At 67.9% G+C, this 57,671-nt stretch carries 49 protein-coding genes (1 of these 49 only partly in view); 9 read left to right on the top strand and 40 right to left on the bottom strand.

What is annotated here, in order from left to right; translation table 11 throughout:
• Positions 1-269 precede the first annotated feature (269 nt).
• From E3O22_RS03080 to E3O22_RS03095, 4 genes are all read right to left on the bottom strand, one after another.
• The gene (locus E3O22_RS03080; RefSeq protein WP_134394142.1) at positions 270-989 is read right to left on the bottom strand and encodes a helix-hairpin-helix domain-containing protein; all 720 of its coding nucleotides are present in this window, start codon (positions 987-989) and stop codon (positions 270-272) included.
• 100 nt (positions 990-1,089) lie between these two features.
• Positions 1,090-3,672, bottom strand: coding sequence for a leucine--tRNA ligase (leuS, locus tag E3O22_RS03085; protein WP_134394143.1), 2,583 nt, complete (start codon positions 3,670-3,672; stop codon positions 1,090-1,092).
• A gap of 78 nt (positions 3,673-3,750) precedes the next feature.
• On the bottom strand, positions 3,751-5,277 hold the full coding sequence (locus tag E3O22_RS03090) for an anthranilate synthase component I family protein (protein WP_134394144.1): 1,527 nt from the start codon (positions 5,275-5,277) through the stop codon (positions 3,751-3,753).
• Positions 5,278-5,581: 304 nt separating this feature from the next.
• Entirely contained in the window at positions 5,582-7,093 is a 1,512-nt protein-coding gene (locus E3O22_RS03095; protein WP_134394145.1) for a M20/M25/M40 family metallo-hydrolase, read from the bottom strand.
• 136 nt (positions 7,094-7,229) lie between these two features.
• Between E3O22_RS03095 and E3O22_RS03100 the strand changes: the two genes are divergently transcribed.
• Positions 7,230-7,886: a DedA family protein gene (locus E3O22_RS03100; protein WP_134394146.1), complete on the top strand. Its 657-nt coding sequence runs from the start codon at positions 7,230-7,232 to the stop codon at positions 7,884-7,886.
• A 41-nt stretch (positions 7,887-7,927) separates the two neighbouring features.
• On the opposite strand, the gene cydC is transcribed toward E3O22_RS03100, so the two are convergent.
• The 4 genes from cydC to E3O22_RS03120 are packed head-to-tail and all read right to left on the bottom strand — an operon-like array spanning position 7,928 to position 13,787.
• Positions 7,928-9,685, bottom strand: coding sequence for a thiol reductant ABC exporter subunit CydC (gene cydC, locus E3O22_RS03105; protein ID WP_134397071.1), 1,758 nt, complete (start codon positions 9,683-9,685; stop codon positions 7,928-7,930).
• The gene (gene cydD / locus E3O22_RS03110) at positions 9,678-11,342 is read right to left on the bottom strand and encodes a thiol reductant ABC exporter subunit CydD (RefSeq protein ID WP_134396521.1); all 1,665 of its coding nucleotides are present in this window, start codon (positions 11,340-11,342) and stop codon (positions 9,678-9,680) included. Before cydD ends, cydC begins: the two co-directional genes overlap by 8 nt.
• 6 nt (positions 11,343-11,348) lie before the next feature.
• Positions 11,349-12,365, bottom strand: a complete 1,017-nt coding sequence (gene cydB / locus E3O22_RS03115) for a cytochrome d ubiquinol oxidase subunit II (RefSeq protein WP_134396519.1) — start codon at positions 12,363-12,365, stop codon at positions 11,349-11,351.
• 9 nt (positions 12,366-12,374) lie between these two features.
• Positions 12,375-13,787 (bottom strand): cytochrome ubiquinol oxidase subunit I, encoded by a 1,413-nt coding sequence (locus E3O22_RS03120; protein WP_134396517.1) that lies wholly within the window; start codon positions 13,785-13,787, stop codon positions 12,375-12,377.
• A gap of 97 nt (positions 13,788-13,884) precedes the next feature.
• On the opposite strand from E3O22_RS03120, the gene E3O22_RS03125 reads away from it, so the two are divergent.
• Positions 13,885-14,271: a BlaI/MecI/CopY family transcriptional regulator gene (locus E3O22_RS03125; protein ID WP_134396515.1), complete on the top strand. Its 387-nt coding sequence runs from the start codon at positions 13,885-13,887 to the stop codon at positions 14,269-14,271.
• Between the two features lie 61 nt (positions 14,272-14,332).
• Entirely contained in the window at positions 14,333-15,271 is a 939-nt protein-coding gene (locus E3O22_RS03130; RefSeq protein WP_166784538.1) for a M56 family metallopeptidase, read from the top strand.
• A 138-nt stretch (positions 15,272-15,409) separates the two neighbouring features.
• On the opposite strand, the gene E3O22_RS03135 is transcribed toward E3O22_RS03130, so the two are convergent.
• The 5 genes from E3O22_RS03135 to E3O22_RS03155 form a co-directional block, all read right to left on the bottom strand.
• Positions 15,410-16,336, bottom strand: coding sequence for an ABC transporter substrate-binding protein (locus E3O22_RS03135; RefSeq protein ID WP_134396512.1), 927 nt, complete (start codon positions 16,334-16,336; stop codon positions 15,410-15,412).
• A complete protein-coding gene (locus E3O22_RS03140) occupies positions 16,336-17,076 on the bottom strand; it encodes an ABC transporter permease (RefSeq protein WP_134396510.1) in 741 nt (246 codons plus the stop codon). The genes E3O22_RS03135 and E3O22_RS03140 overlap by 1 nt, the downstream gene beginning before the upstream one ends.
• Positions 17,073-17,759, bottom strand: a complete 687-nt coding sequence (locus E3O22_RS03145; protein ID WP_134396508.1) for an ABC transporter permease — start codon at positions 17,757-17,759, stop codon at positions 17,073-17,075. The genes E3O22_RS03140 and E3O22_RS03145 overlap by 4 nt, the downstream gene beginning before the upstream one ends.
• Positions 17,756-18,610, bottom strand: a complete 855-nt coding sequence (locus E3O22_RS03150; RefSeq protein ID WP_134396506.1) for an ABC transporter ATP-binding protein — start codon at positions 18,608-18,610, stop codon at positions 17,756-17,758. The genes E3O22_RS03145 and E3O22_RS03150 overlap by 4 nt, the downstream gene beginning before the upstream one ends.
• Before the next feature lie 99 nt (positions 18,611-18,709).
• Positions 18,710-19,363 (bottom strand): TetR/AcrR family transcriptional regulator, encoded by a 654-nt coding sequence (locus E3O22_RS03155; RefSeq protein ID WP_241973428.1) that lies wholly within the window; start codon positions 19,361-19,363, stop codon positions 18,710-18,712.
• Between the two features lie 204 nt (positions 19,364-19,567).
• On the opposite strand from E3O22_RS03155, the gene E3O22_RS03160 reads away from it, so the two are divergent.
• Positions 19,568-20,596, top strand: coding sequence for an App1 family protein (locus E3O22_RS03160; protein ID WP_241976494.1), 1,029 nt, complete (start codon positions 19,568-19,570; stop codon positions 20,594-20,596).
• Positions 20,597-20,638: 42 nt separating this feature from the next.
• On the opposite strand, the gene E3O22_RS03165 is transcribed toward E3O22_RS03160, so the two are convergent.
• Genes E3O22_RS03165 through hisD form a run of 3 tightly spaced genes read right to left on the bottom strand, consistent with a single transcriptional unit; the run spans position 20,639 to position 23,529 of the window.
• Positions 20,639-21,676: a quinone-dependent dihydroorotate dehydrogenase gene (locus E3O22_RS03165; RefSeq protein ID WP_134396505.1), complete on the bottom strand. Its 1,038-nt coding sequence runs from the start codon at positions 21,674-21,676 to the stop codon at positions 20,639-20,641.
• Between the two features lie 8 nt (positions 21,677-21,684).
• A complete protein-coding gene (nrdR, locus tag E3O22_RS03170; RefSeq protein ID WP_134396503.1) occupies positions 21,685-22,203 on the bottom strand; it encodes a transcriptional regulator NrdR in 519 nt (172 codons plus the stop codon).
• Between the two features lie 12 nt (positions 22,204-22,215).
• Complete coding sequence (hisD, locus tag E3O22_RS03175) at positions 22,216-23,529, bottom strand: histidinol dehydrogenase (protein ID WP_134396501.1); 1,314 nt, start codon at positions 23,527-23,529, stop codon at positions 22,216-22,218.
• A 72-nt stretch (positions 23,530-23,601) separates the two neighbouring features.
• Between hisD and E3O22_RS03180 the strand changes: the two genes are divergently transcribed.
• Complete coding sequence (locus E3O22_RS03180) at positions 23,602-24,144, top strand: flavin reductase family protein (protein ID WP_134396499.1); 543 nt, start codon at positions 23,602-23,604, stop codon at positions 24,142-24,144.
• Here the strand turns inward: E3O22_RS03180 and E3O22_RS03185 are convergent.
• A complete protein-coding gene (locus tag E3O22_RS03185; RefSeq protein ID WP_134397072.1) occupies positions 24,141-24,923 on the bottom strand; it encodes a 1-acyl-sn-glycerol-3-phosphate acyltransferase in 783 nt (260 codons plus the stop codon). The genes E3O22_RS03180 and E3O22_RS03185 overlap by 4 nt on opposite strands.
• 310 nt (positions 24,924-25,233) lie before the next feature.
• On the opposite strand from E3O22_RS03185, the gene E3O22_RS03190 reads away from it, so the two are divergent.
• Positions 25,234-27,633: an excinuclease ABC subunit UvrA gene (locus tag E3O22_RS03190; RefSeq protein WP_134395431.1), complete on the top strand. Its 2,400-nt coding sequence runs from the start codon at positions 25,234-25,236 to the stop codon at positions 27,631-27,633.
• 231 nt (positions 27,634-27,864) lie between these two features.
• Here the strand turns inward: E3O22_RS03190 and dnaE are convergent, their stop codons facing one another.
• The 21 genes from dnaE to E3O22_RS03295 form a co-directional block, all read right to left on the bottom strand.
• Positions 27,865-31,332 (bottom strand): DNA polymerase III subunit alpha, encoded by a 3,468-nt coding sequence (dnaE, locus tag E3O22_RS03195; RefSeq protein WP_134395506.1) that lies wholly within the window; start codon positions 31,330-31,332, stop codon positions 27,865-27,867.
• Between the two features lie 107 nt (positions 31,333-31,439).
• A complete protein-coding gene (locus E3O22_RS03200) occupies positions 31,440-32,360 on the bottom strand; it encodes an RluA family pseudouridine synthase (RefSeq protein ID WP_134395432.1) in 921 nt (306 codons plus the stop codon).
• Positions 32,361-32,368: 8 nt separating this feature from the next.
• On the bottom strand, positions 32,369-32,926 hold the full coding sequence (gene lspA, locus E3O22_RS03205; protein ID WP_241973256.1) for a signal peptidase II: 558 nt from the start codon (positions 32,924-32,926) through the stop codon (positions 32,369-32,371).
• Positions 32,916-33,536 (bottom strand): DivIVA domain-containing protein, encoded by a 621-nt coding sequence (locus tag E3O22_RS03210; protein WP_134395433.1) that lies wholly within the window; start codon positions 33,534-33,536, stop codon positions 32,916-32,918. The genes lspA and E3O22_RS03210 overlap by 11 nt, the downstream gene beginning before the upstream one ends.
• A 144-nt stretch (positions 33,537-33,680) precedes the next feature.
• Positions 33,681-33,977, bottom strand: a complete 297-nt coding sequence (locus tag E3O22_RS03215) for a YggT family protein (protein ID WP_104099514.1) — start codon at positions 33,975-33,977, stop codon at positions 33,681-33,683.
• Between the two features lie 8 nt (positions 33,978-33,985).
• Positions 33,986-34,552, bottom strand: coding sequence for a cell division protein SepF (locus E3O22_RS03220; RefSeq protein ID WP_134395434.1), 567 nt, complete (start codon positions 34,550-34,552; stop codon positions 33,986-33,988).
• A gap of 35 nt (positions 34,553-34,587) precedes the next feature.
• Positions 34,588-35,283 (bottom strand): YggS family pyridoxal phosphate-dependent enzyme, encoded by a 696-nt coding sequence (locus tag E3O22_RS03225; RefSeq protein ID WP_134395435.1) that lies wholly within the window; start codon positions 35,281-35,283, stop codon positions 34,588-34,590.
• A gap of 16 nt (positions 35,284-35,299) precedes the next feature.
• Complete coding sequence (gene ftsZ / locus E3O22_RS03230) at positions 35,300-36,484, bottom strand: cell division protein FtsZ (protein WP_134395436.1); 1,185 nt, start codon at positions 36,482-36,484, stop codon at positions 35,300-35,302.
• A 141-nt stretch (positions 36,485-36,625) separates the two neighbouring features.
• A complete protein-coding gene (locus E3O22_RS03235) occupies positions 36,626-37,672 on the bottom strand; it encodes an FtsQ-type POTRA domain-containing protein (protein ID WP_134395437.1) in 1,047 nt (348 codons plus the stop codon).
• Between the two features lie 13 nt (positions 37,673-37,685).
• On the bottom strand, positions 37,686-39,083 hold the full coding sequence (gene murC / locus E3O22_RS03240) for a UDP-N-acetylmuramate--L-alanine ligase (protein ID WP_134395438.1): 1,398 nt from the start codon (positions 39,081-39,083) through the stop codon (positions 37,686-37,688).
• An 87-nt stretch (positions 39,084-39,170) separates the two neighbouring features.
• Positions 39,171-40,241 carry a glycosyltransferase gene (locus tag E3O22_RS03245; protein ID WP_134395439.1) on the bottom strand — a complete coding sequence of 357 codons (1,071 nt, stop codon included), beginning with the start codon at positions 40,239-40,241 and terminating at the stop codon, positions 39,171-39,173.
• Positions 40,238-41,479, bottom strand: a complete 1,242-nt coding sequence (ftsW, locus tag E3O22_RS03250) for a putative lipid II flippase FtsW (protein WP_134395440.1) — start codon at positions 41,477-41,479, stop codon at positions 40,238-40,240. The genes E3O22_RS03245 and ftsW overlap by 4 nt, the downstream gene beginning before the upstream one ends.
• A complete protein-coding gene (gene murD / locus E3O22_RS03255) occupies positions 41,448-43,019 on the bottom strand; it encodes a UDP-N-acetylmuramoyl-L-alanine--D-glutamate ligase (RefSeq protein WP_134395441.1) in 1,572 nt (523 codons plus the stop codon). Before murD ends, ftsW begins: the two co-directional genes overlap by 32 nt.
• On the bottom strand, positions 43,001-44,095 hold the full coding sequence (gene mraY, locus E3O22_RS03260; RefSeq protein ID WP_134395442.1) for a phospho-N-acetylmuramoyl-pentapeptide-transferase: 1,095 nt from the start codon (positions 44,093-44,095) through the stop codon (positions 43,001-43,003). Before mraY ends, murD begins: the two co-directional genes overlap by 19 nt.
• Positions 44,092-45,504, bottom strand: coding sequence for a UDP-N-acetylmuramoyl-tripeptide--D-alanyl-D-alanine ligase (gene murF, locus E3O22_RS03265; RefSeq protein WP_134395443.1), 1,413 nt, complete (start codon positions 45,502-45,504; stop codon positions 44,092-44,094). Before murF ends, mraY begins: the two co-directional genes overlap by 4 nt.
• A complete protein-coding gene (locus tag E3O22_RS03270; protein ID WP_134395444.1) occupies positions 45,505-47,049 on the bottom strand; it encodes a Mur ligase family protein in 1,545 nt (514 codons plus the stop codon). It abuts the gene before it with no gap.
• A gap of 13 nt (positions 47,050-47,062) precedes the next feature.
• Entirely contained in the window at positions 47,063-48,841 is a 1,779-nt protein-coding gene (locus E3O22_RS03275) for a penicillin-binding protein 2 (RefSeq protein WP_241976495.1), read from the bottom strand.
• Positions 48,842-48,949: 108 nt separating this feature from the next.
• A complete protein-coding gene (locus E3O22_RS03280; RefSeq protein WP_134395445.1) occupies positions 48,950-49,552 on the bottom strand; it encodes a hypothetical protein in 603 nt (200 codons plus the stop codon).
• On the bottom strand, positions 49,549-50,502 hold the full coding sequence (rsmH, locus tag E3O22_RS03285; RefSeq protein WP_134395446.1) for a 16S rRNA (cytosine(1402)-N(4))-methyltransferase RsmH: 954 nt from the start codon (positions 50,500-50,502) through the stop codon (positions 49,549-49,551). The genes E3O22_RS03280 and rsmH overlap by 4 nt, the downstream gene beginning before the upstream one ends.
• 96 nt (positions 50,503-50,598) lie before the next feature.
• Positions 50,599-51,030, bottom strand: a complete 432-nt coding sequence (gene mraZ / locus E3O22_RS03290) for a division/cell wall cluster transcriptional repressor MraZ (RefSeq protein ID WP_104099528.1) — start codon at positions 51,028-51,030, stop codon at positions 50,599-50,601.
• A gap of 264 nt (positions 51,031-51,294) precedes the next feature.
• Positions 51,295-51,786, bottom strand: coding sequence for a DUF3040 domain-containing protein (locus tag E3O22_RS03295; RefSeq protein WP_347232348.1), 492 nt, complete (start codon positions 51,784-51,786; stop codon positions 51,295-51,297).
• Here E3O22_RS03295 and E3O22_RS03300 point away from each other — a divergent pair.
• A complete protein-coding gene (locus tag E3O22_RS03300; RefSeq protein ID WP_134395448.1) occupies positions 51,751-52,872 on the top strand; it encodes a polyprenyl synthetase family protein in 1,122 nt (373 codons plus the stop codon). The genes E3O22_RS03295 and E3O22_RS03300 overlap by 36 nt on opposite strands.
• Before the next feature lie 13 nt (positions 52,873-52,885).
• On the opposite strand, the gene E3O22_RS03305 is transcribed toward E3O22_RS03300, so the two are convergent.
• A complete protein-coding gene (locus E3O22_RS03305) occupies positions 52,886-53,230 on the bottom strand; it encodes an Rv2175c family DNA-binding protein (RefSeq protein ID WP_134395449.1) in 345 nt (114 codons plus the stop codon).
• Between the two features lie 190 nt (positions 53,231-53,420).
• Here E3O22_RS03305 and E3O22_RS03310 point away from each other — a divergent pair, with 190 nt between their 5' ends.
• Both E3O22_RS03310 and pknB read left to right on the top strand, forming a co-directional pair.
• Positions 53,421-54,689, top strand: a complete 1,269-nt coding sequence (locus E3O22_RS03310; RefSeq protein WP_241976496.1) for a LysM domain-containing protein — start codon at positions 53,421-53,423, stop codon at positions 54,687-54,689.
• An 89-nt stretch (positions 54,690-54,778) separates the two neighbouring features.
• Complete coding sequence (pknB, locus tag E3O22_RS03315; RefSeq protein ID WP_134395451.1) at positions 54,779-56,728, top strand: Stk1 family PASTA domain-containing Ser/Thr kinase; 1,950 nt, start codon at positions 54,779-54,781, stop codon at positions 56,726-56,728.
• A gap of 74 nt (positions 56,729-56,802) precedes the next feature.
• Here the strand turns inward: pknB and E3O22_RS03320 are convergent, their stop codons facing one another.
• Positions 56,803-57,671: the 3' portion of a class II 3-deoxy-7-phosphoheptulonate synthase gene (locus tag E3O22_RS03320; protein WP_370448424.1), read on the bottom strand. The gene runs 502 nt beyond the window's last position; the window shows 869 of its 1,371 coding nt (coding positions 503-1,371); its start codon lies beyond the right edge, outside the window; the stop codon is at positions 56,803-56,805.

The following is a 57,671-nucleotide window of genomic DNA, read 5'->3' on the forward strand; positions in this document are numbered from 1 at the left end:
GGCGTGCCCGGTGACCTCGCCGCCGGTCCGCGGCGACGGAGCTGCTCGTCAAAAACGACACGCGTCAGCCCGCGAGCAGGCCGCCGACAGCGCCCATTGCTGCCAGTCGGTCGGTTCCTAGCCGTCATGGGTCGGAGAAGACCGTGCACGCTATCGAGTGCAGGCCAGGTGCGGTCGCCGGCTCGATCGGAGCACCCTCCGTCACGCACCGGATACGCTCTCCGCACCGATGCGTCAGGACTTCAGGCACCCTCCGTTCACGGCCACTCTCACACGGTGATCAGGGCGCTGAGCCCCTCGAACGTCTTCTCACCGATACCGGTGACATTGCGCAGGTCCTCGACGGCCGCGAACGGCCCGTTGGCGTCGCGGAAATCCAGAATGCGCTGGGCCATGGCCGGGCCGATGCGCGGCAGGGTGTCGAGGTCGGCCAGGGTTGCCGTATTGAGGTTGACCAGGACCGCCGGGCCGCCGCCGCCTGGGTCTGATGCGCCGCCGAGGGATGCACCGCTGCCCGGCGGTGGTCCAGCGGGGACTTCGCCGAGCTGGGGCAGGTAGAGCTGCTCGCCGTCGCTGAGCTTGCGAGCGAGGTTGGTGCCGGCCGGATCGGCGGTCTCGGTCAGCCCGCCGGCGGCGGCCACGGCATCCATCACCCGGGCGCCGGTGGAGAGTTCGAAGAGACCGGGACGCCGCACGGCGCCGAGCACATGAACGAAGATGAGGGCGCCGGATGCCGAGGCTACCCCCGAGGAACTCGGGGCCGGGCTGCTGTCGGCACCACCGGAACCCGAACCCGCGGTCGGGTGCGCCGGGGACACCACCTGGTGCCCGGCCTGCTGACCGAGCGCGGACACGACCACCGCGGTGGCCAACGCCAATATCAGCAGCACGACGGCTGCACCCACCCCGATGCGCACGCGCGCCGGGGCGCGCCCCGGCGCGCTCGGGGCCAGGCGGTGAAGTGCCGCGACTACCGGGTCAGGCTCCATCCCGGCAGGCTAGGCCAACGGGTGCCGGTCCCCCAGCGGACGGCCGCACCCTGTGGGCGGCGCCGCGAGGTGCCGCCCTGGGGAGGCGAGGCAGGGGGTGCTACTGACCGCGGGTGACGATGCTGACGAGTTTCGGCGCGCGCACGATCACGTTCATGATCTCGCGGTCACCGATCCGGCGGATGACCTCGGCCGAGGTACGTGCGAGACGTTCCAGCTCGTCGCCGGAGATCTTCGGGGACACCTCGATGCGGTCGCGCACCTTGCCGTCGACCTGCACGACGGCCGTGACCGACTCCTCTACGAGCAGGGTTCGGTCGGCCTTGCGCCACTGCACGAGGGCGACACACGGCTCATGGCCGAGGAGCTGCCACATGTCCTCGGCCGCGTACGGAGCAAACAGGTTGAGCACCATGGCGGTGACCTCCGCGGCCTCGCGCACCGCGGCATCCGCGGGGCCGACGCCGGTGTCGATCGCCTTGCGGGTGGCGTTGACGAGTTCCATCAGTCGGGCGACGACCACGTTGAACTTGAACGATTCGACCAGGCCGGGCGCATCGGCCAGGAAACGGTGGGTGACCCGGCGGAGACCGGCGTCGCCGGACCTCCAATCGATGTCGGGCGTACTCGTGACGTCGCGGGCGACGCGCCAAGCGCGGGCCAGAAACTTGGCGGAGCCGACCGGCGAGACATCCGCCCAGTCGATGTCGTCTTCCGGCGGTCCGGCGAAGGCCATGGTGAGCCGTACCGCGTCGACGCCGAACTGGTCGACCTCCTCGGTGAAGTAGACCAGGTTGCCCTTGCTCTTGGACATCTTGGCCCCGTCAAGGATGACCATGCCCTGGTTCAGCAGGGCCGTGAACGGCTCGGTGAAGCTGACATAGCCGAGGTCGAAAAGCACCTTGGTCATGAAGCGCGCGTAGAGCAGGTGCAGGATGGCATGCTCGACGCCACCGACGTACTGGTCGACGGGCGCCCACTTCTCGGCTTCCTTCGGGTCGAACGCCTTCGTGTCGTCGGTGGGGTTCAGGAAGCGCAGGAAGTACCAGGAGCTGTCGACGAAGGTGTCCATGGTGTCCGCGTCGCGGCGTGCGGGGGTGCCGTCGATCGGGTTGGGCACGTTGACCCAGTCGGTCGCGCCGCCCAGCGGCGACGTGCCCTTGGGCTTGAGGTCGAGGCCGTCGGTGGGCGGCAGCAACACGGGAAGCTGGTCTTCCGGCACGGGGATCTCGGCGCCGTCCTGGCCGTGGATGATCGGGATGGGCGTGCCCCAGTAGCGCTGACGGGAGATGAGCCAGTCACGCAGACGGTAGTTCTTGGCGGCGCGGCCGGTACCGTCGGCGGCGAGCTGCTCGATCATGCGCTTGATCGCGGTGTTCTTGCTGAGACCGTTGAGCGCGCCCGAGTTGATCAGGCGGCCTTCCCCGGTCAGTGCGATGCCGGTGCGAGTCGGGTCGAGGGAGGTAAGCTCCGGGGTGCCGTCGATCATGTCCTGCGTGATCACGGGGATCATGCCGGTGACCGCGGCGGTTGTGTCCACGACCACGATCACGGGCAGGTCGAAACGGCGGGCGAAGTCGAGGTCGCGCTGGTCGTGGGCCGGCACCGCCATCACGGCACCGTGGCCGTAGTCGGCGAGCACGTAGTCCGCGGCCCAGATCGGCAGGCGTTCGCCGTTGGCCGGATTGACCGCGTAGCGCTCGAGAAACACGCCGGTCTTCTCCCGGTCGGTGGCCTGACGCTCGATCTCGGTGCTGTTCTGAACCTGGACCAGGTATTCCTGAAACCGTTCCTTGACGGTGGGCGAGGCATCCGCGACCAGCTCGGCGGCGAGGTCCGCGTCGGGGGCGACGACCATGAAGGTCGCGCCGTAGAGGGTGTCGGGGCGGGTCGTGAAGACGCTGATGGGCTCTTTGCGGCCTTCGATCACGAAGTCGACGTCGGCGCCGATGGAGCGGCCGATCCAGTTGCGCTGCATGTTCAGCACCTTCGCCGGCCAGGTGCCCTCGAGCTGGTTCAGGTCGTCGAGCAGGCGGTCCGCATAGTCGGTGATCTTGAAGTACCACTGGGTGAGCTTCTTCTTGACCACCACGGCTCCGCTGCGCTCCGAGGTGCCGTCGGCGAGGACCTGCTCGTTGGCGAGGACGGTCTGGTCTACCGGGTCCCAGTTCACCCAGCTGTCCTTGCGGTAGGCGAGGCCCTTCCTGTACAGCTGCAGGAACAGCCACTGGTTCCACTTGTAGTATTCGGGGTCGCTGGTGTGCAGCTCGCGGGACCAGTCGAAGGATGCCGCGTAGAGCTTCATGCTCTTCTTCTGCTGCGCAATGTTGTCGTAGGTCCAGCCGCGCGGGTCGATGCCGCGCTTGATCGCGGCGTTCTCCGCGGGTAGCCCGAAGGAGTCCCAACCGATGGGGTGTAGCACGTTGAAGCCCTGCTGACGCCAGTACCGGGCGACGATGTCGCCGAGGGCATAGACCTCGGCGTGGCCCATGTGCAGGTCGCCGGAGGGATACGGGAACATGTCGAGCACGTACTTGCGCGGTCGAACGTCGTCGGGATCGTTCGTGCGGAAGGGGTCGAGCTCTTCCCAGATCGGCTGCCACTTCGCCTGGATGGCGGCGAAATCGTAAACTTTTTCTTCGCTGTCCTGGCCGGTGCGGGTGTGGTCGTACTCGTGTGCCACGTGACTCTCTTCGTTGCAGTGGGGATTGCGCCAGCAGGCACCGGGCCGCGCGGAGGCGGCGTCCAAGCTCTTAGGTTACTAAACCTGGCCCTGGCCCGTGGCGGCGCTGGATCGAGGAACGCCGAGGACGGCCAGGAGCGCCGCCGCTTTCAGCCGGGTTTCCTCGATCTCCTCCAGCGGATCGGACAGCGCCGTGATGCCGCCGCCCGTGCCGATGGAGGCCCCGTCCGGGCTGAGCACGATGCTGCGGATGACCATGGCCAGGTCGACCGCGCCGTTTCGCCCCAGATAGCCGAAGGCCCCGGCGTAGAGCCCGCGCGGTCCGCACTCGAGGGCGTCGAGGATGGTCATCGCACTGATCTTCGGTGCCCCGGTCATGGACCCGGCGGGGAAGCAGGACGCCACGGCATCCACCCCGGTCAGTCCCGCGGCCAGGCGCGCCTCGACCGTACTGACCAGCTGGTGCACGTGCGCGTAACTCTCCACGGCGAGCAAGTTCGTGACCTGCACGCTGCCGAGCTCGGCGATCCGCCCGAGGTCGTTGCGCATCAGGTCGACGATCATCAGGTTCTCGGCACGCTCTTTGCCGCTGCCCTCGAGCTCGTCGCGGAGCTCGCGGTCCCGGTCGGCCATCCGGGAGCGCGCCCGAGTGCCCTTGATCGGCTTCGTGGTGATCAGGCCGCCCGGGGTCACGGTCAGGAACTGTTCCGGGGAGGCGCTGAGCAGGGCGGTGTCCCCGAAACGCAGCAGCCCGCCGTGGTGGCTGGGGCTGCCGGCGCGCAACGCCAGGTAGGCCTCGACCGGATGCGGCCGCACGTCGACCAGGATCTCGTTGGTGAGGCAGAGCTGGTAGGCGTCACCGGCCCGGATGAACGCCTGGCATTCCTCGATCAGCTCGGCGTAGCGGTGCACGTCGTGCCGCCACCGGGCTACGCCGGCAGCGGCAACGGGGCCGGCAGCGGAGCCGGCAGGCCACGTGACCGGCCGGTTCGCGGATGCCGCGGGTGGCTGCTCCGACGCGGCGAGAGCATCGAGCACGGCATCGGCCCACGCCTGCGGGGCATCCGTCGCGTCGCCGGAAGCGCGGCGAGCGAGCGCCCTGACCGTTCGTGCCGCATGATCGAACACCAGCACGTGGTGCACCTCGAGCAGGGCGGCATCCGGGTAGCGGGAGTCGTGCACGGGCGTGCCGAGGGTCTGGGCACCGAGTTCGTATCCGAGCCAGCCCACCCAGCCCAGCCGAAAGCCGCCGGCATCGTCGGCGCCGGTATCGTCGGTGCCGGTATCGTCGGTGCCGGTATCTTCGGTGGCATCGTCGTGGAAGCCGGCCTGCTCCGCGCGCAGGAACTCGAAGATCGTCCCGGGTGAAGGGTGACCCGGCACGAACGGATCGCCGGCGACCGAGACCGTCACGGTCCCCTCGGGCACCGAGGCGGTAACAAACCGGGACCCGGGCGACGCGGACCCAAGATAGCTGAGGCCGGTTTCGGCGCCGTTGCCCGCATCCAACCAGAACGCGTACGGGCTGTTGCGGTAAAGGGTGTCGAAGACGCGGGCCGGATCCCACCACTCGGGCAGGAGGATGCTCTGAGTCGGCCCGGTCACACTTCCAGCCTAGGTGCCGGGATTCTCCCCGAAGTGCAGCGATCTGCCGCCCCGGCCGAACGTATGCCGAACTCAGTGCCATGTCTCGAACGAATTCGACGGAGATTCTGCGGAAAAAACGGCTCTTCCCGTATGGCAGCTCCTGATCCGGGCAAAATCTCGGCCCCCCTGCTCTATCCGTCGACTTCGTTCGGACCCACTCGTCGGGGTGCCGGGACCGCACCCCCGACCCCACCGGGGACGCAGTGGGGAGGCCGCCCGCGGGCTGCCTCCCCACCTTTCTCCGTCAGGTGCCGCAGCGTGACTACTTCACAGCGAGGCTGCCCTTGAACTGGAGCCCCGTCGAGCCGGAGCCGCCGCCCCTGGTCGTGCCGTTGACCGCGGAGGTGGTCTCGCCGAACGTCATCGTCGTGTGGGCGATGGCATCGGCCATCTGCTCCAGCACCTCCGCATTGATGTTCGTGATGTCGTCGCATGCGGCGTGGTAACAGGCGTCGTACGGTGCGCCGGCGACGCCACCATAAGTGACCGCCTCGGCCTCCGTCATCAGGTCTTCCGCACCGGTGAACAGCCCGCCGGCGGGAATGCCGTTCTCGATGAACCCGAAGTAGTCGGACCGACCGTCGAACTCGGTGGGTTCTGTGGCCAGCCCCTGCGAGGCGAAGTAGTCCAGGAAGACCTTCTCGACCAGCGCCGACCCGTTCGGGCCGGTGGTGCCGAAGGACGAGCCGTCACCGTCGTAGACGAAGCGCACAAAGTTCGGCGATGCGACCATGTCGAAGTTCAGGTTGACGGCGTGCGCCTTGATCTGGCGTTTCGTCAGCTGTGAAACGTAGTACTCGGAACCGACCAGTCCATCTTCCTCGCTGCCCCAAAACGCGAACCGCACCCGGTTGGTGGGTGCGTTGCCGGAGGCGGCGAGCTGGATGGCGGTTTCCAGGATGGCGGCGCTGCCGCTGCCGTTGTCGTTGATTCCCGCGCCCTCGGCAACGGAGTCGAGGTGCGCTCCGGCCACGACCGTGCGGTCCGCGCGACCGGCCGAATCGGCCAGGATGTTGAAGGATTCGGTGACGGTGACCTCAGCATCCACGGCCAGCCGCACGGTCGGGGCAGGCTGCCCGGCCAGAGCCGCGCCGAGCACGAAGGTCGTTCCGATGACCGGAACTGCGGTCTGCGGGGCGTCCAGAGTGCCGTTGACGATACCGAGGCGATCATCGGCGTTTCCCTGGTTGAAGATGATCACGCCGGCGGCGCCGGCCGCGATCGCATTGTCGGCCTTGACCCGGAAGGTGCAGGTGCCGCGTTGGATCAGAGCGACGTTCCCGGCCGTGAAGCCCGCGAAGTCTGCGGCTTCACAGCCGCTGGTCGAGGCCCGGTCGCCGACCAGGTTGATGTCGACCGCCTGTACCGCCGCCGAGACCGTGCCGGAGCCGGAGTAGCTCATCGTGGCAAAGTCGGTGCCGCCGGCGTAGGTGGTGGGGGTGGGCGTGAACTGCGCGAACGACTCCGCATTCAGCACGAACTGCTCATAGGAGTAGGCCTGACGGATCGGCATGTAGCCCGCGGCCGTGAGCTGCTCTTCGACGTAGACGGCGGATGCCTCGTACCCCGGCGTGCCGGACGCACGCGTGCCGCCGTTGGCATCCGCGATCTTCTGGAGCTCCTCCAGGTGGTCGATGATGCCGGCTGCCGTCACGGCTTCGCGCAGCGCGCCGGTGTCCGTTCCGTTGTCGGCGTAGGCGGGTAGCCCGACGCTGACCGACAGGGCCACGGCCGTGCCGACGGCGGCGAGACGAATATTCCGATTCTGTTTCATGAGGGTCCCTCAGACTGGATCGAACGTGGGCCGGTCGTCGTTGAGCGGCCCTGGGGCGACGCTAGCGTATCCCCCAGTCGCGGGGCAAGGGCAGGTCCCCAGCCCCGCTGCGGGCGCACGGCTTAGGCTGTGAGACGTGAACGATATCCTCAGCTGGATCCTGGATACGGTTTCCAGCGTGGATCCGGTGCTGCGCACCCTCCTGGCCGGACTCGGCATGCTTTTGGAGACATCCGTTCTCGTCGGCCTGGTCGTGCCGGGCGATTCCATCGTGATCGTGGCGAGCACGGCGGTGAGCAACACGGCCGAGTTCCTGGGGCTCGTCGCCGCGGTGATCGTCGGAGCCCTGATCGGCGAGAGCATCGGCTTCGCGCTCGGCCGCCACTTCGGGCCGTGGATCCGGATGAGCCGCCTCGGGCGCCGGCTCGGGGAACGCAACTGGGCCCGGGCCGAGATCTACCTGGCACGGCGTGGCGGCATTGCCGTGTTCCTGTCGCGGTTCCTGCCCGTGCTGCACTCGCTGATCCCGCTGACCGTGGGGATGAGCCCGATGCCCTACCGCACCTTCATGAAGTGGACCGTGCCCGCCTGCGTGATCTGGGCGGTGGCCTACGTGTCGATCGGTTCGGCCGCCGCCGAAGGCTACCGCGAGCTCTCCGACCGGCTCCACTTCGCCGGGTACCTCTTCGTCGGTGCGATCGCGGCCTTCGTGCTGCTCGTGTTCCTGGTCAAACGGTGGTTGCACCGCCGCGAGGAGCGACACATGGAGCAGCCGGAGCCTCCGGTCGTCTGACCCCACGTTCGGTCGGGCGACCCCTCGTTCGGCTGTCGGGTTCAGCCGGTAGGGCCGGGCACGACGACCCTCGCGGTGATCAGGTCGTCCGGCACCGGCGTGTGCGAGATGAGCAGCACCGCACGGCCGTCCTCCGCGGCCGTGACCAGGATGTCCCGCACGAGCATGTCGCCCTGCGCCTCGTCGACGTTGGCGGTAGGTTCGTCGACGATGAGCACCGGGAAATCCGCCAGCAACGCGCGCGCCAGCGCGATTCGCTGGGCCTGACCGCCAGAGACCAGGGCACCCCGCTCGCCGACCCGGGCGTCGAGGCCCCCCCGCTGGGCGGCCCACTCCCCCAGCCCGACCCGGGCGAGCACGGCCTCGAGATCGTCGTCGGTGGCCGTCGCGCGGGCGAAGAGCAGGTTCTGACGGATGCTGTCGTCGAAGAGCCAGGGACGCTGTTCGCACAGTCCCACCCGGCGGCGCACCTCGGCCGGGGCCAGCGTGCGCGCCTCGACGCCGTCGAGCCGGTACGAGCCCGTGTAGTCGAGGAAGCGCACCAGGGTCTGGGCCAGGGTGGTCTTGCCGGCGCCGCTCGGCCCTGCCAGGTGCACACGGTCTCCCGGCGCCAGGCGCAGGGTGATGCCCGTGACCGCCGGGGTAGCGGAACCGGGCCAGCGGGCACCCACGTCGGTGAGTTCGAGCACCGGGCGGGCGCTGACGCTCGTGGTGGACATCGCATCCGCCGGCGCATCCGTCGGCTCGGTCACCGACTCCGCCGGGATCTCCGCGGGGACGCTGGTCGGCACCGCCGTCGCCACCCGCGCGGCGCTGGAGCGCACCTGGCGCCAGACGCCGAGCGCGAGCGGGATCATTCCGAACACCTCGAACACCGCCATGGGCACGAGCACGACCACAACGAAGCCCGGTCCGCTGAGGCCAGCCGGCCCGGAGAGGGCCGGAATGCCGACCCGGAGCGCGGCGACCGTCGCCAGACCCGCGAACAGTGACAGCACGGCTCCCTGCACGCCCACGCCCAGCGACCGGCGCAGGGAGGCCCGGCGCAGCCGGTCGTCGGCCGCCGCAAGGGTGGCCAGGCGGGCGTCGAGGGCCCCGAAGGCGCTCAGCACGTCGAGGTTCTCCACCACCTCGAGCACCTCGCCGGCGAGGGCTCCGCGGAGGGGTGCAAGCTGGCGTTCCGACCGGGCGGACAGCGCACTGGAGGTGACGGTGGCGAGCAGACCGGCAACGAGGAGCGCCAGCGCCAGCGTGACACCGGCGGCGGGGAGAACCAGCCAGACCCCGACCACGCTCACGCTCACGAGGATCCCCGCCGTGGCCAGAGGCTGCACCACCCGCAGCGGGAAGTCCTGCAGGTCGTCGACGTCGCGCACGAGGCGACTGAGCAGGTCGCCGCGGCTCGTGCCTCCGAGGCCGGCCGGGGAGAGCGGCAGGATCCGGGAGAAGATGCCCACGCGCAGGTCAGCCAGCTGGCGGAATGCGGCGTCGTGGCTGGCCAGACGCTCGAGGTAGCGGAACGCAGACCGGCCGAGGGCGAACGCACGCACCCCGACGACCGCCATTGAAAGGAACATGACCGGCGGTTGCTCGGCGGCTCGGGTGATCAGCCACGCCGACGACGCCAGGAGGGCCACCGCGAAGACCGCGCTCAGCACGCCCGCGGCCAGGCCGGGGGCGAACCGGCGGGCGATCGGCTGGGCCAGGCGCAGCACGGCGCGCACCTCGGCCCGGCCGGCCGGCCGGGGGCCGGCGATCCTGCTCGCGCTCCCGCTCGCGCTGGGTCGGGAATCAGACATGGGCCACCTCGTTCAGGGCAACGATCTGGTCGGCGGCGTCCCGCAGCGCGGGCCGGTGGCTGACCACGATCACGATCCGCCCCTCGGTCGTGAGCCGGCGCAGGCCAGCGACGAGGGAGGCCTCCGCCGCCTCGTCCAGCGCCGAACTGGGCTCGTCGAGAACGACCACGGCGCAGTCGTGGCTCTCGGCGCGGTAGATGGCGCGGGCCGCTGCGACCCGCTGGGCCTGTCCGCCGGAGAGTCCCTCGCCGGCGATGCCGAGCATGGTGGCCGGCTCCAGATCGCCCACTCCGGCGCACTCCAGCGACCGGGCCACGGTGTCCCGATCGACGGACGCGTCACCGAGCGCGAGATTGTCGGCGATCGTTCCCTGGAACAGTCCCGGCCGTTGCCCGGCCCACGCCAGCCACGGGCGCGGTGTGCCCGGGGTCTGCTCCGCACCGTTCAGCAGGATCCGCCCGTCGAAGGGGACGAATCCCTGCAGTGCGGCCACCAGCGTGGATTTTCCGGTGCCGCTCGGGCCCACGACCACGGTGAGTTCGCCGGGGCGGAAGACGGCGCTGAAGTCGTGCACGGGGGCATCCGTGCCCCGCTGGATCGTGACGTGCTCGAATCGGAGCGTGCCGGTATCCGCGGGGCCCGCTCCGGTGGGCGCGCCAGACGGGACAGTCGAGGCAGCCGGGATCGCCGCGTCCCGGAGCCCGGCACCGTCGTCGAGAATGGCGAAGACCTCCTCGGCGGCCGCCAGACCGTCGGCCGCGGCGTGGAACTGGGTGCCGACCTGCCGTACGGGGAGAAAAGCCTCCGGGGCCAGCAGCAGCACGAACAGGCCGACGCCGAGGGCGAGGCTTCCGTCGACCAGGCGCAGCCCGATGGAAACGGCGACGAGGGCCACCGACAGGCTGGCCGCCAGTTCGAGCACGAACCCGCTGAGGAAGGAGACCCGCAGCACCTTCATGGTGCGGGCGCGGTAGTCCTCGGTGATGGTGCGCACCCGGGCGAACTGGCGTCGCTCCCGACCGTAGATCTTAAGCGTGCCGAGCCCGCCGACGAGGTCGAGGAACCCCGTCGACAGCCGCTGCAGGGACTCCCATTGCTGCCGCTGCACGGACTGGGTGGCCTGGCCGATCAGCACCATGAAGACGGGGATGAATGGCAGCACGACGATGACTGTGATGCCGCTGGGCAGGTCCTGCCAGAGCATCACCAGGATCAGCAGGGGCGTGCTGATCGCCGCCAGCAAAAGCTGGGGCAGGTAGCGGGCGAAGTAGTTGTCCAGCGCGTCCAGCCCCTGGGTGGCCAGGGTGGAGACACCGGCGCTGGCCCGGCCGCTGAGCCAATCCGGGCCGCGCTCGGCGACGCGGTCGAGCACCTGGCGGCGCAGCTGACTCTTGACCTGGGCTGCCCCGCGGGTGGCGGCCACCTCGAGGAGCCACGCCAGCGCCGCCCGCACCACGATCACGCCCGCAAGGGCGGCCATGGTGAAGGCCAGCGAATTCGGAGAGGCCCCGGTTAACGCGAGGGTGATGCTCTGGCTCAGCAGCCAGGAGAACGCGATGACCGTGACGGTCTGCGCCAGTCCGAGCAGGGCACCCACCGACAGGAACCACCGAGCGGCTGACGCGTAGCGGAGGAGCCGAGGATCGAAGGGGCGCATTTAAGTTCAGTGTACGGCGGACTCTACGTCGGCCGACACGGTCGCGCGGCTGACCCGCTTGCGCAGAACCCAGTAGGTCCAGCCCTGGTATAGGAAGATGACGGGCATGGCGAACAGGGCGGTCCAGCTCATCACCTGCAGTGTGTACGGCGTCGAGGAGGCGTTCTCGATGGTCAGGCTGTTGGCTGCACCGTTGCTCGCCGGCATCACGTCGGGGAACAGGGACGCGAAGAGCGTCAGCACCGCGAGGGCGATCGTCGCGGCCATCAGCGTGAAGGCCCAGCCTTCGGCGCCCCGCAGGTTCGCCAGGAACGCCCCGATCAGGGCGACCGCGGCGAGGGCGGCGAAGGCGCCGGTGGCCAGGCTGCCGAAGGCGAGGGTAGTCCAGACCAGGAATGAGGCGGCTATCACGATGGTGGCGACCCCGGCCTTGACGGCGAGCTTCTGAGCGCGCTGACGGATGTCCCCCTCGGTCTTGAGGGAGATGAACACCACGCCGTGGGTGAAGAACAGAAGCAGCGTGGTGAGACCGCCGAGGAGGGCGTAGGGGTTGAGCAGGTCGAAGAAGGAGCCGATGTAGTTGTGGCCGGCGTCCAGTGGAACGCCCTGCACGATGTTGGAGAAGGCGACGCCCCAGAGCAGGGCGGGAACGGCGGACCCGATCACGATCATGAGGTCGAAGCGTTTCTTCCAGGCCGCTTCCGGGCGTTGGTGCCGGTATTCGAATGACACCCCGCGCAGGATGAGGGCAAGCAGGATCACCAGCAGGGCCAGGTAGAACCCGCTGAACAGGGTGGCGTACCACTCCGGGAAAGCGGCGAACAGTGCTGCACCGGCCACGATCAGCCAGGTTTCGTTGAGGTCCCAGATCGGCCCGATGGTGTTGATGATGACCCGGCGGTCGAGGTCGTCCGTGCCCAGGAAGGGCAGCGACATGCCGACGCCGAAGTCGAAGCCGTCCAGAACGAAGTAGCCGATGAAGAGTGCACCGATGATCCAGAACCAGAGAATGTTGAGATCCATCATGCGCTCCTAGTAGACCGTGACCTGTGGCGTGACCTTGCCGGACACCGGGTCGGGTTCCGCCAGTGAGGCAGGTCCCGTCCGCACGGCCTGCAGGATCAACTTGAATTCGACGACGGCGAGGGCGCCGTAGATCAGCGTGAAGGCGATCAGCGAGATCAGGATCTCGACGCCGCTGACATTGGGTGACACGCCGTCCTGGGTGCGCAGGAGTCCGAACACCAGCCAGGGCTGCCGGCCCATCTCGGTGAAGATCCAGCCGACGCTCATGGCGAGAAGCGAGAACGGGAAGCTCCAGATGGCGATCTTCCAGACCCAGCTGGCCTGGGGGCTGCGCCCGCCGCGGGTCAGCCAGAGGCCGACGACGGCAACCAGGATGTGGGCGATGCCGAGACCGATCATCCAGCGGAAGGCCCAGTAGGTGATCCAGATGGTCGGGGTGTAGTCGCCGGGGCCGTACAGGGTCACATACTGCGCCTGCAGGTTGTCGATGCCTTCGACCGTGCCGTTGAGGGTGTGGGTCGACAGGAACGACAAAAGGTATGGGATACGAATCGAGAACAGTTCGCTGACGCCGTCGGGGGTGCCGAGGGTGAAGATCGAGAAGGATGCCTCGGCGCCCGTCGCTGTCTTGTACATCGCCTCGGCCGCCGCCATCTTCATGGGCTGGGCCGCGGTCATGGCCAGGCTCAGCGAGTCGCCGAAGAAGGTGGTGAGCGCTCCGGAGACAACCATCATCCACATGCCCAGCTTGAGCGCGGGACGCATGGATTCCACGTGCTGCTTGCGCAGCAGGTGCCAGGCGGCCACCGAGATGACGAGCCCCGACGACACCATGAAGCAGGCGAAGATCGTGTGTGGGAAGGAGGCCACAGCGATCGGGTTGGTCAGAAGCTCGCCGATACTGGTGAGCTCGGCCCGGCCGCGCTCCTCGTTGATGCGGAACGCGATCGGGTTTTGCATGAACGCGTTCGCCGCGAGGATGAAGTAGGCCGAGGCGATCGAACCGGCCGTGGTCAGCCAGATGGTGGCGAGGTGCAGGCCGCGGGGCAGCTTGTCCCAGCCGAAGATCCACAGTCCGATGAACGTGGCCTCCAGGAAGAAGGCGATGATGCCCTCGAAGGCGAGCGGGGCGCCGAAGACGTCACCAACGAAGCGGGAGTAGTCCGACCAGTTCATTCCGAACTGGAACTCCTGCACGATTCCGGTAACGACGCCCATGGCGAAGTTGATCAGGAAGATCTTGCCGAAGAAGTGGGTCAGTTGGAGGTACTTGGCCTTGTCGGTGCGCACCCAGGCGGTCTGGAAAAGGGCGACCGTGAACGCCAGCCCGATCGTGAGCGGTACGAAGAGGAAGTGGTAGACGGTAGTCAGACCGAATTGCCATCTCGACAGGAGTAACGGATCCAGCCACTCGTTCATGCGCCCTCCAGCGTCATCGGGTTTTTCTACAGTCTGTAGAACATTACTCTTCTACGAGACGTAGAAGAGTTGATTGCCGCCCGCTAGACTCCCCAGTATGGGGAGCTTGGGAGTGCTGGAACGGCTGCTGATGGATGTCCTGTGGGACACCGCAACGCCTCTGCCTGCCAACGACCTCCGAGATCGGCTGCTCACCCCGACGGCCGCCACCACGAGGCGCACACCACTCGCCACCACGACAGTGCTCACGGTGCTTTCCCGCCTGGAGACCAAGGGCTTCGTCACCCGCGACCGAGACACCCGGCCGCACCGCTACCGGGCCGTGTCGACCCGGGCGGAACATACCGCGGAGCTGATGCACGAGGTGCTCGGCTCTGCTCCCGACCGGCAGGCGGCCCTCGCCCGGTTCATCGGGGATGTCACCCCTCAGGAGGCCGACGTTTTGCGCCTGCTCCTCGGCACCGCACCTCTCGGTCGCGAGTGACCGGCATCCAGTCCCCACTCCAGTCCCTGCTCCAATCAGCACGCGTCGGAGCGGCCGAGTCGTGTTCGTCACGGCCGTAGCGCTTCTGATCGTGGCCGTGCTGCTCGCCGGTCCGGTCCCGATCTGGCTTGCCACCGCCGGCTGGCCGGCCCGCTCCCCCGCGGTCGCCCTAGTGTTGTGGCAGTCCATCGCCCTGGCCGGAGGGCTCTCGATGCTCGGCTCGCTGCTCAGCTTCGGGCTGATCCCGTTCGGCGAGAACCTGTTCGAGGGCATCCGCGCACTGGCGGGCCATCTCTTCACCGGCACACTGCCGGCCGGCACGTCGTTCGGCTCGGTACTCCTGCTGTGCGCGGCGCTGATCCTCGGCAGCCATCTGCTGCTCAACCTCGCCGCGACCTTCTCCCGCGCGGGGCGCCAGCACCGCAGGCACCGGCACCTGATCGGACTACTCAGCGACCCTCTGCCGAACCATTCCGGCACGCGTGTGATCGAACACGACGCCCCGGTCGCGTACTGCCTGCCCGGCGCGACCCGGTCGGCGACCGTGCTTTCTCGCGGCCTTCTGCAATTGCTGAATGCCGACCAGTTGCGCGCGGTGATCGCACACGAGCGCGCCCACCTGGTGCAGCAGCACCACCTCGTGCTGCTCGCCTTCAAGTCCTGGCACAGCGCATTGCCGTGGTTCCCGATCGCGAACCGCGCCGAGAACGCGGTCGCCCTGCTGGTCGAGATGCTCGCCGACGACCAGGCCCGGCGGGTGGTGGACGACCGAACGTTGGCCACCGCGATCGCACTGGTCGGGTCGGCACACCAGGTGGACCCGCTGGGAACGGATGTCGAACTCGCCGACGGCCCGGACCATCCGTTCGACCTGGTGACACCCCGCGTTCGCCGCCTGATCACCCCACCGGCGCCGCTGACGCCCTCCGTCGTGCTTTTCGTCGCGGCCGGCGCCGGGGCACTCCTGTTGCTGCCGACGCTGCTCCTCTCCCTCGCCTGAGCCCGCGACTGCCCCTGCCCCTGCCCCTGACGAATTCGACGGAGATTCTCGGCCCCAGAGCCCGTTTTGCTCCAAAACCGGCCCGTAGGCGCAGAATCTCCGTCGAATTGGTCAGGCAGTGCCCGAGTCAGCTGGTGCCTAGAAGAGGTTCGCTTGTTCGAGCCAAGCGGCAGCGATTTTCTCGGCCGAGAGCTGGTCGTTCACGCTCTCGGAGTTGAGGCCCACCAGGTCCTCGGCGGTCAGAGCGGCACTGACGGCGTTGAGCACGTCGGCGGCCTTCCCGCCGACCTTGTCGGACACCACGGGCACGACGTTGTCCGCGAAGAACAGGCCGTCCGGGTCGTCGAGGGCGACGAGGCTGTCCGACTTGATGTTCGGGCTGGCCGTGTAGACGTTCGTGATCTGAATGTCGTTGTCGACGAGAGCTTTGATCGTGAGCGGGCCGCCACCATCCTCAATGGGCGTGAATCCGGCGATGGGGATGCCGTACTTCTCTGTCAGGGTTGTCGGTCCGTAGGGGCGGGTCTGGAGTTCGGACGGTCCGCCGACGGTGATCGGCTCGGTGACATCGGCGAGCGACGCGATGTCGGTCAGGCTGTACTTGTCGGCGAAGGCCTGCGTGACGGTCCAGGAGTTCTGGTCCGTGGCCGAGGCCATGTCGAGCACGCTCAGCCCCTCGGGCAGCTCGTCCTGCAGCTGCGCGTAGGTCTCGTCGGCGGTGCCTCCGGCGGCATCCGCATTCAGGGCCTGCAGCAGGCTGCCGGTGTACTCGGGGAAGACGTCGATGGCACCGGATTCGATCTCGGGCAGGTAGACCTCGCGCTGACCGATCTTGAACTGGCGGTCGACCGTGAAGCCGTTCCCCTCCAACGCCAGGGCGTAGATTTCGGCGATGATCTCGTTCGAGTAGTAGTCCTGCGAACCGACGACCAGGGTGGTGGACCCCTCGTCGGCGTTACTTCCGCTGTCCAGCGGGTCACCGGACGCACACCCTGCAAGGGCTACGACGGCCCCAACCGCGACCGCGGCGACAGCCGCGAGCCGGCCTCTGTGAGCTGTGAACATTAGTGGGTTCCTTTCGTGATGGCGGGATCCATCCCCGGGACAGGTCGGGCTGACCTGCCACGGTCGAGTGGGGGACGTCCGGACGCGACGCCTCTGGGAACGACAAGTCGCTGAACAACAGTGAATATTCCCTCGAGGACGAGGGCAACCAGGATCACGAGCAGTGACCCGCCCAGCATCTCCGCGTAGTCGCGGGTTTTCAACCCGGCGAACAGGAACCGGCCGAGGCCGATATCCGCCACATAGGCAGCCAGGGTCGCCGTGGCGACGACCTGCAGGGTGGCCGAACGGATGCCCGCGATCAGCAACGGCAACCCCAAGGGGATCTCGACCGTGCCCACGATCTGGCTCTCCGACATCCCGACCGACCGGGCGGAGTCGATGACGGACCGGTCAATGGCCTCGAAGCCGGCGTAGGCACCCGCGAGGATCGGCGGGATCGCCAGGACCGTGAGCGCGACGTACGGCGCACCGAGCCCAATCCCGACCCACAGCGCGACCAGGGTCAACAGGCCGAGGGTCGGAATGGCCCGCAGCCCGCCGGAGGTGGCCACAGCGAAGCTACGTCCCCGACCCGTATGCCCGATCAGGAAACCAACCGGAATCGCGATCACGGAGGCCATCAGGACCGCCACGAGGGTGAACACCAGGTGTTCGATCGTCCGCGCCGGAATGCCGCCCGGCCCGGCGAAATTGGCCGGGTCGAGGATCCAGTTCACCGCGTCAACGAACAGGTTCATGCTGACGCCTCCGTGAGCCGGGCCACCCGGACGGCCCTCCGGTCGGTCGCCGCCAGGCGGGTCCAGGGCAGCAGAACCCACCCGAGCAGCACGAGGGAGCCGTCCAGCAGCAGCGCCAGCGCCACGGTCAGCACGATTCCGGCGATGATTTCGGCCTGGATACCGCGCTGAAAGCCATCCGTGAACAGGCTGCCGAGGCTCTGCGCGCCGATCACGGCCCCCACCGTGGCGAGGCTGACCGTGCTGACGGCCACGACCCGCAGGCCGGCCAGGAGCACCGGCCCGGCCAGCGGCAGCTCAACCTGCCAGAAGATGCTCCAGCCGGAATACCCCACGGCGACAGCGGACTGGCGCACATCCTGGTCCACGGATGCCAGCCCGTCGGCCACCACGCGTACCATCAACGCGACGCCGTAGATCGTCAGGGCGATGATCAGATTGAGCGGCGAGCGAAGGCTGGTGCCGACGATGGCCGGGATCACGAAGAACAGCGGCAGGGACGGGATGGCGTAGAGCAGCCCACTGGCCGTCAGGATCACGCCGCGGCCGGCACGGTACCGGTTCGCAAGCCAGCCCAGCGGCACGGCGATCAGGAAGCTGAGAAGGATCGGCGGCACGCTGAGGATCAGGTGGTCCAGGGTGCGATCCCAGAGCAGGTCGAGATTCGACCAGATCCAGGTCACCGCGGAGCCTGGGAATCCGGGGAGTGCGCGGTCTTCCCCGGCGCCACGAGCACACCGGCCAGGCGGCCCTCACTGTCGAGCAGCAGGTCAGAGTCGCCACGGCGTTCCAGATGCAGGGCACGCTTGCCGCGCTCCGCTCCGACGAAGCTGGCCACGAAGTCGTCGGCCGGGTTCGCCAGGATCTCGGCCGGCGCCCCCACCTGGGCGATCCGTCCGCCGTCACGCAGGATGACGACCTGGTCACCGAGGAGGAACGCCTCCTCGATATCGTGGGTGACGAACACGACCGTTTTGCCGAGCTCGCTCTGCAGCCGGATCAGTTCTTGCTGGAGCTCGGCCCTCACGATCGGGTCGACGGCGCCGAACGGCTCGTCCATCAGAAGAATGTTTGGGTTGACCGCGAGCCCGCGCGCCACCCCGACACGCTGCTGCTGCCCGCCGGAGAGCTGGCTGGGGTACCGGTCCGCCAGGGTCTGGTCCAGGCCCACCGTGTCAAGCAGGGTGAGGGCGTCGGCGCGGGCCTTCTTTCTCGGCACCCCGCGCAGCAGCGGAACGGTCGCGACGTTGTCGATCACCGTGCGGTGCGGGAGCAGGCCGGAGTTTTGCATCACATAGCCGATGCCGCGCCGCAGTGGCACCGGCTCGAGCTGGGCGATGTCGGCCCCGTCGATCTCGATCGTGCCGCGGCTCGGGTCAACCATCCGATTGATCATGCGCAGCAGGGTGGTCTTGCCCGAGCCGGAGGAGCCGACGAGCACCGTCGTCTGGTGCGACGCGAGCGTCAGGCTGAAATCGTCAACGGCGAGTGTGCCGTCCGGGAACTGCTTGCTCACCGAGCGGAACTCGATCATGAAAATGGCTCATTTCTCGACCGAAGTCGACACAACGCGGGAGGCAGGTACACCACCCAACCATCACACGGCCCCGCGAGCCAACGGATCGCGGAATTCCTAGCGAACGCTCGGCCCGTAGTATCCGGCGAGGTAGTCATGCGTGACCACGCGGCACTCTTCGATGAACCGCTCATCGCCCTGCGGGTCGGAGCGGAACGCCCGCGACAGGATCGAGTCGCCCATCTCGACGGCGACCTCGAGCCGGAAGATCAGTTCGTCGCCGCCCTCGAGGCCGAACTCCTCGACCAGCATGCCGGCCACCCGGCGGGCGAAGTATCCCGCGTCGGGGGCTTCGACGACAGGCACACCCTGCCGGTCGTCGAAATGCATGATGCGAAACCCCGGCTCAGAGCGGTACAGGTCGACGAAGGCCGTGATGGCCACGTCGACGGCCTGCCACCAGCCCTGGGGAGCGTTCGTCTTCAGCTGCTCCGCAACTCGGCTCCGGAATCGCAGCACCGCGCGCTCGCGCAGCGCCTGCAGCACCGCGACGCGATCGGGGTAGTACCGGTACACAGTCCCGATCGACGCGCCTGCGCGCTCGGCCACCATGGCGGTCGTGATGCGGTCGAACCCGACCTCGTCCACGACGACCGCGGCGGCGTCGAGCAGACCGGACAGTCGTGCCGTGCTGCGCTGTTGGATCGGCTCGATGCGGGCCTGCTGGGCCGGCACAAAAGGATCACCACCGAAAAGGTCACTGAGTGACACTTGTCCTCCTTGAGAGTAATTCACTAATACTAGGCGGCAATGTGCCCCGCGGTGGGACGTGACGGCGTGTCTCGCCCGACTGGGCAGAAATATCCCTCGGATGTCCGGGCGACCCGACTTCGATGCCGGGTAGCGTCCTGCGCATGCCAGACTAGGGACGTGCCGACATATCCGCGAATCCCGCCCACGGGCACGCCAGCGAAGATGATGCATCGCGCAGCCCGCATCGAGGACTGGCTGCACTTCAAGCGCGAACGCCACGCCCGCAAACGCGGCTACCTGCCCACGGTCATCCCCTATGCCGGCTACGGCTCGACCGAGTGGGTGCGCATCCTGTGCCGGGTGCTTCTGGCCAAACCGGCCAAGCCAGGCTCCAAGCTGGCACGCCGCCACTGGCACGCCGACCGCCGCGAGGCCGGAATTCGCGGCTGGCACAGCTTCACCAGCGTTCCGGTCAACGACGTGACGGTGACCATCGAGATCAACGGCTTCTCCCACCGGGTGCAGGCCGACCGCGGGGGCGTGGTCGACACCGTCATTCCGGTCACGCTCACCCCGGGCTGGCAGATGGCCCGGCTGCACACCGACGACACGGCAGCGCCGGTCGAGGCCCCGCTCTTCATCGTGGCCCCGACGGTACGCCGCGGGATCCTCTCCGACGTCGATGACACGGTCATGGTGACCACCCTTCCCCGCCCGCTGCTCGCCGCCTGGAACACCTTCGTGCTCGACGAGCACGCCCGAGTTCCCACGCCGGGCATGGCGGTCCTCCTCGACCGCCTCGCCGCGGTCAACGAGGGCGCCCCGATGATCTACCTGTCGACCGGGGCCTGGAACGTCGCCCCGACCCTGACCCGGTTCCTGAACCGCAACCTGTACCCGTCGGGGGCTCTCCTGCTCACTGACTGGGGTCCCACCCACGACCGCTGGTTCCGGAGCGGCCAGGACCACAAGCGGGCCAACCTGCGCCGTCTGGCCCAGGAATTCCCGGAGATCCGCTGGATTCTGTTCGGCGACGACGGCCAGCACGATGAGGCCATCTACAGCGAGTTCCAGCGAGACTTCCCCGACAATGTCGAGGCCGTCGCGATCCGCCAGCTCTCCCCCAGCCAGGCCGTTCTGGCCGGTCGCCGGGCGAAGGATGCCGCGCCCGCGCCCCGCGATCCCCGCTGGGTGTACGGGCCGGACGGCTCGGCCCTCGCCCGGCAGCTCGCGGACAGCGCTCTGATCTAGGCGCGACGGCGTGTTTTGGGCTCGGCGGCCTGTCTCCGTTGGCTACAGTTCTGCGGCGAGGATGCGGTCGAGGCCACGGTTGATCTGGCGAGCCCAGAGCGGCCCTCGATAGAGGAACCCGGTGTAGCCCTGAACGAGCGTCGCACCCGCGGCGAGGCGCTCGGCCACGTCGTTCGCGGTCTCTACACCGCCGACCGAGATCACGCACAGCTCCCGGGGCACAGCGGCCCGGATCACGCGCAGCACGGCCAGGGACCGCGCCTGGAGCGGGGCACCGGAGAGACCGCCGGCGCCGGCAGCCTCGACGGTTGCGGCATCCGTTTTCAGTCCGGCGCGGGCAATCGTGGTGTTCGTGGCGATGATGCCGTCGAGACCCAACTCCACCACGAGTTCGGCGATCCGGGTCACTTCATCATCGGCGAGGTCGGGGGCGATTTTCACCAGCAGGGGCGTGGCGCCGGCCTCGGTCTTGACCGCCCGAAGCAGCGGGGCGAGTTGGTCGAGTTCCTGCAGTCCGCGTAGCCCGGGCGTGTTGGGCGAGCTGACGTTCACGACGAGATAGTCAGCCAGGGGCGCGAGCAGCGCGGCACTGACCAGGTAGTCGGCGGTGGCGTCCTCGACCGCGGTGACGCGGCTCTTGCCGATGTTGATGCCGAGGACCGGGCGACCGGCAGCGGAGCGAACGTGCGCGAGGCGCACCCGGGCGGCGCGGGCACCGGCGTTGTTGAAGCCCATCCGGTTGACGACCGCGCGATCGGGGATCAAGCGAAACAGGCGCGGTTTCGGGTTGCCGGGCTGGGGAACGGCGGTGATGGTGCCGACCTCCACGTGCCCGAACCCGAGCTGGCCGAGCCCGAGCACGGCTTCACCGTCTTTGTCGAAGCCGGCGGCCACACCGAACGGCGACTGGAATCGCAGACCCAGGGTCTGGACACCGAGGTCGGTGCGCGGGCGCGTTAAGCGGTGCACGACCCGGCCGACACCGAACGCGGGCAGCGCCCGGATCACGGTGAAGGCGAGGTGATGGGCTCGTTCGGGGTCGAGGCGGGTCAGGAACAGCGAGAAGATCAGCGGGTACACGGTGCCGCCTACGACTCGGACGGGTGTGCGGCGCCCGCGCCGCTGCCCTGCTCGGGGCGGGAGCCGTGTTCGGTGCGGGATCCGTGTTCGGTGCGCAGCCGGGCGATCGCGGTCTCGAAATCCTCGAGCGAATCGAATGCCTGGTAGACACTCGCGAAGCGGAGATAGGCCACCTCATCAAGTTCGCGCAGCGGCGGCAGGATCGCGAGGCCGACCTCGTTCGCCTTCACCTGCGACGCGCCGGTCTGCCGGATGGTCTCCTCCACCCGCTGGGCAAGCATGGCCAGGTCGGAATCCGTTACCGGACGACCTTGGCAGGCCTTGCGCACGCCGACCACGATCTTGTCGCGGCTGAACGGTTCGACGACCCCGCTGCGCTTGACGATGTTCAGGCTGGCGGTCTCGGTGGTGCTGAACCTCCGGCCGCATTCGGGGCACTGTCGACGCCGACGAATGGAAAGTCCGTCGTCGCTCGTGCGCGAGTCGATGACTCGGGAGTCCGGGTGGCGGCAGAACGGGCAGAACATCGTGGGCTCAGCTTACAGCGCCGTCGTGAAACGGGCCGTGACGGCGTCGCCGTGCGCGGGCAGCGCCTCCGCCGCGGACAGGGCCGCGATGTGGTCCGCGACCTCGCGCAGTGCCTCCCGGCTGTACGTGACGACCTGCTGGGGGCGCAGGAAGGTGTAGGCGCCGAGTCCGGAGGCGAACCGGGCCTGGCCTCCCGTCGGCAGCACGTGGTTCGAGCCAGCCACGTAGTCGCCGAGGCTCACGGGCGAATGAGGGCCGAGGAAGATGGCGCCGGCGTTCTCGATCAGCGCGAGCACGGCATCCGGGTCGCTCGTCTGGATCTCGAGGTGCTCGGGACCGAACGCGTTGCTGAACGCGGCCGCGGCGTCGAGGTCGTCCACGAGCACGATCCCCGACTGGCGCCCGTTCAGGGACGCGGTGACACGGATGCTGTGGGTCGTGCTCTGCATCAGGTCGACCAGGTGCAGTGCGACGGCGTCGGCGAGCTCGGCCGAATCGGTGACCAGCATGGCGGCGGCCAGCTCGTCGTGCTCGGCCTGGCTGACCAGGTCGGCCGCGACGACGCCGGGGTCGGCGGACGCATCCGCGATGACCAGGATGTCGGTAGGGCCGGCCTCGGAGTCGATGCCGGTCACTCCGCGCACGAGCCGCTTGGCGGCGGCCACATAGACGTTGCCGGGGCCGGTGACCAGCTGCACCGGATCCAGGCCGAGCCCGGGAACACCGTAGGCGAAGGCGCCGACCGCGCCGGCCCCGCCCATGGCGTAGATTTCGTCGATGCCGAGCAGGCCCGCCACGGCGAGGATGGTGGGGTGCACGCGTCCGTCGAAGTCGCTCTGCGGCGGCGACGCCAGCGCGATCGAGGAGACGCCGGCGATCTGGGCCGGAACCACGTTCATCACGACGCTCGAGGGGTAGACGGCTTTGCCGCCGGGAACGTACAGGCCGACCCGGTTGATCGGCTGCCAGCGCTGCGTGATGGTGGCGCCGTCGGCGATCGTGGTGGTCACCTGCGGCGGCACCTGGGCCGCGCTGGCGATGCGCACGCGACGGATGGTCTCCTCGATGGCCGTGCGCACCGTCGGGTCGAGCCCGGCCAGGGCCTCGGTGACGTGGGACGCGGGAACCCGCACATGGGACGGACGCACCCGGTCGAGGCGTTCCGCCTGGTCGCGGAGGGCATCCTCGCCTCTGGCCCGCACATCGTCGATCAATTCGGCTGCGACGTCGCTGGCCGCGGTCACGTCGGTGAGCGCACGCGGGACGGCTGCAAGCAATTCCGCCGGAGTGGGCCGGGTCCCTCGGAGGTCAATAGTCTGGATCATCGCGTTCCAGCCTAGCCATCAACTCCCGTCCACCGGGAATAGGCTCAATGGCGAGGAGATTGATTCAGTCACATGAGCGACACCGAAGTACCCCAGCCCGCCACCGTACCGCTGGCCGATGATCCCAATGCACCGCTGGATCTGGCCGCCTTCAAACATTCCTTCCGGCGTCACGCCGCCGGTGTCGCGGTGATCACCGCGCTGCGCCCGGACGGCGCCCCGGTGGGATTCACGGCCACCTCGCTGGCGTCGCTGTCGTCGGTTCCGCCGCTGGCCACATTCAACATGGCCCGGTCAGCCAGCACCTGGCCGGCGATCGCCGAGAGCGACCGGGTCGTCATCCACATCCTCGGGGCGCACAATCGTGCCGTCGCCGAGGTGATGTCGGGCCCTGCGAACCAGCGCTTCGTCGGCGACCACTGGCAGCCCGGACCCCACGGCCTGCCCGTGCTGAAGGGCGTCACCTCGTGGATGATCGGGCGAATCATCGAACGCACACTGGTGCACAACAGCGCCGTCGTGGTCGTGAAGATCGAGGAAGGCGGCATGGGCGAGAACGACGAGGCTCTGCTGTACTACGAGCGCACCTACCGCGTGCCCGGCGCCCCGGCCTAGCCTTGTGACGGGGCTGCGCCGGCCTCGTCGCGCCGCCGGCGCCGCTCGGCCTCGGCCACGGCGGCCTCCTCCGGCGTGGGCGCGGTGCCGCCCAGGTGCCGCGGCTGCCACCACTGGCCGGCGCCGTCCACCGGATAGGCTTTCTGCAGGTTGTCGACGAGAACCTGCAGGGTGTCGTGGAGTGCCAACGTCATCGGCTGCGTGCCCTCCCCCGCCGCGACCGTGAACGGCTCGCCGACGGCGAAGTGGATGGGCACGTCGAACACCTCGCGCAGGGCCGGCTTGTGGTTCTTCGTGAGCACGCGGTGCCCGCCCCAGACCGCGATCGGGATCACGGGGACCCCGGCCTCGGCGGCCATCCGGATGGCACCCGACTTCAACTCGCGCACGGTGAAGGAGGCGTTCACGCCGCCTTCCGGGAACACGCCGAGCAGTTCGCCCGCCCGCAGCGCGGCCACGGCTTGGCCGTAAGCCTCCGCCCCTGCCTTCATGTCGACCGAGATATGACGCATGCCGCGCAGCAACACGCCCACGAGCTTCTGGTCGAACGCGCCCTTCTTGGCCATGAAACGGATGTGCCGTCGGTTCTTGTGCCACAGCATCCACTCGACCAGGGCGAAGTCCATGTAGCCGAAGTGCGTGATCGCCATCACCGCCCCGCCGGTGTCCGGAAGATTCTTCAGACCGGTCACGGATGGCTTCAGCCGCAGCAGGCCGAACACGGCCCGCCCGGCCAGAATCGCCGTGGTGTACAGAGGTTCCCGAGTGCCTGTGCTCATACCTCAAGGCTACGACCTGCGTGCGGGTTTCCGCGTCCGTCCCACGAGCCGTTCGGGACCCGGCTCGCACGCGCGGCGCACCCCGTGGACGTGGGCTCACGTTCTCACGCTCGCCCGGCTCCGGATACCTGCGCCGCAAACTTCCACCCCGTCTGTGTCATCGGTTATCGAGCTTGCACACGGCCTCGACCGCACTGACACTGGAATCATCCACGGCGGAACCGCAACAACCGGCCTTGAAGCTGGTTGACTCGACCAGGCGACGACCACCGAGACCACGTGGGCGGCCCGGCCACCAGAGGGAGACACGATGAGCACTGACCTGAGCAGCGCCGCGAGCACGACCATGCCCGCGCCGCCCGCGGCCGACAGCCACGACCGGATCCGGGTGCGGGGCGCGCGCGTGAACAACCTCAGGGACGTCAGCCTCGACATCCCGAAGCGGCGGCTGACGGTGTTCACCGGCGTTTCCGGCTCGGGCAAGAGCTCACTAGTGTTCGGCACGATCGCCGCCGAGTCGCAGCGGTTGATCAACGAGACCTACAGTGCGTTCGTGCAGGGATTCATGCCGGCCCTGGCGCGCCCCGAGGTGGACGTGCTGGATGGTCTGACCACGGCCATCATCGTCGACCAGGAGCGAATGGGGGCCAACTCCCGTTCCACGGTCGGGACCGCCACCGACGCCAACGCGCTGCTGCGCATCCTCTTCAGCCGGCTCGGTCAGCCCCACATCGGATCGCCCCAGGCGTTCTCGTTCAACGTCGCCTCGATCAGTGGGGCCGGGGCGGTCACGCTCGAGCGCGGCGGAAAGACCGTGAAGGAGCGGCGCAGCTTCAGCATCACCGGCGGCATGTGCCCGCGCTGCGAGGGCATGGGCACCGTCAACGACATCGATCGCTCGGCGCTATACGACGATTCCCAGTCGCTCAACGAGGGCGCGCTCACGATCCCTGGCTACACGATGGACGGCTGGTACGGCCGCATCTTCCGCGGCTGCGGCTGGTTCGACCCGGACAAGCCAATTCATCGGTACAGCACGAAGGAACTGGACGACCTGCTCTACAAGGAGCCGACCAAGATCAAGGTCGACGGGATCAACCTGACGTATCAGGGCCTCATCCCGCAGATTCAGAAGTCGTTCCTGTCCAAGGATGTCTCCGCTTTGCAGCCGCATATCCGCGCGTTCGTGGAGCGTGCGGTCACGTTCGCCACCTGCCCCGAGTGCGGCGGCTCCCGACTCAGCGAGGCGGCTCGCTCGTCGAAGATCTCCGGAGTGAGCATCGCCGACGCCTGTGCCTGGCAGATCAGCGACCTGGCCGGGTGGGTTCGCGGCCAGAGCGAGCCATCGGTGGCCCCGCTCACGCAGGCGTTGCGCCAGATCCTCGACTCGTTCGTGGAGATCGGGTTGGGTTACCTGTCGCTCGACCGGCCGGCCGGAACTTTGTCGGGCGGGGAGGCCCAGCGCACCAAGATGATCCGGCACCTGGGCTCCTCACTCACCGACGTCACCTACGTCTTCGACGAGCCCACCATCGGGCTGCATCCCCATGACATCGAGCGCATGAACACACTGCTGCTGCAGCTGCGGGACAAGGGCAACACGGTGCTCGTCGTGGAGCATAAGCCGGAGACGATCGTGATCGCCGACCACGTCGTCGATCTCGGACCCGGCGCCGGCGCGGCGGGCGGCACCGTCTGCTTCGAGGGCACCGTGGAGGGTCTCCGCACCAGCGGCACCCTTACTGGCCGCCACTTCGACTATCGCGCAGCACTCAAGCCCGCAGTGCGCACCCCCACGGGCACGCTGGAGATTCGCGGCGCGACAAAGAACAACCTGAAGGATGTGGACGTGGATATCCCGCTCGGCGTGCTCGTCGTGCTGACGGGGGTCGCGGGCTCCGGAAAGAGCTCGCTCGTGCACGGGTCGATCCCCACCGGCGCGGGCGTGGTGTCCATCGATCAGGGCAGCATCCGCGGTTCCCGCAGAAGCAATCCGGCGACGTACACGGGAATGCTCGACCCGATCCGAAAGGCCTTCGCGAAGGCCAACGGCGTGAAGCCCGCGCTGTTCAGCTCCAACTCCGAGGGTGCCTGCCCCAACTGCAACGGTGCCGGCGTCGTCTACACCGACCTGGCCATGATGGCGGGCGTCGCCACCACCTGCGAGGTCTGCGCGGGGAAGCGGTTCGAGGCATCCGTTTTGGAGTACCGCCTCGGCGGCCGCGATATCAGTGAGGTGCTCGCGATGTCGGTGACGGCGGCCCGGGAGTTCTTCGGCGCCGGAGCGGCGCGCACGCCGGCCGCCCACGCCATCCTGGGCGGGCTTACCGACGTTGGGCTCGGCTATCTCAGCCTCGGCCAGCCGCTCACGACGCTCTCGGGGGGCGAGCGCCAGCGGCTCAAGCTGGCCACCCACCTGGCTGAGCAGGGCGGCGTCTACGTGCTCGACGAGCCGACCACCGGACTCCACCTCGCCGACGTCGAGCAGTTGCTCGGCCTGCTCGACCGAATCGTGGACTCCGGCAAGTCGGTCATCGTCGTCGAGCATCTCCAGGCCGTGATGGCTCATGCCGACTGGATCATCGACCTCGGACCCGGCGCCGGTCACGACGGCGGCCGGATCGTCTTCGAGGGCTCACCGGCCGACCTGGTCGCCGACCGCTCCACCCTCACCGGCCAGCACCTCGCGGCCTACGTCGGCAGAGCCTGACGGCAGCGCACTTCACGGCGCTGCCAGTCAGGTCTGTCCCGAACGAATTCGACGGAGATTCTGGCCGAATCGGCCCCATTCCACCCCGAGAAAGCGGTTTCACACGAGAATCTCCGTCGAATTGGTTCGACACCGGGCACTTCGCGTCACCGGTGAGGATCAGCTTCCACGAGGTGCCGTCAGCTCTGACTTGCCGAGGGCGACACCAGCGGTCGGCTCGGACTCGTTCTCTTAGGTCAGGCAGTTCGGCCCGAGCAGGCTCTTGAGCTCCCCGAACAGGTCGGCGCTGATCTTCACATGATGGGGCAGCTCGAACACTCGGGCCGTGTGGCCCTTCACCAGCTTGATCCGCACCTCGGAGCTGCCGATGTGGCGGGTGATGACTTCACCCAGCGCCGTCACGGTGTCGGTTGTGGCCCGGGATTCCGCCAGCGTGACCGTCAGCGTGCCGGTTTCCGAGGCCAAGCCGAGCTCGGGCGCGAAAATGCTGTACGCGTGCAGATTCATGCCGTCGTCGCGCAGGCTCACCCGGCCCCGCACGACCACGACCGAGTCGCTGACCAGGTCGGACGAGAACTCCTGATAGGCCTTGCCCATGAACATCACGGCGATCTCCCCACCGAAATCCTCGACCTGGATGATGCCGTATTGGTTGCCCGACTTCTTCGCGATCCGGTGCTGCACGCTGGTGATCAGCCCGGCGATGGTGACGGTGTCGGCATCCTGCGTCTGCTCCGATCCCACCAGGTCCACGATGGTCGTGCTGGCGTGCTTGGCCAGCGGGAGCTCGAGCCCGGCCAGCGGATGGTCGGAGACGTAGAGCCCGAGCATGTCGCGTTCGAGCGCGAGCTTCTCCTTCTTACTCCATTCGGGACGATCGGGAACCTGCTCGCTCTCTTGCGGGTCGTCGAAGAGGCTGTCGAAGTCGAAGCCGACCATGCCGTGTTGCTCGTCGCGCTTGATCTTGACAGCGGATTCGACCGCGGCTTCGTGGATCTCGAACATGGCCCGGCGGGTCGCGCCGAGCGAGTCGAATGCGCCGGCCTTGATCAAAGACTCGACCGTGCGCTTGTTCGCCACCGGGATCGGCACCTTGCGCAGGAAGTCGTGGAACGACTCAAACGCGCCCTTCTCGGTGCGTGCGGCGCGGATCGCGTCGACCACGTTGAATCCCACGTTGCGCACCGCGCCGAGCCCGAAACGGATGTCCGTGCCCACGGCCGCGAAGTACCCGATCGATTCATTCACGTCGGGCGGTAGAACCTGGATGCCCATCCGGCGGCACTCGTTCAGGTACAGCGCGAGCTTGTCGCGGGAGTCGCCGACGCTGGTCAGCAGCGCGGCCATGTACTCCGCCGGGTACTTCGCCTTGAGGTACGCGGTCCAGTACGAGAGCACCCCGTAGGCGGCCGAGTGCGCCTTGTTGAAGGCGTAGTCGGAAAACGGGAGCAGGATGTCCCAGACGGTCTTCACCGCCTCCATGGAGTAGCCGTTGGCGACCATGCCGCCGGAGAAGCCCTCGAACTGCTTGTCCAGCTCCGACTTCTTCTTCTTGCCCATCGCGCGGCGCAGCAGGTCGGCCTGGCCCAGGGAGAACCCGGCCAGCTTCTGCGCGATCGACATGACCTGCTCCTGATACACGATCAGGCCGTAGGTGGTGCCGATGACGTCGGCCAGCGCCTCCTCGAGCTCCGGGTGGATCGGGATGATCTCCTGCTGGCCGGTCTTCCGCAGCGCATAGTTGGTGTGCGAGTTGGCACCCATGGGGCCGGGCCGGTACAGGGCGATGACGGCCGAGATGTCTTCGAAGTTGTCGGGCTTCATCAGGCGTAGCAGCGACCGCATGGGCCCGCCGTCGAGCTGGAACACCCCGAGCGTGTCACCGCGGGCGAGCAGCTCGTAGGCGGCCGGGTCTTCCAGGCCCATTTCTTCGAGCACGGGCCGGTGTCCACGGTTCACGGCGATGTTGTCGAGGGTGTCGTCGATGATGGTGAGGTTACGCAGCCCCAGGAAGTCCATCTTGATCAGGCCGAGGGCCTCGGAGGCCGGGTAGTCGAATTGGGTGACGACCTGGCCATCCGCTTCACGCTTCATGATCGGGATGATGTCGATCAGCGGGTCGGAGCTCATGATCACCCCGGCGGCGTGCACGCCCCACTGACGCTTGAGATTCTCCAGGCCGAGGGCGGTGTCGAAGACGGTCCGGGCCTCGGGGTCGGACTCGATCACGGCGCGGAAATCGGCGGCCTCGCGGTAGCGCGCGTGGTCCTTGTCGAACATGCCGGTCAGGGGCACGTCCTTGCCCATGATCGCCGGCGGCATGGCCTTGGTGAGCTTGTCCCCCATGCCGAAGGGGAAGCCGAGCACCCGGGACGCATCCTTGAGGGCCTGCTTGGCCTTGATCGTGCCGTAGGTGACAATCTGGGCGACGCGCTCCTCGCCGTACTTCTCGGTCACGTAGTGGATGACCTCGCCGCGACGGCGCTCGTCGAAGTCCACGTCGAAGTCGGGCATGGAGACGCGGTCAGGGTTCAGGAACCGTTCGAAGATCAGCCCGTGCACGAGCGGGTCCAGGTCGGTGATGCCCATGGCGTAGGCGACCATCGAACCGGCGCCCGACCCGCGGCCGGGACCTACCCGGATGCCCTGCTGTCTGGCCCACATGATGAAGTCGGCCACGACGAGGAAGTACCCGGGGAAGCCCATCTGGATGATGATGCCGATCTCGTAGTCGGCTCGTTTGCGCACCTCGTCCGGGATGCCGTTCGGGTAGCGCTTGGCCAGCCCGATCTCGTTCTCCTTGACGAACCAGCTCTCCTCGTTCTCCCCCTCCGGGCAGGGGAACCGGGGCATGTAGTTGGCCTTGGTGTTGAACTCCACCTGGCAGCGTTCGGCGATCAGCAGCGTGTTGTCGCAGGATTCCGGGTGGTCGCGGAAGAGATGCCGCATTTGCGCGGCGGTCTTCAGGTAGAACTCGTTCGAGTCGAACTTGAAGCGGTTCGGGTCGTCGAGGGTCGAGGCCGACTGCACGCAGAGCAGGGCCGCATGGGCGGTCGCGTCGTGGGCGTGGGTGTAGTGCAGGTCGTTGCTGGCCACGAGCGGCAGTTTGAGTTCGCCGGCGAGTTTGAGCAGGTCGGTCATGGTGCGGCGCTCGATGTCGATGCCGTGGTCCATGATCTCGCAGAAGAAGTTCTCCTTGCCGAAGATGTCCTGGAATTCCCCGGCCGCCTTCTTCGCCTCGTCGTACTGGCCGAGGCGCAGGCGGGTCTGCACTTCGCCGCCCACGCACCCGGTCGTGCCGATCAGCCCGTCCGAGAACTCGGCGAGCAGTTCCCGGTCCATCCGGGGCTTGAAGTAGTACCCCTCCAGGCTGGCCTTGGACGACAGCCGGAACAGGTTGTGCATTCCGGCCGTGGTCTCCGAGAGCAGCGTCATGTGCGTGTACGAACCGGCGCCACCGACGTCGTCACGGTTCTGACCGCTGGTTCCCCAGCGCACCCGGGTCTTGTCCCGCCGGTTGGTTCCGGGGGTGATGTACGCCTCGGTGCCGATGATCGGCTTGATGCCGGCCTCGGTCGCGGTTCGCCAGAAATCGAACGCACCGAACACGTTGCCGTGGTCGGTGATGGCGACCGCCGGCATCCCCTGCTCGATCGCCGCGTTGATCAGCGGTTTGACCCGCGCCGCGCCGTCGAGCATCGAGTACTCGCTATGCACGTGCAGGTGCACGAAGGAATCTGTCGATCCACCCGACTTATTCTGAGAGGACAAAACGGCTCCGAGGTGTTGGAATTGGGCGCTACGCGTCAGGCGTCGCGCAGCACGTCGAGGGCGTGCGCGAGGTCGGCCGGGTAGTCGGTGGTGAAGGTGACCCACTCCCGAGTGTCCGGGTGGTGGAACGCCAGCTGCTTGGCGTGCAGCCACTGGCGGGTCAGACCGAGGCGCGCCGTGATCGAGGGATCCGCGCCGTACATGGCGTCACCCACGCACGGATGTCGCTGGGCGGCCATGTGCACCCGGATCTGATGTGTGCGCCCCGTCTCCAGGTGCACCTCCACCAGTGACGCCGAGGGGAAGGCCTCGAGCGTCTCGTAGTGCGTAACGGAATCCTTGCCGCCGGCGATGACCGCGAACTTCCAGTCCGACCGAGGGTGGCGCCCGATCGGCGCGTCGATCGTGCCGGTGCTCGGATCGGGGTGGCCCTGAACGACGGAGTGGTAGATCTTCTCGACCTCGCGGTCGTGGAAGGCGCGCTTGAGAGCCGTATACGCGGTCTCCGACTTGGCGACGACCATCAGACCGCTGGTACCCACGTCGAGGCGGTGCACGATCCCGGCCCGCTCGCTGGCCCCGGAGGTGGCGATGCGGTAGCCGGCCGCGGAGAGCGCGCCGACCACGGTGGGACCGGTCCAGCCCACACTCGGATGCGCGGCCACCCCGGACGGCTTGTTGATGACCACGATGCTCTCGTCGTCGTGCACGATCGTGAGATCCGGCACCGGGATGGGCACGATCGCCAGGGCCTCCTTGGGCTGCCAGGACACCTCCAGCCACGCTCCATTGTGCAACCGGTCGGATTTACCGGCCACGACCCCGTCCAACGTGACTCCGCCGGCCTCGCAGACTTCGGCCGCGAAGCTGCGTGAGAAGCCGAGGAGCTTGGCGATGCCGGCGTCGACGCGGACTCCGGCGAGTCCGTCCGGGAGAGGAAGGGAGCGTGTTTCCATGGCGAGAATCAGGATGCTATCTGGGTGGGGGTGGATTCGGACGGGTCCGAGGCGTCGGTGCGGCGACCGTCGAGGCCGATTCCGCGAATGGTCAGGTACATGAAGATGATCATGCTCGACACGATCGCCATATCCGCCACGTTGTAGATGGCGGGGATAAGCCAGGGCGTGGAGATGAAATCGATCACGTGACCGAGGCCGAAGGACGGCTCCCTCAGCAGCCGGTCGGTCAGGTTGCCGAGCACGCCGCCGAGCAGGAGCCCGAAGACGACAGACCAGGCCAAAGAGCGGATGCGCCCGGCGAACCAGACCATGAGGATCACCACGGCCACGGCGATGATCGAGAAGATCCACGTCATGCCGGCTGCCAGGGAAAAGGCAGCGCCCGGGTTCCGGACGAAGTGCATTTGCAGCACGTCTCCCAGAACCCGGACGATGTCACCCTCGGTCAGTCTGCTGACGATGAGGTACTTACTGATCTGATCCAGAGCGTAAATTCCCAGGGCCACGACGGCCAGGAGGATCAACGCACCGGGGCGCTTCTTCGTTCGAACCTTAGGCGCCAAAGCTCTGGAAGCTCGACTTCGAGGCGTTGCTCGACTCGACCGGCGACGTGGCGTCGAGGTCGCGCAGCTGGGTCTCGATGTAGCTCTTCAGCTTCTGGCGGTACTCGCGCTCGAACGTGCGCAGATCGTCGATCTTGGTCTCGAGGACGGAGCGCTCCTGGTCGAGAATGCTGAGTTGCGCGCGCTGCTTAGCTTCGGCCTCGGCAACGAGACGGGCTGCGGTGGCGTGGCCTTCGGCGATGAGTGCGTCGCGCTTCTCGGCACCCTCCTTGACATGCTCCTCGTGTAGGCGACGAGCCAGCTGGAGGAGGTTGGTCGTGCCGGCGGTCTCGTCGATGGGCCCGGCGACAACCGGTGAGGCCACGACAGCGGGAGCCACGACGGGCTCCGCGACGGCCTCGGGCGCCGGTGCGACCTCGGCTGCGGCAGCAGGCTCCGCTGCGCCGCCAGAGCTGACGCGAGCCTTGAGCTCCTCGTTCTCTGCAGTCAGTCGGCGAAGTTCAACGACGACCTCGTCGAGGAAGTCATCGACCTCGTCCTGATCGTATCCTTCGCGGAACTTAGTCGACTGGAACCGCTTGTTGACTACATCTTCCGGAGTTAGCGCCATGGCTTTCCACCCTTAAAACTCGAGTTGCGAACATTGTGTTTGCGTTCAACCAACGCTATCAAGGTCCGACGCGTAGTCGGACCGCGTCAGCCCGGCACGCCGTCGGACCAGAATACATGCCCAGTCCGGGGCGCGAGGTAGCGGTCAGCGCATGAGCCCGGTGATCGACATGCCGACGATGACGCAGAGCATGGTGATGCTCCAGCCGAAGTCGAAGGCGATCGGGCCGACCCGAAGCGGCGGCAGGAGCCGGCGGAAGAACTTGATCGGCGGGTCGGTCAGGGAATAGGCCAACTCGATCACGACGAGCAGGGGGCCTTGCGGCCGCCAGGACCGGTTGACACTGCGTACGAGGTCGATGATGAACCGACCCCACATCACGAAGAAGTAGAGCAGGAGGGCGTAGTAGGCGATCGCACCGATCAGGCTGACGGCAAACACGGCGGTAACTACGACTGCGCGAAGAAGGACGCCTCGGCATCGGAGTCCTCCGCGGCATTGTCGCCGGACACGACAACGTGGGACGGGGAGAGCAGGAAGACCTTCGCCGTGACGCGCTCGATCTTCCCGTACAGCCCCTGGGACAGTCCGCTGGCAAAGTCGATGAGGCGGCGCGCATCGGCGTCGCTCATCTGAGACAGGTTGATGATGACCGGGATTCCATCGCGGAAGGACTCCGCGATCACCTGAGCGTCCTTATACTGGCGCGGGTGGACGGTGAGGATTTCATTCATGTCTGAGGCAGCCACATTCTTCGGAGCGGAGGTCTTGCGCAGCGGTGTCACCGATGCGCGACCGGCCGAGGCGGATGCGCCGGCGGTGTGTGACGACGACGCGGTCGACGCGGCGTGCGAGGAATTGGGGGTGGAGTGCGGAGCAGCGGACTTTGATGCCGCAGCACCGGTCGCCGTCGAGTGAGTGGCCGTCGATGCGGGCGCAGTAGCGGGCGCCTCGTACTCGAGTTCCTCGTCTGCCAGACCCAGGTAAACCATGGTTTTCTTGAGCGGGTTGGACATCTCGACCTCCGTGTTGGTGATTCTTCTTGTCCAGATTAACCGGATACCGGGCGTTTCCCGGTGATTGCTGTGCCAATTCGAAGGTGTGTCGCCCCTTCGATGATCGCCTCCGCATAGTCCTGGGACATGCCCATGGACAAGGATTTCGCGTTCGGCGCGATCTGCTGAATCTGCTCACCCAGTTCGCGAACCCGGGCGAAGGATGGGCGCGGTTCTGCACCGAGCGGGGCCACCGCCATCAGCCCGATCAGCCGGAGTCCGGCCGTGGAGAGCACGTGTTCGACGAGTTTGGGCAGCTCCCCCGGAGCGACTCCGCCGCGAGACGGGTCAACCGTGAGGTTCACCTGCACGAAGCAGTCGACGACCGAATCCTCCGACGCCAATGCATCGACAAGCGATGCTCGATCCACGGAGTGGATGACGTCGGCGTAGGCCCGCACCTGCCGGGCCTTCTTCCCCTGCACCTGGCCCACGAAATGCCAGGTGAGGTCGAGGTGGAGGAGATCGGCGGCCTTGGCCTGGGCTTCCTGGTGGCGGCTTTCCCCGAAGTTGCGCACGCCGAGGGCGGCGAGTTCCTGGAGCAGCGAGACGGGCTGGAACTTGGTCACGACGATGGTCGTGAGCTCCGCCGGGTCGCGCCCGGCGGCGGCAGCCGCGGCGACGATCCCACCCTGAACGGCGGTCAATCGTTCCGCGAGGCCACCGGCCCCGGGCCTGACCGAGTCACTCATCTGGCTGCCTGCGGCACTACTTGAGGAAGTCCGGGATGTCCAGGTCGTCCGGGTCTTCCTCGAAGGCCGGGTCGGCCACGGCCGCACCCGGCTCGACGCCGGACCAGACCGACGAGGCTGCGGCATCCGTGTAGGGAGCCGAGTCGGTCGCGCCGACCGCCGCAGCGCCCGCCGTGCCCACACCCGCGCCGGCCGCGACGCCGGCGGCGACCAGGTCTGCGCGGCGCACCTCGACCGCCTTGGCACCGGGCTCACCGCCGTCGAATCCGGCAGCGATGACGGTGACCCGCACCTCGTCGCCCAGGGTGTCGTCGATGACCGCACCGAAGATGATGTTGGCTTCCGGGTGCACGGCTTCCTGCACGAGGCGAGCGGCGTCGTTGATCTCGAAAATTCCGAGGTTGGAGCCACCCTGGATCGAGAGCAGCACGCCATGGGCACCGTCGATCGAGGCCTCGAGCAGCGGGGACGCAACGGCGAGTTCGGCCGCCTTGATGGCTCGGTCCGCGCCGCGGGACGAGCCGATACCCATCAGCGCGGAGCCGGCACCCTGCATGACCGACTTGACGTCGGCGAAGTCGAGGTTGATCAGGCCGGGGGTGGTGATCAGGTCGGTGATGCCCTGCACGCCGGCGAGGAGCACCTGGTCAGCCGTGGCGAAGGCCTCGAGCATGCTGATGCCGCGGTCGCTGATCTCCAGCAGACGGTCGTTCGGCACGACGATGAGGGTGTCGACCTCATTCTTGAGGGAGGCGACGCCGGCCTCGGCCTGAGCCTGGCGGCGCTTGCCCTCGAAGCCGAAGGGCTTGGTGACGACACCGATGGTGAGCGCGCCGATGGACTTGGCGATGCGGGCGACGACCGGCGCACCGCCGGTGCCCGTGCCACCACCCTCGCCGGCCGTGACGAAGACCATGTCCGCGCCGGCCAGAGCCTCTTCGATTTCTTCTGCGTGGTCTTCGGCGGCGCGGCGGCCGACCTCAGGGTCGGCGCCGGCGCCCAGGCCTCGGGTGAGATCGCGGCCCACGTCGAGTTTGACGTCGGCGTCGCTCATCAGCAGCGCCTGGGCATCCGTGTTAATGGCGATGAACTCGACTCCGCGGAGGCCAAGCTCGATCATGCGGTTGACGGCGTTGACACCGCCGCCACCGATTCCAACAACCTTGATGACTGCGAGGTAGTTCTGATTTGTTGTTGACACGTCCGGCCTCCGGTGGAACCCTAAACCTCTTGTCGAAGTTTAAAGTTATGCTGAGTATGCAATTCCTGTTTAGAAAGTTATGCGCCAGTCGATCAGGCTCGGGGAGGCGCGCCCGCGTGTCGCGAAGATCCAACCAACATCTCAGCGGAGAACGGCGCTGTCCGGGGAGGACACGTCGTACTCACCGACGCTGCCGATCGGGTGGCTCACGATCAGGGCCGCGAGCACGACCGCCTTGAAGTCCGACTTCTCCGCACTCCCCCACACGACGCGCGCGCCGCCCACGAGCGTGAGGGTGACGTCGTCCGTGGTGGCGGCGGTGACGGTGTCGAGGGTGGAACGGATGTCTGCCGGCAGGGCCGCGATCACGGCCGCCGCCGCCCGGAAGCCGGCACTGCCGACCCCGGCCCGCGCATCGATCGTGGCGTACCCGGCGGGGCGCTCCGCGCCGCTCTGGATCACTACGCCGGCCGCGTCGACCAGGTCGAACCCGGACTCGGTCACGAGGGCGCCGACGGGCTCCCGCTCGACAATACGCACGACGAGGGTGTTCGGCGGACGGCTCTCGGTGACGTAGCTCTGGATCAGGGTGAAGGCGGACAGCTCCTGTTTCACCTCGGCGAAGTCCACGAGCGGCAGCGGTGTACCCAGCTGGCCGTCGAGGGCGGACTGGATCTGCTCGGCCGGCACCCGGTTCGCCCCGACGACCTCAATGGTGCGCAGCGCCATCAGGGGCGAGAAGGTGCCGACGAGCACGAAGGCGACGAGCGCGGCGAGGGTGCCGAGCGCCGCCAGCCAGACGTTGCGCCGCCGGCGGGAGCGCCAGGTGAAGCGGCGCACCTCCTCCCGCTCATAGAGTTTGCGGGCACGACGGGCGGCCCGGAGCTTGCGTCTGGCCCCGGCCGGAGTCAGCGCAGAGTCGCGGAGCTCCGTGGGTGCGGGCGCGGAGGAAGGGGAAGAGTCCGGCGCCCGCAGCCGGGACACGGGTGCGATCGGGTCGGCGGGAAGCGTGATCGGCTCGGTGTCCGCGTGGTCGCTGTGACCGCTCGACTGGCGTCCTCCCGGCTTGGGACGGCCTGTCTTCGCTGCGGCAGGCTTCGCCCCCGCGCTGTTCGCGGCGGTCGCCTTCGGCCCGGCGGCCCGCTCAGCGCCGGCCGGAGGACGGTCGTAGCCCTCGGGCCGCTTCATGCTCGTCGGCGGGTCATCCGCGCGCCTGCGTGAGCGAGGCGAGCAGCTGGGGAACGATCCGATAGACGTCGCCGCAGCCGAGGGTGACGACGAAGTCGCCGTCCCGGGCGATCGAGGCGACGTAGTCGGCGGCCTCCTGCCAGTCGGGCACGTAGACGACCTTGCCGGCATCCGTGAACCGGTCGGAAACGAGGGCGCCGGTCACGCCGGGCTCCGGGTCCTCCCGGGCGCCGTACACGCCGAGGACGACGGTCTGGTCCGCCTTCTCCTCGAGCGTCTGGGCGAATTCCTGGGCGAACAGCCGAGTGCGACTGTAGAGATGCGGCTGATGCACGGCGATGATCCGACCGCCGCCGACCACCGTGCGGGCGGCGGACAGCGCCGCGGCCACCTCGGTGGGGTGGTGGGCGTAGTCGTCGTAGACGCTGACCCCACCCACGGTGCCGTGCAATTCGAAGCGGCGCTCGGTGCCGCCAAATTCCGAGACGGCGGCCAGGGACGCCTCCGGGGCGAAACCGAGGCCGACGAGCACCGCGAAGGCGCCGGCGGCGTTGATGGCGTTGTGCCGGCCCGGGATTCGGAGGGTGGCGAAGTAGTCGCTTCCGGCCCAGGCCACGCCGAAACGCACCGGTCCGTCGGTGACGACCGAGTGCACGCGCACGTCGGCCGCGGCGTCCTCGCCGAAGGTGATGACCCGTTTGCCGGCGAGCTTGCCCGTCACGCTGACCGCGCCGGCGTCGTCGGAGGAGATGACCACGAACTCGGTCGCGTTCTGTGCGAATTCGACGAACGCGGCCTCGAAGGCCTCAAGCGAACCGTAGTGGTCGAGGTGGTCAGGGTCGACGTTGGTGACCAGGGCGACGGCCGTGTTATAGAGCAGGAACGAGCCGTCCGACTCGTCGGCTTCGACCACGAAGAGGTCGTCGGTGCCCGCGCCGGCCGACACGCCGAGCGATTCGATCACACCGCCATTGACGAAGCTGGGATGCGTGCCCAGGCCGAGCAGGCCGGTCACAATCATGCCGGTCGAGGTGGTCTTGCCGTGGGCGCCCGCGACGGCGACGAGTCGGTGCTTCTCGATCAGCCAGGCCAGCGCCTGGGAGCGGTGCAGCACGGGCAGGCCGCGTTCGTTCGCCAGCACGTATTCCGGGTTGTCCTGCCAGAGTGCCCCCGTGACGACGAGGCTGTCGGCTTCGCCGACATTCTCCGCGGCGTGGCCAATCGCGATGTGCGCTCCCAGCTCGCGCAGGGCGAGCACGTTGTCGGACTCGCGCACATCCGAGCCGGTCACGGTATGCCCGGCGGCGAGGAACAGCCGGGCGATCCCGCTCATCCCGGAGCCGCCGATGCCCACGAAATGCACCGTGCCGAGGTCACGGGGAATGGTGAGGTTCAGGTCGGGCTTGATCACGGTTGCGGGCTCTTCTCAGTCGGAGACGAATGCTGGTGTGCGTTCGGTGCTGGTGTTCTGGTGCTGAAACAACGTTAGCCGCTGTGACTACGCGAGGGCGGCGTGGATGAAGTCGGTCATTCGCGCCGAGCCGTCGAGTCCCCCGACGGATGCCGCCGCGACGCCCATCCGGCGCACGCGCTCCCGGTCGGTGAGCACGGGAACGAGCTCGTGCTGCACCCAGTTCGGCAGGAAGTCCGCATCGTCGACGAGGATCCCGCCGCCGGCGCCCACGACGTCGGCCGCGTTGAAGCGCTGCTCGCCGTTGCCGACGGGGTAGGGCACGTAGACGGCCGGGATGCCGAGGGCGCTGAGTTCGCACACGGTTCCGGCACCGGCCCGGGACACCGCGAAGTCCGCCGCGGACAGCGCCAGGTCCATCCGGTCGCAGTAGGAGATCAGACGGTAGTGGTGCAGACCTGGGTCTGTCACCTCCGACTTCTCGCCGGTGATGTGCAGCACCTGCCAACCGGCCATGATCAGACCGGGAGCCGAGGAAGCGATGGTGTTGTTCAGGCGCCGAGCGCCCAGGGATCCGCCGGTGACCAGCAGGGTGGGGCGGTCGGCGTCGAGGCCGAAGAACGTCAGGGCCTCCGGGCGCGCCTGAGCCCGGTCAAGCTCGGCGATCTCGGGTCGCAGCGGCATCCCGACGACGTGCGGGTGGCGGATCCGGGTGCCGGGAAAGGCCACCGCGACGTGGCGGGTGAACCAGGCGCCGAGCCGGTTGGCCAGCCCGGCCCGGAAATTGGCCTCGTGGATGACGATCGGCACCCCCGCCCGGCGCGCCGCGAAGTAGGCCGGAGTCGAGACGTAGCCGCCGAACCCGACGACGACGTCGACCGTGCGGAACCGGATCAGATCGGCCACATCGCCAATGGCCTGGTTCAGCCGTGGCAAAAAGGTGAGGGCCTGTCGGTTCGGCCGGCGTGGGAAAGGCAGTCGGGGAACGAAGACGAGCTCGTAGCCGCGGGCCGGCACCAGGCGGGCCTCGAGGCCCTCCTGGGTGCCGAGAACGATGACCGTCGCATCCGGTTCCCGGCTCATAATGGTGTCGGCGACGGCCAGCAACGGGTTCACGTGGCCGGCGGTTCCGCCCCCGGCCAGCAGATAGGTGGTCACTGTCGGGCTCCTGACGTGTCGGGTGACATGGAGCTGCGTCGTGGCGGCTCCGCCTGGTCGCCCCGGGTGAATGAGAGCACGATGCCGATCGCGCCGAGGGTCGTGAGCAGGGCGGTGCCTCCGGCGGAGACCAGCGGGAGCGGAACACCCAGCACCGGGAACACGCCCAGGACCACGCCGATGTTGACGAAGGCCTGGCCGATCAGCCAGACGAGCACGGCGGCCGTCGACACGCGGGCCTGCAGGCTCGTGCTGGTGCGCATGATGCGCAGGAACGCGAAGGCCAGCAGGATGAACATGAATAGGACGACGATGGCCCCGATCAGTCCGAGTTCCTCGCCGACGATGGCGAAAATGTAGTCGTTGTCGGCCGCCGGCAGCCAGGACCACTTGGCCTTGGAGTTGCCGAGCCCGACGCCGAAGATCCCGCCGTTGGCGAGTGCCCAGGTGCCGTGCAGCGGCTGCCAGCAGGGTGCCGAGATGGGGCCATCGAGCTCTTCGCAGCCGGCTCCCATGAAGCTCAGGATGCGGGTCATCCGGTTTGTGCTCGTCAACGCCATCAGAACCGCGAGCACGACCCCGGCGCCGAGAGGCACTGCCAGGAGGCGCAGTCGCACGCCGGCGAAGAACAGGGCTCCGAAAAGGATACCGGCCATGATCAGGACGGTTCCGAGGTCACCGCCGATGAGCACGAGCAGCACGGCGCCGCCGCCCACGCCGAAGACCGGAATGTACACGTGGCGCCAGTCGTCGAGCCGGTTCTCCTTCTGCGACAGGATCATGCCCAGCCAGACGACGAGGGCGAGTTTGATCGCCTCGGAGGGCTGGAACTGGACTCCGCCGACGGACAGCCAGTTGGTGTTGCCGGCCACCTCGACGCCCAGCGGCGTGAACACGACCAGGCATTGCAGGAGGCAGGCGACGATGAGCATCGGCCAGGCCACACGCTGCCAGAACTTCAGCGGCAGGTGGCTGATCATCAGCATCACTGGAACGCCGATCAGCGCGAATCCCCCCTGGCGCAACACGGTGCCGAAGAAGCCGGTGTTCTCCAGGTAGGAGTCGACCGAGGAAGAGGACAGCACCATGACCAAGCCGAACACGACGAGGAACAGTGTCGTGCCGAGCAGCAGAAAATAGCTCGCGGACTCGGACTTGAACACCCGGCCGAAATGAATCCGGGTGGAGGCGACGGGCTCGGCCTCCCTAGGCGCCGGGGTTCGAGGCGGAGTCTTCATCCGCCTCACCTCCCAGGTGCTCCCGTACGGCTTCTGCGAACAACCGGCCCCGCTGGGCGTAGTCGGTGAACTGGTCCATCGACGCCGCGGCCGGAGCCAGCAGCACGACATCGCCGGTTTCTGCGAGACCGGCCGCGAGGCGGACCGCCCCGGGCATCACCTGACCAGTGTCGTCGGCGTCGATCTCGAACACCGGCAGCTCCGGCGCGTGTCGCGCGAATGCGTCCCGTAACACGGAGCGGTCGGCTCCGATGATCACGGCCCCGCGCAGGTGGCCGACGTGCCGGGCCACCAGATCATCGACGTCGACGTCCTTGAGCAGGCCGCCGACCAGCCAGACGACGGTCTCGAAAGCGCTGAGCGAAGCATCCGCCGCATGCGGGTTGGTCGCCTTCGAGTCGTCGATCCAGCGGATGCCGGCAAACTCGGCCACGATCTCGATCCGGTGCGCGTCGAGGTGGAAACCCGCCAGGGCGTCGTGGATGACACCGGGCGCGACACCGAAGGACCGGGCCAGGGCGCTGGCGGCGAGGATGTCGGCGAGCAGGTGCGGCGCGCTGAGCCCGCGGGCCCGGAGTTCCGGCGCGGTGGTGATCTCGATGGCGGTCTCGAACCGGTCCTCGTGGAACGCGCGGTCGCAGAGGATGCCCTCGACAATGCCGAAGTCGCTGGGCCCGGGGGCGCCGAGACCGAAGCCGATCGCCCGGGCGCCCTCCTGCACGTCGGCGTCCTCGACCATGCGGATGGTCGCGGCATCCGCCTTGTTGTAGACGCAGGCCACCCGGGTATTGGCGTAGACGGTGGCTTTCGCATCGCGGTACGCCTCGGCCGAACCGTGCCAGTCGAGGTGGTCGTCGGCGATGTTGAGGCAGACGCTGGAGAACGGCAGGAGGGCGCCGGGACCGGTGCGGGGCAGGTGGTGAAGCTGGTAGCTGGAGAGTTCGACCACGAGCACGTCCCAGCCCTGCGGGTCGCGTACGGCGTCGAGGACGGGCACACCGATGTTGCCGCAGGGTGCGACGCGCAGGCCGGCGGCGGCGAGCATGGTGGCCGTCAGCTGCACGGTGGTGGTCTTGCCGTTGGTGCCGGTGACGAGGATCCACTCGGCTGCGGGCCCGACCTTGTCCCGCAGGCGCCAGGCCAGCTCGATGTCTCCCCAGACCGGGACCCCGGCCTCAGCGGCCCAGAGCAGCAGAGCGTGGTCGGGATGGTAGCCGGGCGAGGCGATCAGAACCTCCGGGCGGTGCCGGGTCAGTTCGTCCGGCACGATGCCGGGCGCCGCCTGCACCAGTTGCGCCCCGATCACGTCGAGCAGGCGGATGGTATCGGCGGGAGCATCGCCGGCCACAACGAGCACATCGGCTCCCAGCTCGGCGAGGGTATCGGCGGCCGCGAAACCCGTGACGCCCAGACCGAGCACGGCCACGCGCAGGCCGGACCAGTCGGCGTGCCAGCTCGTGAGGGCGTCAAGGCGTGCGGCATCCGCTGCAGTGGGCTCGGCGTCGTCCGAGTGTCGACCGGTCACTCGGCGGTCAGCCATTCGAGGTAGAAGGTGCCGACGCCGGCGGCCACGAGCAGCCCGCCGATGATCCAGAAACGCACCACCACGGTGACCTCGGCCCACCCCTTGAGCTCGAAGTGGTGATGGATGGGGCTCATCAGGAAGATGCGCTGGCCGCGGGTCACCTTGAAGTAGGCGCGCTGCACGATCACCGACCCGGCCTCGATCACGAACAGGCCGCCGATCAGCACGAGCAGCAGTTCGGTGCGGCTCAGAATGGCCAGGGCGGCGAGGGCGCCGCCGATGCCGAGCGAACCGGTGTCGCCCAGGAAGATCTTGGCCGGCGAGGTGTTCCACCAGAGGAAGCCGATCAGGCCGCCGACGATGGCCGCGGAGACGATGGCCAGGTCGAGCGGGTCCCGAACGTCGTAGGCGCGGTAGAGGTCGGAGATATCCGCGCCCCCGAAGCGGGCCTGGTTGGACTGCCAGAAGCCGATCACGATGAACGCGCCGATCGACAGGATCGACGACCCGGTGGCGAGCCCGTCGAGGCCGTCGGTGACGTTGACGCCGTTGGACGTGGCCGTCACGATCAGACAGATCCACAGCACGAACAGGGAGATGCCGATGATGCTGCCCAATTGCATGAAGTCCAGCGGCAGATCTCGTAGGAACGAGATCTGGGTCGACGCCGGCGTGACGCCGTTGGCGTTCGGAAACTGGATGGCCAGGATGGCGAACGTGCCGGCCACGAGAACCTGGCCGGTGATCTTGGCCCAACCACCGAGCCCGAGGCTGCGCTGGTTGCGCGTTTTCAGGAAGTCGTCGACGAAGCCGACCATGCCGAGGCCCACCATCATGAACAGCACCAGCAGCGGCGACGCCGTGACCGGGGACCCGGTCAGCCACATCGCCGAGAAATAGCTGACCACGGCGCCGAGGATGATGATGATGCCACCCATGGTGGCCGTGCCGCGCTTGGCGTGGTGGCTCTGCGGGCCGTCGTCGCGGATGAACTGTCCCCAGCCCAGCTTCTTGAACAGCCGGATGAACAGCGGCGTCAGCGACAGGGTAAAGACGAGGGAGAAGGCTCCGGCCATCAAAAGTGCTCTCACGAGAACCACTCTCCCAGACGGTCGCCCAAAAATCTCAGGCCGGCGGAATTGGAGGATTTCACCAGCACGGTGTCCCCCGGTTGCACCGTGGCGCAGAGCAGGTCGAAGGCATCGTCGGCATTCTCGACGAAGGCCGACTCCCCGTCCCAGGATCCCTCGTTGATGGTGCTGATGTGCATGCGCCGGGCGCCCCGCCCGACGACGATGAGCTGGGAGATGTTGAGGCGCACGGCGAGCAGCCCGACCCGGTCGTGCTCCTCACCAGCCAGTTCGCCCAGCTCGCTCATCTCGCCGAGAACCGCGATGGTGCGCCGGCCGGGAACACCGATCTGGGCGAGGGTCTTGAGTGCCGCCGTCATGGAGTCCGGGCTGGCGTTGTAGGCGTCGTTGATGACGGTCACCCCGTCCCGGCCGCCCATGACCTGCATGCGCCAACGTTCGGCGGTCTGCACGGATTCGAGGGCGGAGACGATGTCGTCGATCGGGACCCCCAGGATCTCGGCGGCGGCGGCGGCGGCCAGGGCGTTCATGACATGGTGTTCGCCGAGCACCTGGAACGCCACCGGGCGGGACTGGCCCGAGGCCAGGTGCAGCGTGAACGTCGTTCCGGACGCGGAGGCGTGCACCGCGGTCGCGCGCACTCCCTCCTCGCCGTACTGACCGAACCAGACGATCCGGGCCCGGGTGGAGGCGGCCATACCGGCGACGCGCGGGTCGTCGGTATTCAGCACCGCGACATCCGTCGCCAGCAGCTCGGTGACCATTTCGGTCTTCGCGCGGACCGTGGCCTCGATACCTCCGAATTCGCCGGCGTGGGCGAGGCCGACCTTGAGCACGATCCCGATATCGGGACGGGCCATCCGGATGAGCCGGGCGATCTCGCCGACACCGCTCGCGCCCATCTCCGCCACCAGGAAACGGGTGTCGCGGGTCAGTTCGAGCATGGTCAGCGGCGCGCCGACCTCGTTGTTGAAAGATGCGCGGGCCGCGACGGTGGGGCCGACACGTTCGAGCACGGCGCGGAGCAGGTTCTTCGTCGTGGTCTTGCCGTTGGATCCGGTGACGGCGACGATCTTGAGGTTGCCGGCTTCCCGCACGCGGGCCACGACGTCGGTGGCGAGGGCGCCGAGGGCGAGCACGGCGTCCGGCACGACGATCTGCGCGACGGGGAGATCAAGGTGTCGTTCGACGATCAGCAGGGTGGCGCCGCGATCGACGGCGGCCGGAGCGAAGAGGTGACCGTCGGTCACCTCACCGGGCTTGGCCACGAAGATGGAGCCGGGAACGGTGTCGCGCGAGTCGGTGTGCACAATTCCGTCGGTCACCGAGTCGATGCTCCGAGAAGTTCCGTCCAGGTGGAGCGTTCCGTCGACGGCCAGGGCGATCTGGCCCAGGGTCAGCGCGATCATCTACAGCCACCCCGCATCGCGCAGCGCCTGGCGGGAATCGTCCCGGGCGGAGTACGGAATCTTCACGCCGGCAACCTCGTGATAATTTTCATGGCCTGGTCCCGCATACAAAATCGCGTCGCCTTCTTTCGCTAGGGAGAGCGCCGTCCGGAACGCCGTTCGGGGGTCGGGCACCTCATAGAACTCGCCGCCGGGCACAGCCTCCCTGGCGGCAGTGAGAAGCGTGGCACGGATGGCCGCGGGGTCTTCGAACCGAGGGTGGAAGTCGGTGATGACAACGACATCCGCCCCGCGGGCCGCGATGGCACCCATATCGGCCCGTTTGGTGGTGTCGCGGTCGCCGTCCGCGCCGAAAACCATGATCAGGCGACCGGTCGTGAACTTGCGAATGGCCGCGAGGGTGTTCAGGAACGCGTCCGGGCTGTGCCCGTAGTCGATGTAGACGAGCGGACCGGTGTCCCCGGAGATGCGCTCGGCGCGCCCGGGGATATAGACGTCGATTCCGCCGTCACGATCGAGGGAATGGGCGATCGCCTCCAGGTCGTAGCCGGATTCGACCAACATCAGGATGGCCAGGGCCGCGTTGGCGGCCATGAACCAGCCAACCAGGGGAACCCGGGTCTGCAGGCGGCGCCCCTCGGGACCCTCGAGCAGGAACTCGGTGTACAGCGCGCTCTCGGAGACGATGGACATGTGCCAGTCGGCGGCGACATCCGGGTTGCTGCTCAGGGTGGTGACGGGGATCCGGCACTCGTCGACGATCCGGCGGCCCCAGTCGGAGTCGACCGTGATGACGCCCCGCCGGGAGCGGTCAGGCTGGAACAGCTCGAGTTTGGCCTGGAAGTACTCGTCGAGGCCCGCGTAGTCGTCGAGGTGGTCGTGACTCAGATTCGTGAACCCGGCGACGTCGAAGACGAGCCCGTCCACGCGGTGGCGGGTCAGCGCCTGGGCGGACACCTCGATCGCAACGGCGCGCACCTCGGCCTCTCGCATGCGGGAGAGGAGGGCGTGCAGCTCGGTTGCCTCCGGGGTCGTCAGCGAGCTCACCACGGCGAGGTCGCCGATGCGGCGCTCGGCCGTCGAAGTGAGCCCGGCCACGACGCCCAGTTGGTTCAGCAGGGCGAAGAGGAGGTAGACCACGCTGGTCTTGCCGTTGGTTCCGGTGACGGAGAAGAGCGTGGCCGGATTGGCGTCGGTGCGGTAGATCCAGGCGGCGACGGCACCGAGCGCGGCGCGCGCGTCCGGGGTCACCAGGATCGGCAGGCCGCTGTCGGCGGCCAGTACCGCCCCGGCCTCATCGGTCAAAATCGCGACCGCGCCGGACTCGCGGGCGCCGGCGGCGTAGGACGCGCCATGACTCGCCCGCCCGGGAACGCCGACATAGAGGTCTCCGGGCTGAACGGTTCGGGAGCTCAGGCTCACGCCGGTGACCTCGAGGCCATCGACATCGCCGTGCACGTACAGTTCGAATTCATCGACCAGTCCCGACAACGATCTGGGGACCGGATGCTGAGGACGGAGAGCCGAGGGTGCCAATTCGGTCACGGGGCTCGCTTTCTTACCAGGTACCGGGAAGGGCAGGCGCGGCGGCGCCCGAGGGGACTGCCCGGTACTTCTTCAGCACCTGACTCATGACCTCTTGAAAGATCGGAGCAGATGCCGCGGAAGAGTTCAGTTTAACAGGATCGGCGAGGCTGACCGAAACGACATACTGCGGATCGTCGCCCGGAGCGAAGCCGGAGACCGACACCAAATACCCCTTAGTGTACCCACCCTGACCATCGGGCATCTGCGCTGTCCCCGTCTTCGCGCCCACCCGGTAGCCCGGAATCTCCCACGTCTTGGCCAGCCAGGCTTTCTGGTAGACCATCTCGAGGATGTCTGCGGTCTCCCGGGCGGCGGCGGCCGACACGACCGGGGTGCCGACCGCTTCGGGCACGTCGGTCATGCTGCCGTCAGCGTGGCGGCAGCCTGCGACCAGCTGCACGGGCATCCGCACGCCGTTGTTGGCCAGGGTCTGGTAGATGCTGGAGACCTGAATGGCCGTGGTGGTGAGCCCCTGACCGAACATGGTCGCGTACTTGGTCTGGTTGTCCCAATCTTCGAAGGGGCGAAGGGTGCCGGATTCCTCGGCGAGGAATCCGGACTCCGAGGCCGAGCCCACACCGAACTTACTCATATAGTCGTAGCGCTGCTGGTCACTGATCAACTCGCCGAACTTCGACATGCCCGTGTTCGATGACTCGATCATCACGCCCGTGAGGGTGAGGTTCAGGTCGGCGTGGTTGGAGCTATCGTTCACGTTGGCCCCGTTGGGCGGCAGGTACCGGTACGGCGCGACGACCCGGCTCAGCGGGGTGGCGGCCCCCGCGTCGAGAACGGATGCCGTGGTCAGCGCCTTGTACGTAGAACCGGGCTCGAAGGGGGCGGTGAAGGCCCGGGAGCCGCGGTCCTCAGCGTCGGGGGTGCCGTTGACGTTGTTGGGGTCGACCGACGGGTAGTCGGCGACCGCGACGAGCTTCCCGGTCTTCACCTCCTGCACCACCACGTTGCCCCAGGCCGCGCCTGTGGCGACGGCCTGTTCGGCCAGCACCTGCTGCACGAACCATTGCAGGTCGGAGTCGATGGTCGTGACGACATCGCCGCCGTCCTTAGCCCGGGCCGTGGTGACGGTGCTCTGGGGCAGGCGCACGCCATCCGCACCCTTCTCATAGGTCTCCGTGCCGTTGGTGCTCGCGAGGCAGGCGTCCTGCCCGAGCTCGATGCCGGCCTGGGCCTCACCCCCGGAGGAGACGAATCCGACCAGGTTGCCGGCCACGGCGCCGTCCGGGTAGACCCGGCCCGGGTTCTTCTCGGCGTACATCCACGGGATGTCGAGCTGGTCGATGGCCCGAAACACCGAGACGTCCACGGCCCGCACGACGACGGCGTAGTCGGAGTCCTTGTCGGCGGCCAGGGAGCCGGAGATGATCCGGAGGATCTCGTCACCGGTCTGCCCGGTGAGGGCGCCCACCTCCGCGGCCGCCTGGGCGACAGTCACGGTCACGTCGCCATCGTCGGTGGTGCGGTCGAATTCCGCGGCGTTCCGCGGGGACAGGGTGATGTTGTACCGCATGACCGTGCCGGCCAGGACGACCCCGTTCGTGTCGACGATGTCTCCGCGGGCTCCATAGACGGGCTGCTCGACCGACCGGTTGCCCAGCGAGTCGGCGCTGAGCGTCTCGGCGCGCACGACCTGGATGTCGACGAGCCTGACCACGAACACGGCCACGAACACGAGCAGGATCAGGATCGTCGCGGCACTGCGCCGCCTGCTGGACCGAGAGCTGCTCGCCACCTCTGATTCCTTACTGCGGCCGGGGCCGCGGGTTGGGCGCGTTCTGGGAACGCAACTAACGGGAGGTCGGGCGGGACGTCCCTCGCGAGACGGGCGAGGCGGGGCGGGCTAGCGGGTCGTGGGCGTCGGCAGAGCGTTGGGTTCGGCTGCCGGGGCAACCGGGGCGACCGCCGCGGGGACCTCGGCCGGTGAACCGCCGAGGCTGGCTCCCTGGCCGCTGTTCTGCGGCAGTTCCGTGATCAAAGGTACGCCGGCCAGGAGTGAGTTCGGCACCAGACTCGCCGTCCCGGCCTGGCTTCCGCTGGCCGAGGCCGGGGCGCCGAGCACGGCGCCGTCGGACAGTTGCAGGAACAACGGATTGGAGTTGGTGACCATGCCGAGCGCTTCCGCGTTCGCGGCCAGGCTCTGCGGGGAGGACACCCGCACGAGGTCCTCGGTCACGCTCTCCGCCGTGCGTCCGAGTTCGACCTGGCTGGCCTGCAGCCGGGACACCTCGTAGGCGGACTGGGAGATCCCGACGCTCAGCAGCAACTGGGCGATCACGATGACCGCCACGCCGGTGACGGCCGATAGGGCGTAGACGATTTTCGGCCGCGCGTGTCGCTGGCTGCGCGGCGACACGATCTGGATGTGGCGAGGCTCCGACACCGGAGCGGCGTCGGGGGTGCTCTCCCAGGCGGGTCGTAGGACGCGTGCGAGATTGTCACTCATGCGGCTCTCCTCAGTCGCTCGGCGGCGCGAAGGCGAACCGGCGTTGCGCGCGGGTTTCTCGCCTTTTCCTCGTCCGAGGCCAGTTCGGCGCCTCGGATCAGAAGTTTGAACAGTGGTTTGTGTTCGGGAAGCTCAATCGGCAATCCGGCAGGGGCGGTGGAGCCGGATGCCTTCGCCAGGGTCTTCTTCACAATCCGGTCCTCGAGGGACTGGTAGGCCATGACGACGATGCGCCCACCGACCGCGACCGAATCGAGCGCTGCGGGAATGGCGCGCTCGAGCACGGCGAGTTCCTGGTTGACCTCGATGCGCAGCGCCTGGAAGACCCGCTTCGCGGGGTGTCCGGCGCGCTGAACGACGACCGGTGTGACGGCGGTGATCACGGAGACCAGCTGGGCCGACCGCACGAACGGGGTGGTCTCCCTGGCCTCGACGATGGCCTTGGCGTAGCGTGCCGCCAGCTTCTCCTCGCCGTACTCGTGGAAGATCCGGCGCAGGTCCTGCTCGCTGTACGTGGCCAGGATGCGCTCGGCCGTCAGCGAGCTGGTGTTGTCCATGCGCATGTCCAGCGGCGCATCCTTGGAATAGGAGAAACCACGCTCGACCCGGTCGAGCTGGAGCGAGGACACGCCGAGGTCGAAGAGCACGCCGGACACCTCGCGGATGCCGAGGCCGGCCAGCGCGTCCTGGATACCGTCGTAGACGGTGTGCACGAGGTGAACCCGGTCGCGGAACGGCTTCAGCCGCTCCTCGGCGATCGCGAGGGCGTCGAGATCCCGGTCGAGTCCGACCAGGACGAGCCCGGGGAATCGCTGCAGGAACGCCTCGGCGTGCCCGCCCATGCCAAGAGTGGCGTCGACGAGCACGGCGCCGGGTTGTTCCAGTGCCGGTGCGAGCAGCTCGACGCAGCGGTCGAGCAGGACTGGGGTGTGGATGTCGTTGATGGCCATAGTCCCGGGTGGATCCTGATTCCTGATCCCCATCCATTCGTCTCTGCCACCGGGGAAGTGTGTCAGGCAGAACGGCTGGGAGTCAGGCGTCAGGAGCTAGATGAGTCCCGGAATCACCTCCTCCGTGATGTTGGCGAATGGTTCTTCCTGTTCGGAGAGGTACGCGTCCCAGGCGGCGGTGTCCCAGATCTCGACCCGGTTGCCGGCGCCGATCACGGTGAGGTCCCGATCGAGCCCGGCCCAGGCGCGCAGGTTCGCGGGGATGGTCACCCGGTTCTGCTTGTCGGGCTGCTCTGCGCTCGCGCCGGAGAACATCATGCGACTGAAGGAGCGCCCGCTCTGGTCCGTGAGCGGCGCCTGGGAGATCTTCGCGTAGTACGCCTCGAACTCCCGGGTCGTGAACACGTAGAGGCAGTTCTCCTGGCCTCGGGTCATGACGATCCCGGGAGACAGCTCGTCCCTGAATTTCGCGGGAAGGATGATGCGTCCTTTTTCGTCGAGCTTGGGGGCGTACGTGCCAAAGAACATTCATCTCCCCCTCTCATCCGGTCACGGTCCAGATCTTGCTCCACTTTACTCCACTTTGATCCACTAAACAGAATAAACGCCCAAATATTGGAGAAATTCTCCCCACTGATCCGCATGAACACGGGGAAGAGCAGGGTGGATGGATATTCAACAACGGGATTCACTTCGCGCCATTTTCAGGCACAAAAAAAGGGCCGATCGGATGATCGGCCCTGTCTGCGAGGTGCGGTGGAGCGAAAGTGCGGTGGAAAGGTGGTGAGGAGGTTACTGCTGGCCGTCCTGGCGGCGATCCCAGCGTTCGTTCATCCGATCCATGAAACCGCGCTGAGACGACCTCTGCTGCTGGTTCGGACGGGAGCGCGGAGCGGCTGCGGACATCCGCCGGGCGGACTTGCTGGGCGTGGTCGCGATCAACACCCCGGCGAACATGATAATGAAGCCGAGGACGCCGAGCCAGAGCTGCTGGATAGCCACGCCGGCGATGAGAGCACCGATGCCGGCAACCGCGGCCAGAACCCCGATGGAAATCGAGCGGTAGTCGGGCCGGAGGCTGCTGCCGCCGACGGTCGCCACGAAGTCGGCGTCATTGTGGTATAGGCCGCGCTCCATCTCTTCGAGGAGTCGCTGCTCTTGTTCCGAAAGCGGCATCTCATTCCTCCTGTTTGGGATCGCGCTGTGCTCCACCGATTCTAACCCCGCCGTGATGGCTAGGCTAGGCAAGTGGCGCAAAGCAATCATCTGATCGATCTGGTTCATTCTCGCATCGACGAATTCCTCGAAACCCGTTTACCAATTGTGACTACCATCAGCCCCGATCTCACGCCGCTGGTGGAGTTCTCACGGCAGTTTCTCAGCGGTGGCAAACGCTTCCGTGCGCTGTTCTGCTACTGGGGCTGGCAGAGCGTCGGCACAAGCGGATCCGCTGGTGCGAACGGGGATTCCGACCCCGCCCTGACCGCGCTGGTGCCGGTCATCTCCGCGGCGGCGGCCCTGGAAATCTTTCATGCGGCAGCGCTCGTGCACGACGACATCATCGATAATTCGGACACCCGGCGCGGCGCGGCCTCCGCCCACAAACTGTTCGAGGGCATGCACGGCCAAAGCGGCTGGGCAGGCAGCCAGGTCGCGTTCGGCCGGGCCGCCGGAATCCTTCTCGGCGACCTCCTGCTGGGCTGGAGCGATGAGCTGCTCGACGAGGGGCTCGCGGCAGCCCCCGACGCGTCGGCCGCGGTCCGGGCACGGATAGAATTCAACCGGATGCGCACCGAGGTCACCGTGGGCCAGTACCTCGACATCTTCGAAGAACGCGCCTGGCTCACCCAGCCCGAATCGGAGCTCTTCGACCGGGCGCTGCGGGTCATCGTCTTCAAGTCGGCCAAGTACAGCGTGCAGGCGCCGCTCGTGATCGGCGCAGCCCTGGCCGGCGCCGGCCCGGACCACCTCGACGCCCTGCGTGCCTTCGGACTGCCGCTCGGCATCGCATTCCAACTTCGGGACGACCTGCTCGGGGTGTTCGGCGACGCCTCCGTCACCGGCAAACCGAGCGGCGACGACCTCCGCGAGGGCAAACGCACCGTACTGGTCGCTCTGGCGCGGGAGAACCTGACGGACACGGCCCGCGATGACCTGGACGCGCTCCTCGGCGACCCCCTGCTGACGGAAGCACAGATCGGGATGTTGCAGCGCACCATCGTGGACAGCGGCGCCGTCGAGCGGATCGAGGCGCTGATCGACTCGAACGTCGCCGAGGCCCTCGCAGCTCTCGAGGGGTCACCGATCAGCGACGCGGTCACGACGCGGCTGATGGAGCTGGCCGAGACGGTGACCCGCCGCGCGTTCTAGGAGCACTGAAAAGTCAGGCGAGCGCCTGGGCGACCCGGCGCACTTCGGCCTTACGGCCGGCGAGCAGTGCCTGGACCGGGGGGACGCCGAGGCTGCCGTCGACCTCAAGGAGCCAGCGCATCGCCTGCTCGTCACTGAAGCCGTCGTCGGATAGCACGATCAGGGTGCCGCGCAGCTCGGGCAGCGGGGCACCGTCCCTGATGAACGCGGCGGGAACCTGCAAGGGGCCGTTGTCACGGCGCATGGCGAGCAGCTGCTTGTCGTCGATCAGCTGACGCACGCGGCTCTGGCTGACGCCGAGCACCCGGACGAGGTCGGGGATGGACAGCCACTCTTGATCTGAGAACGATTCGGTCACTCATCAAGCCTCCCATGATTCGACAGGCCGGACAAACTCTCAGGGCGCAAACGCGCGTGTTGTTGCCCAGAATGGGGGCCAACCTGCTTGACTGATTAATACTGTGCCAGCACCGCTGTCGCATGCAATCGACGGGAGCGGAATGTCGGCACCAGCCAGCAGGAACAGTCCAGCCAGCAGCACCAGCAACGTGAATTCTTCGACGCCCGGCGAGGGCCGCCACCGGCACGCCACCGAACGACGGGGTCTGGGCGTCCTGGTCACCGTCCCGCTCGTGCTGATCAGCACGATCGCGATCAGCCTGAACCTGGCGTCGCCGGCGGAAGCCGCCACCATCGCGAAGAAGACGCTGAAGAGCAAGAGCATCCTACCGGCCGCGGTGCCCGCCGACCCAGGCCGGCAGAGTATCGCCGCCGCCGCGGCGCCGAGCCAGTACCAGGTCGTCGACGGCGACACCGTGAGCAGCGTGGCCGGACGATTCGGTCTCTCCACCGCATCCGTGCTCGCCCTCAACGGCCTTGGCTGGTCCGCGCTGATCTTCCCGGGCCAGATGCTGACCCTGGCCGGCCTGGCGCAGCCGTCCGCTCCGGTTCCGGCGCCCGTCGCCGCCGAGATCTCGCGGTACCTGATCCAGAGCGGGGACACGCTTTCCGGCGTTGCCGCCGCGCACGGGCTCTCCCTCGGGGCCCTGCTCCGCGTGAACGGGCTCGACGCGGGCAGCATCATCTTCCCCGGACAGGCCGTCGTGCTGCCGCCGGGCGAGGGTGCCGCGCCGGTCTCGGCCGTGCCGGCCGCAGCCGTCGCCCCGCTGAATGTTTCCGGCACGCACACGATCGCCGCCGGCGAGACCATCGGAGCCCTCGCGGCCGCGGCGGGCGTCTCGGTGCAATCCGTGCTCGACGCCAACGGCCTCGGCTGGACCAGCATCATCTACCCCGGCCAGGTCCTGTCGATCCCGTCCGGCTCCGTTCACACGGCGCCGGCGATGGAATCGGCGATCCTCATCGAGGAGGCCGTCCCTGCGCCGTCTGCAGCGCCCGGCGAGGTCACGCCGCTCAGCGAGGACATGCGCCGGCACGCCGAAATCATCATCGCGAGCGGTCGCCGCGCGGGTGCCGGCGACTCCGCAATCGTGATCGCCCTGGCCGCCGCGGCCCAGGAATCCGGGCTGCGCAACGTGCAGTACGGCGACCGCGACTCCCTCGGCCTCTTCCAGCAACGCCCCAGTTTCGGCTGGGGAACGCCCGAGCAGGTGCTCGACCCGGAGCGGGCCAGCCTCGCCTTCTTCGGCGGCCCCGTGAACCCCAACCCCGGCATCACGCGCGGACTGCTCGACATCCCCGGCTGGGAGTCGATGACCGTGACCGAGGCCGCGCAGACCGTGCAGATCTCGGCTCACCCCAACCACTACGCGAAGTGGGAAACATCGGCCCGGGCCTGGCTGGCCGATCTCGGCTGACCTGCAGCTCGCATCCGCTCAGGCGTGAAAACCCTGACTTGCGAGTGTTCCGGCACAGGGAACGGCTTCGCAATCCCTAGACTCGACTAGTGAGCGATACCCCTGCCGATCCCATGGTCGGCCGTCTGATAGACGGCCGCTATCAGGTGCGCTCCCGGATCGCCCGCGGTGGCATGGCCACCGTGTACCTCGCGACCGACCTGCGCCTCGAACGCCGGGTCGCCATCAAGATCATGCACGGGCATCTCGCCGACGACAACACGTTCAAGGCCCGGTTCGTGCAGGAGGCCCGCTCGGCCGCCCGGCTCGCGCACCCGAACGTGGTCAACGTCTACGACCAGGGCCAGGATGCCGATATGGCCTATCTGGTCATGGAATACCTGCCCGGCATCACTCTGCGCGACCTGCTCAAGGACTACGGCCGGCTCACCAGTGAGCAGACGATGGACATCCTCGAGGCGGTGCTCTCGGGCCTCGCCGCCGCGCACAAAGCGGGAATCGTGCATCGCGATCTCAAACCGGAGAACGTTCTCCTGGCCGACGACGGCCGCATCAAGATCGGCGACTTCGGGCTCGCCCGGGCCGTCAACAACAACACGGCCACCGGGCAGGCCCTGCTCGGCACGATCGCCTACCTCTCCCCCGAACTCGTCACGCGGGGCATCGCGGATGCCCGCAGCGACATCTACGCGCTCGGCATCATGACCTACGAGATGCTTACCGGCGAGCAGCCCTATGTGGGCGAAGCGCCCATGCAGATCGCCTACCAGCATGCGAACGACACCGTACCCATGCCGAGCGCGCGGATACCCGCGATTCCGCACGAGCTCGACGAACTGGTGCTCTGGGCCACCGCCCGCGACCCGGAGCAGCGCCCCCGGGACGCACGTGTCATGCTCGATCAGCTGCTCGACCTCGACAAGCTCGTGCGCCCGGCTCCCCCGGCGACCGGACAATCCGCAACCATGGTGCTGCCCGGCGGCGTGACCGCAGCGGTGGCCGACGCGGACACCCAGATCCTCGGCGGTGCCCCGCTCGCCCCGGCGGTGGCCGGCGTGGCCACGGCGGCTACTGCCTCGGCACCCGCCACCACCATTCTCCTGGCCGACAAGGCCCGCACCCGCAAGTTCCGCGGTTTCTGGCTCTTCGCGCTGGTGCTCATGCTGACAGCCCTTGCCGGCGGAACCGGCTGGTTCTTCGGCAACGGCCCCGGCTCGGAGGTGCCGATTCCCGCCCTCGTCTCGGTGTCCCCCGACGACGCCACCGCCCAGCTCACCGGACTCGGGCTGGAGGCGGAGCTCGGCACCGAGTTCAGCGGCACCATCCCCGCCGGCCTCGTCTCCAGCACCAACCCGGATTCGGGCACCCGCGTGGCGAAGGGCAGCACGGTGACGCTGCGTGTATCCCAGGGCCCGCAGCCGATCGTGCTGCCCGTGCTGGCGGGATTGACGGCCGATGCTGCGACCTCCGCCGTCACGGAGCTGAAGGCAGGCATCGGGGCGACCGATTCCCTCTTCGACGACACCGTGGAATCGGGCCTGGTCATCTCCGCGAGCCGCGAAACCGACGCCGGGGACGTCTCCCAGGGGGGGGACTACTTCGTGGGCATGAACGTCAATCTGGTCCTCTCACTCGGCCCCGTACCGGACGTGTCCGGCAAATCCGTCAAGGAAGCCACCGCGATCCTGGCGGAGAAGGGGCTGCTCGTCACCCCCGGCGACGAGGTCTACAGTGAGTCGATCGCCGAGGGCGACGTCGTAAGCGCGGCCCCCGTGAACGAGGGTCCCGTACGCACCGGCGGCACCTATGCACTCACCACCTCCCTCGGCCCGGCACCCGTCACGGTGCCCAACATCGTCGGCCTCCCGTGGAACGAGGGCAAGCAGGTGCTCACCGACCTGGGATTCAAGCTGAGCTACAATCTCGGCGCGGATGCCATCGCACCGCTCCTGAGCGTCGCTTCGACGAATCCCGAAGCCGGCACCGACGCGCCCAAGAACAGCACCATCACCCTCAAGCCGACGAACCCGTTCGGCTAGACAGCCGTCACGGCCGGGCGGCCGAACCCGCCGGTTCCCCTGCCGGACCGGGCACCCGGGGCCGCGGGGACCGGTCAGCGAGCGGCGAGCTCCTCGGCGACCAGGAAGGCGAGCTCGAGCGACTGCATGTGATTCAGGCGCGGGTCGCAGAGCGACTCGTAGCGGGTCGCCAGCGCGGCCTCGTCGATGTGCTCGGAACCACCCAGGCACTCCGTGACGTCGTCGCCGGTAAGTTCGACGTGAACGCCGCCCGGGTGTGTACCGACGCTGCGGTGCGCCTCGAAGAAGCCGCGCACCTCGTCGACGACGTCGTCGAAACGACGGGTCTTGTACCCGGTGGGCGTGGTCACACCGTTGCCGTGCATCGGGTCGGTGACCCAGAGCGGCTTGGCCTCACTGGCCTTGATCGCCTCCAGCAGCGGCGGCAAGGCGATGCGCACCTTTCCCGCACCCATCCGGGTGATGAACGTGAGACGACCGGGTTCGCGGTTCGGGTCAAGCTTGTCGACCAGTCGCAGCATGTCGTCGGTTGACGTGCTCGGACCGAGCTTGACCCCGATCGGGTTGCGCACCCGGGAGAGGAAGTCGACGTGCGCGCCGTCAAGGTCACGGGTGCGCTCCCCGATCCAGATGAAGTGCGCCGATGTGTTGTACGGCGTGCCCGTGCGGGAATCGATCCGGGTCATCGGACGCTCATAGTCCATCAGCAGACCCTCGTGGCTGGTGTAGAACTCCGTCCGACGCATGGCCTCAAAGTCGGCGCCGCACGCGATCATGAACTTGATCGCGCGGTCGATCTCCTTGGCCACCTTCTCGTAGCGCTGGTTGGCCGGGTTTGCGGCGAAGCCCTGGTTCCAGCTGTGCACCTGGCGCAGGTCGGCGAAACCGCCCTGCGTGAAGGCACGGATCAGATTGAGGGTGGAGGCGGCGGTGTGGTAGCCCT

Origin of the sequence: Cryobacterium sp. TMT2-18-2 (assembly GCF_004402245.1) — a bacterium.
Classification (GTDB): Bacteria; Actinomycetota; Actinomycetes; order Actinomycetales; family Microbacteriaceae; genus Cryobacterium; species Cryobacterium sandaracinum.

Coding starts and splice junctions, on each gene's coding strand:
- E3O22_RS03190 (WP_134395431.1), top strand. CDS start 25,234: ATGAGCACTGACCTGAGCAGCGCCGCGAGCACGACCATGCCCGCGCCG.
- E3O22_RS03210 (WP_134395433.1), bottom strand. CDS start 33,536: ATGGCGCTAACTCCGGAAGATGTAGTCAACAAGCGGTTCCAGTCGACT.
- E3O22_RS03120 (WP_134396517.1), bottom strand. CDS start 13,787: ATGAACGAGTGGCTGGATCCGTTACTCCTGTCGAGATGGCAATTCGGT.
- E3O22_RS03135 (WP_134396512.1), bottom strand. CDS start 16,336: ATGTTCACAGCTCACAGAGGCCGGCTCGCGGCTGTCGCCGCGGTCGCG.
- E3O22_RS03180 (WP_134396499.1), top strand. CDS start 23,602: ATGAGCGACACCGAAGTACCCCAGCCCGCCACCGTACCGCTGGCCGAT.
- murD (WP_134395441.1), bottom strand. CDS start 43,019: ATGGCTGACCGCCGAGTGACCGGTCGACACTCGGACGACGCCGAGCCC.
- E3O22_RS03095 (WP_134394145.1), bottom strand. CDS start 7,093: ATGAAACAGAATCGGAATATTCGTCTCGCCGCCGTCGGCACGGCCGTG.
- ftsW (WP_134395440.1), bottom strand. CDS start 41,479: ATGAAGACTCCGCCTCGAACCCCGGCGCCTAGGGAGGCCGAGCCCGTC.
- murF (WP_134395443.1), bottom strand. CDS start 45,504: ATGATCGCGCTGACCCTGGGCCAGATCGCCCTGGCCGTCGACGGAACG.
- cydC (WP_134397071.1), bottom strand. CDS start 9,685: ATGTCTGATTCCCGACCCAGCGCGAGCGGGAGCGCGAGCAGGATCGCC.
- E3O22_RS03185 (WP_134397072.1), bottom strand. CDS start 24,923: ATGAGCACAGGCACTCGGGAACCTCTGTACACCACGGCGATTCTGGCC.
- E3O22_RS03295 (WP_347232348.1), bottom strand. CDS start 51,786: ATGAACCAGATCGATCAGATGATTGCTTTGCGCCACTTGCCTAGCCTA.
- rsmH (WP_134395446.1), bottom strand. CDS start 50,502: ATGGCCATCAACGACATCCACACCCCAGTCCTGCTCGACCGCTGCGTC.
- mraZ (WP_104099528.1), bottom strand. CDS start 51,030: ATGTTCTTTGGCACGTACGCCCCCAAGCTCGACGAAAAAGGACGCATC.
- cydB (WP_134396519.1), bottom strand. CDS start 12,365: ATGGATCTCAACATTCTCTGGTTCTGGATCATCGGTGCACTCTTCATC.
- E3O22_RS03080 (WP_134394142.1), bottom strand. CDS start 989: ATGGAGCCTGACCCGGTAGTCGCGGCACTTCACCGCCTGGCCCCGAGC.
- E3O22_RS03200 (WP_134395432.1), bottom strand. CDS start 32,360: ATGGAAACACGCTCCCTTCCTCTCCCGGACGGACTCGCCGGAGTCCGC.
- dnaE (WP_134395506.1), bottom strand. CDS start 31,332: ATGCTCGACGGCGCGGCGCGGGTCAAACCGCTGATCAACGCGGCGATC.
- E3O22_RS03220 (WP_134395434.1), bottom strand. CDS start 34,552: ATGTCCAACCCGCTCAAGAAAACCATGGTTTACCTGGGTCTGGCAGAC.
- E3O22_RS03140 (WP_134396510.1), bottom strand. CDS start 17,076: ATGAACCTGTTCGTTGACGCGGTGAACTGGATCCTCGACCCGGCCAAT.
- E3O22_RS03150 (WP_134396506.1), bottom strand. CDS start 18,610: ATGATCGAGTTCCGCTCGGTGAGCAAGCAGTTCCCGGACGGCACACTC.
- hisD (WP_134396501.1), bottom strand. CDS start 23,529: ATGATCCAGACTATTGACCTCCGAGGGACCCGGCCCACTCCGGCGGAA.
- E3O22_RS03280 (WP_134395445.1), bottom strand. CDS start 49,552: ATGAGTGACAATCTCGCACGCGTCCTACGACCCGCCTGGGAGAGCACC.
- cydD (WP_134396521.1), bottom strand. CDS start 11,342: ATGCGCCCCTTCGATCCTCGGCTCCTCCGCTACGCGTCAGCCGCTCGG.
- E3O22_RS03225 (WP_134395435.1), bottom strand. CDS start 35,283: ATGAGTGACTCGGTCAGGCCCGGGGCCGGTGGCCTCGCGGAACGATTG.
- E3O22_RS03125 (WP_134396515.1), top strand. CDS start 13,885: ATGGGGAGCTTGGGAGTGCTGGAACGGCTGCTGATGGATGTCCTGTGG.
- E3O22_RS03160 (WP_241976494.1), top strand. CDS start 19,568: ATGATGCATCGCGCAGCCCGCATCGAGGACTGGCTGCACTTCAAGCGC.
- nrdR (WP_134396503.1), bottom strand. CDS start 22,203: ATGTTCTGCCCGTTCTGCCGCCACCCGGACTCCCGAGTCATCGACTCG.
- E3O22_RS03235 (WP_134395437.1), bottom strand. CDS start 37,672: ATGAAGCGGCCCGAGGGCTACGACCGTCCTCCGGCCGGCGCTGAGCGG.